The sequence below is a fragment of the uncultured Tateyamaria sp. genome (assembly GCF_947496075.1).
Classification (GTDB): domain Bacteria; phylum Pseudomonadota; class Alphaproteobacteria; order Rhodobacterales; family Rhodobacteraceae; genus Tateyamaria.
This window is the reverse complement of record NZ_CANMBJ010000003.1, coordinates 115,343-170,769: the sequence shown is the minus strand read 5'-3', so window position 1 is coordinate 170,769 and position 55,427 is coordinate 115,343. Positions and strand designations below refer to the sequence as shown.

Sequence of the window (55,427 nt, the reverse complement as noted above, 5' to 3'; positions counted from 1 at the left end):
GCATGAATCCTCTGCCGCACCCGTGGACTTTTTAAAGGTCGGTGACAGCACCACCCGTGACGGGATTGTCGAGCGGCTGTGCGCGGCCGGTTTGTGGACATCGTTCCGCACACGCCCCTATTCCAAGATCCCTGCACCGGACGGCGCACCAATCGCCATCTACGTGACCGCAACGGATACAGAGCCGTTGGCACCCAACCCACAGATCGCGATCACCGAAGATGCAGAGGCGTTTGAGGCGGGGCTGAAGACAGTTGCCGCACTGACGGACGGCCCGACCTATCTGTGCCAAAGCTCTGATGCCCCCCTACCCGGCAGCAACTTGGCAAGTGTCGAAGCCGTCAATTTCAGCGGTCCGCATCCCGCAGGACTGGCTGGCACTCACATGCATTTTCTGACGCCGCCACAACCCGACCGGTATGTCTGGACGATCGGGTATCAGGATGTGATCGTGATCGGCCGCCTGATGCTGACCGGAACATATGATGCAAGCTGCATCATTGCGCTGGCGGGGCCTGCATGCACAGACCCGCGTCTGGTGCGCACCGTCGCAGGCGCATCGCTCGCAGATCTGTGTGCAGACGATTTTCCCGACTACCCCGTCAGGATGATCTCCGGCTCGGTTCTGAGCGGACGAGCTGGCGCCGGTGACGATGCGTATCTGGGGCGCTACGCCCGACAGGTCACGCTGATCGAAGAGGACAAGACGCAGATCCCGATGGGATGGATCCGCCCGATGATTTCCAAATACGCGGTCCAACCCGTTCTTGGGTCTGCCCTCGCCAAGCGGACCTTCCCACTGACCTCGAACCTGAACGGCGGTCGCCGCGCCATGGTTCCGCTGGGCACGTTCGAAGAGCTGATGCCGCAGGATTTTCTGCCTACACAATTGCTGCGCGCCTTGCTGGTAATGGACACTGATCAAGCCCAGCTTCTGGGGGCGCTTGAACTGGATGAAGAGGATCTTGGCCTCGTTGGCTTTGCCTGTCCCGCCAAGTACGAGTATGGGATCGCCCTGCGCGATTGCCTCGCAAAAATCGAGAAAGAAGGGTAAGTTATGGGGCTTCGCAACTTCTTCGACAGGATCGAGCCGCAATTCACCAAAGGCGGCAAGTGGGAGCGTTATTTCCCCATCTACGAGATGGTAGAGAGCTTTCTCTACACGCCCAAGACCGTCACGACCGCGGCACCGCACGCGCGATCATACATCGATATGAAGCGGATCATGACCTACGTCGTTCTGGCGACGGTCCCATGCATTCTGATGGCACTGTACAATACCGGGTACCAGACAAACCTCGCGATTGCAGAATTTGGCCCCTCGGGCTGGCGCGCAGCCATCATCGGCGGTCTGGGGATCGGGTTTAACCCGCTCAATCCCCTCGCGAACATGCTGCATGGGCTTTTGTACTTCCTGCCCATCTACATTGTGACATTGGTGGCCGGTGGCATCTTCGAAGTCATTTTCGCAACCGTGCGCAAACACGAGGTGAACGAGGGCTTTCTTGTCTCGTCCATGCTCTACGCGCTGATCCTGCCCGCAACGACGCCGCTCTGGCAGGTGGCCCTCGGCATCATCTTTGGCGTGGTGATCGGCAAGGAAGTCTTTGGCGGCACGGGCAAGAACTTCCTCAACCCGGCCCTGACCGGTCGGGCGTTCCTGTACTTTGCCTATCCCGCCCAACTGTCCGGTGACAGTGTCTGGGTGCCCGTCGACGGGTTTACCGGGGCCACCGCTCTGGCCGTCAGCGCGTCTGATGGGTTCCAGGAACTGGCCGCACGCGGCATGACCTGGTGGGACAGTTTCCTGGGCTTTGTGCCGGGGTCTTTGGGCGAAACATCGACACTGGCGGCCTTGCTGGGTCTTGCCTTCCTGCTGGCGACAAAAATCGCCAATTACCGAATGGTGCTGGGCTGTCTTGGCGGGATGATCGGCTTCTCGCTCCTGCTGAATGCGATAGGGTCCGACACCAACCCGATGTTCGCCCTGCCGTGGTATTGGCACCTTGTGCTGGGTGGCTATGCCTTCGGCCTTGTCTTTATGGTGACGGAGCCGGTTTCGGGTGCCCATACCAATATGGGGCGCTACATTTACGGTGCGCTGATCGGTGTCATGGTTGTGATGATCCGGGTGATCAACCCTGCCTTCCCCGAGGGTATGATGCTGGCCATCCTGTTCGGAAACGTATTTGCGCCGCTTATCGACCACTTTGTCGTGCAGGCGAACATCAAGCGGAGGGCGAAGCGCCATGTCTGATCAAGACCCGCAAAACACACCCAAGGGACCTATCGGGCGTTTCCTTGCCCTACCCCCCGACTCGGTCGGCAAGACCATCTTTGTTGCTGTCGCCGTCTGCCTCGTGGCGTCCATGATCGTGTCATCAGCCGCAGTCGCGCTGCGTCCTGCACAGGCCGTGAACGCGCTGAAGGACAAACAGGTCAACATTCTGCAGGTCGCCGGCATCCACGATCCCGACGCTGACGTGATCAAGGCGTTCTCGGTGTTCGAACCTCACGTGCTGGAGCTCGCAACGGGGCAATTCTCGGATGCGTTCGATCCTGCCACCTTTGATGACCGTGCAGCTGCCGACGATCCGGCAACGTCGCAAGCGCTCGAAAACGATCCCGCCGGCATCGGTCGCCTGTCTGACTATGTCACTGTCTATCTGCTGCGCGACGATGCGGGCGAGATCGACAAGGTCATCCTGCCCATCCACGGCTACGGCCTGTGGTCCACGCTCTATGGCTTCATCGCGCTCGAGGAAAACGGCAACGACATCTTCGGGCTGCAATTCTACGATCACGCGGAAACACCGGGCCTGGGGGCCGAGGTCGACAACCCACGCTGGCGGGCGCTGTGGAACGGTGCCCGGCTGCGCGATGACGCAGGCGCGCTTCAAATCACGGTGGCCAAGACTGCACCGGCGGCAGGCGACGAATACCACATCGACGCACTGGCAGGCGCAACGCTGACCTCGGTTGGCGTCGATAACCTGATCAAATTCTGGATGGGCGAGGCTGGATATGCCCCGTTCCTTGAAAATCTCAAAGCGGGAGGCATCTGATGGCTCATAAACGCAAAGACATGCTGATCGACCCACTGGTCGACAACAACCCGATCACGTTGCAGGTGCTTGGCATCTGTTCGGCATTGGCGGTGACATCGTCCCTGCAGGTCGCCTTGGTGATGACCATCGCCGTGACCTTGGTCACCGGGTTTTCGTCGATGTTCATCTCGATGATCCGCAACCACATCCCCAGCTCCATCCGCATCATCGTGCAGATGGTGATCATCGCCTCGCTCGTGATCCTGGTGGACCAGGTGCTCAAGGCTTACGCCTTTGAAATCTCCAAAACCCTTTCGGTCTTCGTCGGCCTGATCATCACCAATTGCATCGTGATGGGCCGCGCAGAAGCGTTCGCCATGAAAAACCCGCCGCTCGACAGCTTCATTGACGGGGTCGGGAACGGGCTGGGCTACGGGCTTATCCTGATGCTGGTCGGCTTCATTCGCGAGCTGTTCGGCTCGGGGAGCCTGTTCGGCATCACGGTGCTGCCAACAGTCAACAATGGCGGATGGTACGTGCCCAACGGCATGTTGCTGTTGCCACCTTCGGCCTTCTTCATCATCGGCCTGATCATCTGGGCCTTCCGCGCATGGAAACCCAAGCAGGTCGAAGAGCGCGAATACAAAATCCAGACGATGGAGGCCCATTGATGGAGAACTATCTCGCCCTCGCCGTCAAAGCGATCTTTGTCGAAAACCTTGCCCTGTCGTTCTTCCTTGGCATGTGCACGTTCATCGCGGTGTCCAAGAAGATTTCGACAGCCATCGGGCTTGGGATTTCGGTTATGGTCGTGCAGTCGATCACGGTGCCCGCCAACAACCTGATCCTGACCTATCTGCTCGCCCCCGGCGCGCTGGCATGGGCCGGGTTCGGTGAGGTTGATCTGACCTTTCTCGGCCTGATCTCCTATATCGGGGTGATCGCCGCGCTGGTGCAAATCCTCGAGATGGTGCTCGATAAGTACTTCCCGCCGCTCTACAACGCGCTGGGTGTGTTCCTGCCCCTGATCACCGTGAATTGCGCCATCCTGGGTGGGTCGCTGTTCATGGTGGAACGCGGCTACGATTTCGGCGAAAGCGTCACCTACGGCGTCTCGTCCGGGTTTGGCTGGGCGCTTGCCATCACGGCCATGGCGGGCGTGCGCGAAAAGCTGAAATACTCTGACATCCCCGACGGCCTGCAGGGCCTCGGCATCACCTTCATCACCGCGGGCCTCATGGCCATGGCGTTCATGTCGTTCTCCGGCGTGAAACTGTAAGGGGCGATTGTTATGGCAACCTTTGGTCTTGGTATTCTTCTGTTCACGTTGATCGTGCTGGCGCTGGTGACAATCATCCTCGCCGCCCGGTCCAAGCTTGTCTCAAGCGGCAATGTGAACATCACCATCAATGGCGAAAAGACGATCTCGGTGCCCGCTGGTGGCAAGCTCCTGCAAACCCTGGCCGAGCAAAAACTCTTCGTTCCCTCAGCCTGCGGTGGTGGCGGCACCTGTGCCCAATGCCGTGTCCGCATCCACTCCGGCGGCGGGTCCATCCTGCCCACCGAAGAAAGCCACATCACCAAGCGTGAAGCCTCCTGTGGCGACCGCCTGTCCTGTCAGGTTGCTGTCAAGCAGGACATGGAAGTCGAGGTGCCCGAAGAGGTGTTCGGCGTCAAGAAGTGGGAATGCACGGTCCGCTCCAACGAAAACGTTGCGACGTTCATCAAGAACCTCGTGCTGGAACTGCCTGAAGGCGAGGATGTGAACTTTCGGGCGGGTGGCTACATTCAGATCGAAGCACCCACGCATTCCCTGAGCTACACCGATTTCGACGTACAGGACGAGTACCGAGAGGATTGGGACAAATTCAATCTGTGGCAATACAAATCAAGCGTGCCAGAGCCGATTGAACGGGCCTATTCGATGGCCAACTATCCCGAGGAAAGAGGGCTGATCATGCTCAATGTCCGGGTGGCCTCACCGCCTCCGGGATCGGATGTCCCCCCCGGTCAGATGTCGTCCTACATCTTCAACCTCAAACCCGGCGACAAGGTCACGATTTCCGGTCCGTTTGGCGAGTTTTTTGCCCGCGATACGCAAAAGGAAATGGTTTTCGTCGGCGGCGGCGCAGGCATGGCGCCCATGCGCAGCCACATCTTTGATCAGCTCAAACGCCTGAAGAACCGCGATCGTAAGATTACGTTCTGGTACGGCGCGCGGTCCAGAAAAGAGATGTTCTTTGTCGAGGATTTCGACGAGCTAGCCAAAGAATTTCCGAACTTTACTTGGCACGTCGCCCTCTCGGATGCACTGCCGGAGGATGAATGGTCAGGATACACGGGCTTCATCCACAATGTCCTGCATGACGAATACCTCAAGGATCACCCCGCACCAGAAGACTGCGAATATTACATGTGTGGTCCTCCAATCATGAACTCATCCTGCATCAACATGCTGATGGACCTTGGCGTTGATCGCGAAGATATCATGCTGGATGATTTTGGAGGCTAGTGGGCTTGCCCCCGCCGCGTGGGGAGTGGGCGTGGATACTGGCCAATACATCACGGATACCTTCAGTCGCCACATTGTCCGCTGGGCTATGTGGAACGACCAAAAGGTGCCGCTCGTTTTGGATGCGATGAACATGGCGGTCACACCGCGCAGTGTGCCCGGGTCGCCATACAAGTCGAGTGCGTTGCATGGGGCTACCCCCTCGCGTCACCTTTCCGCCTTGGGCTATGAGTCTCCGACCAGATGGAAAGGAACCGCCGCTGACAGGCAGGCGTCTCCATACCCATAACCGCGCATACAACCGGGGAAACTCCAACTCGACTATTTCGGCTGGGCTTTAGGGTCTTCTTGTTGGATATGGTCTGGAGTATAGCCCACGAAAGACAATGGAAGTCGCAGATGGAAAAGACATTCAACGCCGCCGAGACCGAACCGCGCATATACAAGATGTGGGAAGATTCAGGCGCGTTTGCTGCCGGGGCCAATGCCAAACCCGGCGCGGACACATTTTGCATCCAACTGCCCCCGCCCAATGTGACCGGCTTTCTGCATGTGGGCCACGCGTTTAACCACACGCTCATGGACATGCTGACCCGTTGGAAGCGGATGCAGGGATATGATGTCCTGTGGCAGCCCGGGCTGGATCACGCGGGTATCGCGACGCAGTTGATGGTCGAAAAACAGATGGCCGCGGACGGAGAGAACCGCAAACGATCCGAGATGCCCCGGGACGAGTTCATCTCGAAAGTCTGGGAGTGGAAAGCGGACAAGGGGGGCGTGATCGAACAGCAGGCGCGTCGCCTGGGCGACAGTATGGATTGGGAACGCTCGGCCTTCACCATGTCCGGGGCTGCAAGCGCACCCGCGACGGAGAAGCCCGGTAACTTCCATGACGCGGTGCTCAAAGTCTTTGTGCAGATGTACAACGACGGCCTGATCTATCGTGGCAAACGACTGGTCAACTGGGACCCGCATTTTGAAACGGCAATTTCCGATCTCGAAGTCGAGAACAACGAAGTTGACGGCCATATGTGGCACTTCAAATATCCGCTCGCGGATGGGCAAACCTATGAATATGTCGAGAAGGACGAAGACGGCAACGTCACCCTCCGCGAAATGCGCGACTACATCTCAATTGCCACGACTCGACCGGAAACCATGCTGGGCGACGGCGCTGTCGCTGTGCATCCCGATGACACGCGCTACGCCCCTATTGTCGGCAAGCTGTGCGAAATCCCGGTCGGCCCCAAGGAACACCGCCGCCTGATCCCGATCATCACCGATCGCTACCCCGATCCGGATTTCGGGTCCGGTGCGGTCAAGATCACCGGCGCGCATGACTTCAACGACTACGAAGTTGCGAAGCGCGGCAACATCCCGATGTACAACCTGATGGACACCAAGGCGCACATGCGCGACGACGGTGAACCATATGCTACAGCGGCCGCCACGGCACAGCGCATTGCGCGGGGTGAAGAGGGCTTCGACGAAGGCAAAGTTGCCGCGATGAACCTTGTCCCCGATGAATACCGGGGCCTCGACCGGCTTGAGGCGCGCGCGCGCATCGTCGCGGACATTACGGCAGAGGGGAACGCGGTTATAGTCGCAAACCCGGCGCTTGAGGCCGCCGATAGCGATCAGCCTGAACTGCCAAAGACGATCCCTTTCGTAGAGGCCAAAAAAATCATGCAACCCTTCGGCGACCGCTCCAAAGTGGTCATCGAACCGATGCTGACCGACCAGTGGTTCGTGGACTCGTCCAAAATCGTCCAACCCGCGCTGGACGCCGTCCGCGAAGGCCGGGTCAAGATCATGCCCGAGTCAGGCGAAAAGGTGTTTTACCACTGGCTAGAAAACATCGAACCCTGGTGTATCTCGCGGCAGCTGTGGTGGGGGCATCAGATCCCAGTTTGGTTCGGACCTTCTGTTACACCACAAGGTGGGCTCTCTGCGCAAAATCAATTGCAGTTCTGCGCACCTAACTATGAAGCGGCAGTGGAAATAGCCAAGGCAAAGTACAAAGAACTCTTGGGCTACGAAGTCGAAATCGACGAATTCCAAATGATCGAAGGCGACTACGCTAAAGGAATAAAAGAGGCAGGGCATCATGTCGCTACCGCGGACGCTTTATGGCATCCTGCCGATGATGGTCGCATCATAGAAGTCTATATCTCTCGGGATGAAGACGTCCTCGACACCTGGTTCTCCTCCGGCCTTTGGCCTTTTGGCACGCTCGGCTGGCCCGCTGACGATCCGGCGATGAAATACTTCCCTGGCGATGTGCTCATCACCGGGCAGGATATTCTGTTTTTCTGGGTCGCGCGCATGATGATGATATCGCAGGCCGTCCTGCAAGATGATCCGTTCCACACCGTCTACCTCCACCAGCTTGTCCGCGACGCGAAGGGCGAGAAGATGTCGAAGACGCGCGGCAACGTCATCGACCCGCTCGATATGATTGACGCCTATGGCGCAGACGCGCTCCGCTTTTCCAACGCACAAATGGCGGCTTTGGGCGGTGTTCTGAAAATCAGCGAAGACCGGATCAAGGGCTACCGCAACTTCGGCACAAAGCTGTGGAACGCGTTCAGCTTCGCCGATCACTACCAGATCCCCTATCCGGGCAACGCGGCCCGGCCCGAAGCCACGCAGACGCTCAACAAGTGGATCATCGGCGAAACTGGCAAGGTTCGCGAGGCCGTCGATGCGGGCATGGACAGCTACCGGTTCAACGATGCGGCCGACGCGCTTTACGCGTTCACTTGGGGCAAAGTCTGCGACTGGTATCTGGAGTTTTCCAAACCCATCCTGCAAGGCGATGATGCGGCCGCCAAGGCCGAGACCGAACAGACTCTGCGCTGGGTACTTGATCAATGCCTGATCATGCTACACCCGATCATGCCGTTCATCACTGAAGAGCTCTGGGGGCTGGCGGGCAGCCGGACCAAAATGCTCATCCACGCCGATTGGCCGGAATACGGGACGGAACTGGTCGACGTTGATGCAGACCGCGAAATGAACTGGGTGATCGGGCTAATCGAAAGCATCCGTTCTGCGCGCGCGCAAGTCCATGTGCCGGCGGGCGCAAAAGTGCCATTGCTTGTCATGGGACTAGAGACCAAGGGACAATCGGCCTGGGACAACAACGCGGCACTGATCCAGCGTCTGGCCCGGATCGAAAGCCTGGAACACGTGGACAGTTTCCCCAAAGGCTGCGTCACAATTCCCACGGATGGCGGGACCTTTGGGATTCCGCTGGAAGGGTTGATTGACGTGGGCTCGGAAATTGCGCGTTTGGAAAAGACGATGCAGAAGCTGGGCAAAGAACTGGGCGGGCTGCGTGCCCGGCTGAACAACCCGAAATTCGTGGCCTCGGCGCCGGATGAGGTGGTCGCAGAAGCCAAGGAAAACCTGCGCCTGCGCGAAGGGGAAGAGGCTGAAATGAAAGCGGCCATCGCCCGACTTCAGGAACTCGGCTAAAAACAGCAAGGGGCGGTTCAAGGACCGCCCCACGTCTTTACTCGTCCAATCAAATCGCCGCCGCAGGTGTCTTGGGCGTACAACTATTGGACTATATAGCCTACGGAAAACAGATTGATCCCCGTTCACCGCAGCGGCCCAAAATCTGAAGGAAGAACGCTGATCCGACAGCCGTCCACCTGCAGCGAAGGTCTGCTTCCCGACCACCGTACCAAGAAGGCTAGAGAGACATTGTTTCGAGCTTGAGCCAGTAACGTGTGTACCGCACCCGGCGCGGTCTTGTTGAACCAGTCGACATACCGGTCCATCTCGTTTGGAACCTGCGCTGATGGCGGTGCCTCAAAATGCACGACCGGCCGATCAAGGCGGCCCGACACAATTTGCATTGCGTCTTCATGCCGCCGATAGGCTCCGACCGTTTCCAAACGCCGCTCATGGGACAAGAGCATCTCGTGTCACCGGAACAAGGTCTCATGCGTGAGCAGCTCAGCATAGGTGGAGTAGACATCGACCATCATCTCGGCCACGCCCTGCTCACGTGGTTTGCTCGGATACTTGTCCGGCGCCAAACCAAGTTGTCGGCGGAGCGAGGATTGTACGCTGAGCCGGTCGAGCATCTCACCTTCGATGGCACTGGTCTTCATGGCTTCATCGCTCAGCAGGTCGATGCGAAGCTGATCACGCTCCGATGGGCTGACATATTGTGGACGGCACCCAGAACTTCGCCCGATGACAGTAGGAAACGCTGCTCAAGCGGCGCCAGTGCCGCCGCGTCATACCGGAAGTTCGGCCAACCAGGTTTCTGCCAGTTCCATAGCATGAGTTATAGAAGTCAATCCTATAACTCATGTCCAACTTCTGTCATCGCCCCCCAACCAATTGAAAACGGAACAACCCAAGCCTTTTCCGCCTGAGACTATTTTCCCGTGTCCTCAACGACAAGATCAAGCTCTGGTAAGTCTTGCAAAGTCTGCAAATCGAACGTCGCCAGAAACGTCTCTGTCGTCACGAAGGTATTTGGCACACCCGGCCTGGGCGCTCTTGGCCCGCTCGCAATCAGATCCTTCTAGCGCAGCCGAGACAGAAGATCGTGACTGCCGCGTCCGCGCCCTTGGCGCGAAGTTTTGAAGCCACGGCCCGAAGTGCTTTCTCCCTTTGAGCCAATTCTCGTGAAATTCCGATCGCGTCTTCGATCTAATCAAGGAGGTGCTTCTGAATTTTCAGCTCGGCCCCATGCACGTCCGCAACCAGGTCCCGCAACATCGCTTTCGTGAGGCCATGTGCCGAAACTGGCAAGATCGTTTTCCAGTTCTGCGCACGCGCCAAGACTGCATCACCGAAACACATCCCGCAAGCGGCCCATGTGTGATTGCATGGTCGGCCCCGGCCCGTATCCAGTCTGCCACCTCATCCTCAAAGTTTGGGCCGAGAAAGTCCTTCAGGCTCGTGCGCAAATCCCAGCCATTCAGTCGAAGCCGCCCGGCATCTCGCCACAATGCCAACAAGTCGCCGTGAGCAACGACACCACGGCCAACGCGCCACTGGTCGAAGGCAGCGTAGAGGAAGATCGGCGTGGTGCAGGCGTAAATCCTTGCCTCGGGCGGCAATCCGGCCAGCAGCTCGTTCAATGGCCACGCCCGGGTACAGGTGCGCCTCCAGCCAAGGATGAGGAAATAGTGTTTCAGGCGCATGGGCGTCACTCTTTGGCAAACAGATGCGGTTGGGCCGGTTTCAATCCACCCGCGATGTCCCGCGCACGCAGTTCGCACTCTGCATGGGACATATCTCACATCAGGACATCAGCCTAATGCGGGGACTTTGCCGCCGTTTGCGATGCGGTCCGCGACATCACCGAGGTCATAGCCCGCCGCTGCCGTCGCGATCAGAATATCAGACGTAGCGTGGGTGCACGCCACATGGAAAGCCCATAGCATCGCCAAGCGCGTGCCGGTGCGACAGTAGGCCAGCAGCGGGTGCGGTCCGTCCTGAAGCGCTGTCGCAAAGGCGGTCACGTCGTCATCGATGATCTGTCCAGATGTCACTGGGATGGTGCACGCTTCGAGCCCAGCCGCTTCTGCAGCGGCTGCGATCTCGGCAAAACCGGGCTGGTCTGTCCCTTCCCCGTCGGGGCCGTTGTAGATGATTGTCTTGAAGCATGCTGCCTTGATCGCTGCCATATCCGCGAGATGGATCTGAGGGCTGACCGTCAGGACGTCGGTGATCTTTTTCATGTCCATCTGAGGCATCCCCTTTCGGCGCTACAACGCGTTGATCGGGACCTTGAGCATCGGGTTGCCATCCGCATCGGTCGGCACCTCGCCTGCGCGCATATTTACTTGCAGCGACGGAATGATAAGCTTGGGCATGTCCAGTTGCGCATCACGTTCGGTGCGGAACTTAATAAATTCCCTCTTTGTCTTGCCGTCGCCAACGTGGATGTTGTGCGCCTTCTCTTCGCCCACAGTAGTTTCCCATGCGATGTCTCGGCCACCCGGGCCGTAGTCGTGACACATGAACAGGCGCATGTCGTCGGGCAGCGCCAACACCTTCTGTATGCTATCAAAAAGCTCGCCCGCGTCCCCGCCGGGAAAGTCCGCACGTGCCGATCCGCCGTCGGGCATAAAAAGAGTATCACCCACGAAGGCGGCGTTGCCTATGACATGCACCATGCAGGCCGGGGTATGGCCCGGCGTAGCCATGGCAAAGCCCTGCATGTTGCCGACCCGGTAGGTATCGCCGTCCTCGAACAGTGCATCAAACTGGCTGCCATCGCGCTGGAACTCGGTGCCTTCGTTAAACACCTTCCCGAACGTGTCCTGCACCACCATGATTTTTGACCCGACGCCGATCTTGCCGCCCAGCCGCTGCTGGATATAGGGCGCTGCACTCAGGTGATCAGCATGGACGTGGGTTTCGATGATCCACTCCAGCGTGCCACCCATCTCGGTGACGCGCGCGATCATGGTGTCTGCATGCCCGGAGGTGATCCGCCCGGCGGCGTAGTCGATGTCCATGACGCTGTCGATGATGGCGCAGGCACCCGAGGTCGGATCCTTGGCGATGTAGCTGATGGTGTTGGTGGATTCGTCAAAAAATGCCTCGACCAGTGGTGTGGTATCCATGTCTACGGGATAGGATGTCATGCGATGTCCTCCGATGTGCATGTTTTGGTGGGCGTCACGGCGCGACCTTGTTCCGTGCGATTGGTGCGAGCAGTCGGCGCAGGCCGAACCCAGCAACCACCGCCACCAGGAACAACGCAACCTCCCATCGCCCGGTGCCGAGCGCCGGAATGGCCGCGCCAGGGCAGAACCCCGCGATGCCCCAGCCGATGCCGAAGAGGGCAGACCCGCCGACCAGTTTCCCGTCAATCTCAGTGCCTGTAGGCACCTGGAACCGCCCTCCGAACAGCGGCGCGTCCCGCCGCCACACCAGCCGGTAACCAACGAAGGTGACCACCAGAGCGCCACCCATGACAAAGGCAAGGCTGGAGTCCCACGTGCCAACCAGGTCAAAGAAATTAAGAACCTTGGCCGGGTCCATCATGCCGGAAATCGCAATTCCGGTGCCAAAAACAATCCCTGTGACTAGGGCAAACAGGAGTTTCATCGCTTACCCTCCCAACACGTGACGAATGACAAAAACAGTGATGGCCGCCGTCGCCATGAACGTCGGAACGGCCACCAGCGACCGGACGGACAGGCGCGACAAACCGCAGACCCCGTGGCCGGACGTGCACCCGGACCCAAGGCTTGCGCCAAGCCCAACGATGACACCGCCCACAACGATCATTGCCGGGCTGATGGGTACGTTAATCGCGGGCATCTCGCCCGTGGTGACAAAGATCAATCCGGGCGCAAGGATCATGCCCACCATCAGGGCAAGACGCCACGACAGCTCCTCCCGGTTCTCGAAGAACACGGCACCTGACAGGATGCCCGTTGCGCCAAAAATGCGCCCAAGCCCCAGCATCAGAAGGACTGCACCAAGGCCGATGGCAAGCCCGCCGCCAAAAGACAGGACGGGTGTAAACGCGGTCTCCATGTCAGCAGTCCCGGCAGGTCTTGAGCCCGAGGATCGAATAGATCGGGCACATTTTCAGCGTCGATGTGGCCAACATCACGATGCCGATCGCCGCAGCACCATATTTGAACAGGGGCGCCGCAAAGAGCGGCAGACCGCTCAGAAATGCGATGTACAAAAGACCAACGCCCAAGCCAGCGCGAAAAATGCGGTCAACAGTTCCAACGTTCACAGTCATGCCAAGTCCTCCAGCGCGTTCATTCTGTTCTCAGGATACTGGCTTGGTTCCCGCACTTCAGTGATATTGTCACCAAACTGGAAAGGATTTCCGGGGTTCAGGTGCTGTCTGCAATCGCGCGCAGGCCTTCAAGCTCTTTCAAGATGATGTGTCCGCGCGTCTGCTGGATCAGCCCGCGTTTGGAAAAGTCCTGCAACACGCGCGAGATGACCTCGCGTGCTGTGCCAAGTTCGCTGGCAAGCTGTTGGTGTGTCGCGGAAATCTGCGTGTTGTTCCCAGCCAATGCAATCAGCCGTTCAGCCAACCGCACGTCGATGCGGCCAAAGGCGACATCATCAACCACACGCAAAAGATCAATCAACCGGCGCGAATAGGCTGCGAACACAAAGCTGCGAAATGCGGGTTCTTCGGCGACCAATCGGTCAAAGGCGGGGCGCGGAAGGATCACAGCCACAACATCCGTCTCTGCCGTGCCTTCGGCATTGTATGCCTCTTCGGCCAACATGCAGGCGGTCGTCAGAACGCAGCTTTCCCCGGCCTCAACCCGGTAGAGCACGATGTCTCGGCCACTCTCGGATGATTGCGACACACGGATGGTGCCATCAACCAGGAACAACAGGTTGTCTGGGATATTGTCAGGACCAAACACCGTCTTGCCGGCCTGCAGGCGCACAGTGCGCGCGCTGTCCAAGAGCCGGTCGCGCACAGTGCGCGGCAATGCCGCCGTTCCCTGAAATCGCTCTGTCCAGTCGCCGATGCCCATTGTTCCATGATCCCCGTGTTCGCTGGTCGCCCGTACGTGTGCACGTCCCCGCTTGCGATATGGCCCATGCCGCAGCGTCTTGCCACAGAAGATAAATACATTAATATTCGAATATAAGAATTATAAGGAGGGCATCAATGCGCCAGACACGTCGCTCGTTTCTGCAAAGCGCGGCCACAGTTCCGTTTGCGTGGGTCTTGCCTCGCATTGCCTGCGCCGATGTATCCCTTGGATCCGCGACCCTCACCACTGTCAGTGACGGCAGCCTGACGTTGCCTGGAAGTTTCATCTTTGAACCCATGCCCAAGGACGAACTGGCTCCCATCCTGAAAGATTACGGTATCTCGGACGACCGGTTGACACCTGAATGCAACCTCGCGCTTTACCGCGATGGAACAAACACCGTGCTCTTCGACGTGGGCTCCGGTCCGGACTTCATGCCAACTGCGGGCGCTATCCTCGACAGTCTTGATGCCGCCGGGCTCACGCTCGAGGACATCACCCATGTCGTGTTCACCCACGCCCACCCCGATCACATCTGGGGCCTCCTCGACGAATTCGACGAACCGCTGTTCTACGACGCTACCTACATGATGGGCCGGGCCGAATGGGACTATTGGTGGGACCCCGAAACCGTGGACACCATCGGGGACGCCCGCGCCGCCTTTGCCGTGGGCGCCAAGCGCCGGATGGAGGTGATTGAGGACAGTGTACAGCTTTTTGACGACGGGGAAGAGATCCTGCCCGGCATCGCTGCATTGTCGACCCCCGGCCACACGCCCGGTCACATGAGCTTTGAACTGCGCAATGGATCAGACAGCGCGCTGGTCATTGGGGACGCCATCGGCAATCACCACGTGGCCTTTCGCAAGCCGGAATGGATCAGTGGTTCGGATCAGGACGGCGCCATGGCGGCGGCCACGCGCAAGGTTCTGTTCGACCGGATCACATCCGAGCAGATGCAGATCATCGGCTTCCACCTGCCGCAAGGCGGCATGGGCCGCGTGGACACGGATGCAGAGGGGTACGTGTTCGTGCCGGGTGACGCATGATGCGCTGGCTGTTTCTTTTTGCGGCACTCATCCCCCTGCCCGCTCGCGCCAGCGAGGATATCGCGGACCAGTACCCCGGCTCATTGCTCTATTCCAAACCGGTAGAGGTTATCCCGCATGTCTGGTCCGCCATCGGAGCCACAGCCCCGCCGACCTACGAGAACAGTGGCCACAACAACAACCTCAGCTTCATCGTTACCGGCGACGGTGTTGTCGTGATCAATGGCGGGGCGGCCTATCTGTTGGCCAAGGCGCTGCATGACGAGATCAAGGTGATTACCGACCAGCCCGTGAAACTCATCATCGATGAAAATGGCCAGGGCCACGCGATGCTGGGCAATTCCTACTGGGCCGAACAAGGCGTGCCAATCCTCGCCCATGTCGATGCCGCGCACGAGATTGAGGAAAACGGGCACCGTATCCTCGAAGGCATGAAACGCTACAACCGCGACAAGGCCGAGGGCACCTTTGTCGCACCACCCACACAGACGTTCGAGGATAAGGAGATCATCGAGATAGGCGATTTCAGGATTGAGGTGCTGCACCTGGGTCCCGCACATGGCCCCGGTGATACGCAGGTCTGGCTGCCCGAGCAAAGCCTTGTGATCGCGGGTGACATGGCGTTCCACGAACGGATGCTGCCGATTTTTGCCGACACGATGACGGCCGACTGGATCGACACGTGGGAGTGCTGCTTCGAGGCGCTGAACGCCACCTATGTGATCCCCGGCCACGGCCACCCCACCAACATGGATCAGGTCCGCCGCTACACGCGTGACTACCTTGTCTACCTGCGGCAACAGATCGGAGCGCATTTGGACGCGGGCGGTGACCTGGCCGACGCTTACTATGTCGACCAGTCGCCCTACGCCCATCTTGATACCTTTGACGAGTTGGCCACCAAGAACGCAGGCCGCGTCTATGAACAGATGGAGTTCGAATAAGCTCCGTTCGTTTGCGATGAGTCAAAGCGGGCAAGCCGCAATGCTGGCACAGCACGAACAAGCAGACGAAGACAGGAGCGTATGGTGCTGGAATCCCTGATTGACCGTTTCGGTGATCCGGCAGTGATGTGTGCGGCCGGCCTGTTCGTCGGACTTCTCTTTGGGGCTGCGGCCCTGCATTCCAGATTTTGCTTGCGCGCCGCCGCGGTCGAGGTGTCAGAGGGTAAGCCTGGCCCCCGCCTCGCAATCTGGTTGGTGGCGTTCTTTGCCGCATTGGTCGCGGTACAGGCCACGATCCTTACCGGCACACTGGATACCAGCGACGCCCGCCAACTGGCGGCGACTGGCAGTCTGTCGGGCGCAATCATTGGCGGGCTGATGTTTGGTGCGGGCATGATCCTTGCCCGCGGGTGCGTCAGCCGACTTCTGGTTTTATCCGCCACAGGGAACCTGCGGGCCATCGTGACGGGGCTTGTCGTGACAATCGTGGCGCAGGCAGCGCTCAGCGGCGCGCTGTCTCCGGTGCGGGAAGCGCTCGCTTTAGTGTCGACCGTTCCCGGTGGGTCTGCCCGCAGTGTTACGGCCATGATGGGAATGGGATTGGCCACGCTGACCACTGTCGCCGCGGTCGCCTTTGTGGTTTCTGTAGTCTTTGGCCGCCTGCACCGCGTGCCCTTGTCAGAACTTGCTGCTGCTGCCCTCGTCGGCGTCGCCGTCTGTATCGGGTGGGCGGCGACATATGCCATCTCTCAAGTGTCATTCGAGGTGATCACGGTGCAATCTGTCACCTTCACCGGCCCTTCCACCGACACGCTCATGGCGCTCGTTGCTGCCCCTAACGTGATCCCCAGCTTCGGCCTGGGCCTTGTCCCGGGTGTGTTCGTTGGCGCCCTTCTTGCAGCGCTCATCAAGGGTGAGGCGCGTGTTCAACGCTTTGATGCAGACACTCCGATGGAGCGCTATCTCGTCGGCGGTGTCCTCATGGGCTTTGGCAGTATGCTTGCAGGTGGCTGCGCGGTCGGCGCGGGCATGGCCGGCGGATCCATCATGGCGCTGACGGCGTGGGTCGCGGTCTTCTGCATGTGGCTTGGCGCAATGATCACGCATCGCTGGATGGCGTCACGCTCTCAACGGGTTCAATCGGCCTGAACAGTTCTACTGTGCGGCCATCGGCCGACGGGCGAGCTGACACTTGGTCCATAATTCTTCAAGGGCGGCCACCAACCGTTCCACATCCGCTTCGCTGTGCACGGGCGATGGCGTGATGCGCAAGCGTTCTGTCCCCGCGGGGACAGTGGGGTAGTTGATGGGTTGGATATAGATCCCGTGGTCTCTGAGCAGCGTGTCCGAGATGAATTTGCACTTCACCGGATCAGCCACCATCACCGGGATGATGTGACTTAGATTGTCGATGTGCGGCAGTCCGATCTTATCCAGCCGTGCGCGCACTTGCGCGACCCGCGCCTGTTGGGCTGCACGCTCGGTGGTACTTTGTTTCAGATGCCGGATGGACGCCACAGCCCCTGCCGCGACAGCAGGCGGCAAGGCAGTGGTAAAGATGAACCCGCTGGCAAAGGACCGAACGAAATCGCACAGTTCAGCCGAGGCCGCGATGTACCCGCCCATGATGCCAAAGGCTTTGCCCAAGGTCCCTTCGATCACCGTCAACCGATCCATCAAGCCTTCGCGCTCGGCCACACCGCCACCGCGCGGGCCGTAGAGACCTACGGCGTGCACCTCGTCCAGATAGGTCATTGCGTTGTAGCGATCAGCTAGATCACAAATTTTGGCAATGGGGGCGATATCCCCGTCCATGGAATAGACGCTCTCGAACGCGATCAACTTGGGGGCGTTGGCAGGCAGCGCGGCCAACTTCGCCTCAAGATCAGCAACATCGTTGTGCTTCCAGATTACCTTGTGCGCGCGGCTATGGCGGATGCCCTCGATCATGGAGGCATGGTTCAATTCGTCCGACAACACGATACAGCCGGGAATACGCGACGCGAGTGTGCCCAACGCAGCCCAGTTCGACACGTAGCCAGAGGTGAAAAGCAGCGCCGCCTCTTTCCCATGCAGATCTGCCAGTTCTGCTTCAAGCAATACGTGGTCGCGGGTCGTGCCCGAGATATTGCGCGTACCACCGGCCCCTGCCCCGGTACGGTCAAGCGCTTCGTGCATGGCGTCCAAAACGACGGGATGCTGGCCCATGCCCAGATAGTCGTTGGAACACCAGATCGTCACCTTGCCCGGCCCGTTATGGCAGGTGGCTGCAGGAAAGGCACCACGGTGGCGCTCAAGCTCTGCAAAGTCACGGTAGTTGCCGCTGTCACGCAAGGTGTCCAGCGCGGACCGGAAAAAATAGGTGTAGTTCATCAGTTCTCCACGGCGTCCGCGACAATGTCGGCCAGCAAGGCCTGCACCTTCTGCATCTCGCCTTGCGGGTATTCGCGGTAGCCAATCATGACGCCGTCAGCGTTCTCGGCCACGAAGATGCCATAGGGGCAATGCGCGATATTCATCGGGTCGGTTTCCATCACCTCTCGTGACACCACGGCTGAGCAGAAGATGAAGATATCCGCCTCTTTGAACAACTCCACATCGCTGCCTACATCCGCGCCCGTACGGTTCAGCATCTCGCCGGTGTGGCTGACATAGTCGATCACGAGACCCTTGCCGACAATTGCACTTTCCACGGCAAAGGCCGCGTCGTCAAAACTGCCGTCGAAGGGCACCGTAATTGCAGTTTCGGCATGGGCAGCGCTGGCAAGGCCCAGCGTGATGGCAAGAATGATCTGTTTCATCTTATCCTCTTATCCTCCTAATCATGCCGCAGAATTGCGTGGATGTGCGGGCGGGACCTTGAGAAGTATCAAGGCCCCGCCACGATCTCAGACAGATGCACCGAACATGTCGGCGGTGATGCCTGCGTACCAGCCTTCGGATTCCTCGTAGGTGGCTTTGCGCACATCCGAGGTTTCGCCGGTTTGCGAGATGAACCCATCCACCTTTGCGATCTTCTCTGCGGTCGCTTCGTATGTTGCGCCAACCTTCACGCCGTCATTGGCATCAATGAGTGACCAGCATGTGTTGGAGAACTTGGCCGGGAACACCTTGGACCCCGTCAGCGCACCGCGTACGGCATTAGCGCAAACCTTGGCCTGGCTGTTGGCCGAGAAGCCGGACTTGGGCATGTCGCCCTGCTGGCTTGCGTCGCCTAGGACGTGGATGTCCGGGTCGGCTTTGCTCGACATATCAATCGCGTTGACAGGCGCCCAATTGCCATCGGTCACGCCTGCGATCTCGGCAATTCGACCCGCTTTCATAGCAGGGATCACATTGCAGACATCCACCTTGGTTTCTTCGCCGTCGATGGTCACGGTCATCGCTGCGGGGTCTACAGACACTTCGCCACCGCCAAAGTCTTCACCGATCCAGTCCACCATTCCGGCGTAGTGGTTGTTCCATCCTTCCTGGAACAGGGCCATCTTCGAGAATTTCGGCTTTGGGTCGGCCACGATGATCTTGGCCGTCGGATTGTTGGCCTTGAGGTAATGCGCGATCATGGACACGCGTTCGTATGGCCCTGGTGGGCAGCGATACGGGTTTGGCGGGGCGACCATGGCAAAGGTACCGCCCTCAGGCATTGCCTTGAGCTGTGCCTTCAACAATTCGGTTTGGGACCCGCCCTTGTAAGCATGGGGCATGGCGTTCTGTGCGCTCAGGTCCCAGCCGTCCACCGCACCGTCGACAAAGTCGATACCGGGCGACAGGATCAGCTTGTCGTAAGGCAGGCTGCCGCCACCGGCGAGTGTGACCGTCTTGGCGTCGCGATCCACACCCACGGCCCAATCATGCACCACGTTCACGCCGCCCGCGGCCAGACCGCCATAGCTGTGGCCCAGGTCGTCGATTTCCTTGATGCCGCCCAGATACAAGTTCGAGAAGAAGCAGGTGTAGTAGGTGCGCGTGGGCTCGATCAGGGTCACATCAACCGCGCCCTTGCTGTCCTTGGCGATATAGCGGGCCGCCGTTGCACCCCCAGCACCGCCGCCGATCACGATCACGCGCGGCTTGCCTTGCGCGCGCACCATCGGGGCCGCAAGACTGGCGGCCGCGACGGCAGAAGTTCCAAGGAACGTCCGTCTGTTGAAAATCATATCTATATCCTCCCTAGGGTTGCCTCAGTTCTCGAGGTCTTTGAAATATGCAGCGAGAGCCGCGATCTCTTCGTCTCCCAGCCGTCTGGCGATCATCTGCATGACCGGGTGGTTGCGCTTTTTGGTCTTGTAGGCGTGCATGGCGACGACAAACTGATCCTCGGGCCAGAGCGTGATGGACGGGATGCCCTCGTCGCTGCCTGCTGCCTGGTGGCAGGTGGTGCATTCACCGCTCAGATACGCACCATATTCCGGGTCACCCTTAAGGGCGAGGATGGCGGGATCAAGATCATGGTCCACCGCCTGAGCTGTCGGATCCGCCTCGGGGATGTCAGCGGGATTGTCGGAGAATTGGCGCAGATACAAGATCAGGTGCGCGCGATCCTGCGGGTCTTTGACTCCGCGAAAACTCATGCGCGTGCCACTGGTCATGGCACGTGGGTTTTCCAGAAAAACATCCAGTGTTTCGGCGTGCCATTCCAGACCACCCGCGCCGGCACGCTGGAAGCTTTTGGAATACTTGAAGTCGTCCAGACTTGCCGCTTGTCTTCCGAACAGGCCGTTCAGATGCGGGCCGCTCCGATGTTTGGCACCGGCGCCCACTTGATGGCACCCCTTGCACTGTTGAAACACCTTCTCGCCCGCTTCCGCGTCGCCTATTTCGGCTTGGCAGGGCAGTGACATCACCCCGGCAACGGCCAAAGGCATCAGAAATCGAAATGCGCGCACGCCGATCACTCCGCAAAGCTCGCGAGATACGCGGTGATGGCGTCCAGATCCTCGGCCTTTTTCAGACCCGCAAAGGCCATCTTGGTGCCTTTCATGTAGGATTTAGGCTTGGCCAGGAAGGCGGACATTTCCTCGGCGGTCCACACCTTGCCCTCGGCATTTGCCTCGGCAAACGCGCCTGAATACTTGAAGCCTTCGACCGATCCCATTGTACGGCCCATGACGCCGTTCAGCTGTGGGCCCACCCTGTTCTGGGCCCCGTCACCCACTGCGTGGCAGGCAGAGCATTTGCGGAATACCTTTTCACCGTGTTTAAGCAGCGCGTCACCATCGCTGACTACGGCGACATCCGTCGTCTCTGATGCCGGAGCGTCCACAGGTTTTGGAGCAGCCGCGGGGATGAAGGATGGGCCTGCGGCAGTGAAGGATGGCAACCCTTTGACCGATACGGGATTCATGACGGAGTTGGACCCACCTTCGGGCGGCGTTTCTACCAAAAAGACGGAGCGCATGGTGATCTCCACCTCGTCCTTGCAATTCTCCATGCAAGGTTCGGTGCTCCACGCGGCATATTCCGCCTCTGCGCGGTCATCGACGATGAAACCATCTGCATTGTGCATCTCGACGTCCATGAACGTCTCGCGGCTCAGCACGAAATCATCATCCACCATGTCGTTGGAATAAAGGATGTAGGCGACGATGGCGTATGTCTCATCGTTTGTCAGTGTCCCCGCCCCCCCAAAAGGCATGGAACGATGGACATAGTCCCACACAGTAGAAAGATACGGCCAATAGCTGCCCACCGTCTTGACCGGATCCTTGTCGGCCAGCGTATCAAAGCCACCGGCAAGAACGGGCCAGTTGTCCACGCCTTCGGCAAAGTCTCCGTGGCAAGACGCACAATAATCGACAAAAACTTCTTCGCCGGTCCACACGTCGCCGCTGCCTTCGGGCAAACCGCGCCCATCAGGCAGAATATCAACGTCCCATGCGGCAATCTCTTCGGGATGGGCCGCGCGACCCAATCCATACCGCCCTTCAATCCGTGGTGCGGGTTCGGCCAGCGTTCCGCCCGCAGTTTGCTTGGCGGCCGCAGCTTGTATTTCAGCCACCTTCTGTTCCAGCTCAGTTGCACGCGCAGCCTCGGCCTTGGCGTTTTCGGCGGCGCTGCTTGCTTGCGCCGATACTTGTTCAACCCGCGTCTCAAGCGTGTCGATCTTGTCGGCAGCGTAGTCGCGGTTCATCAGACCGAATGCCGCCCCAAGAACAAGCGCCGTGCCCCCAAGCGCGGGAAGGAGGAAATTAGGAGACTTCGACATTCTCGGCGATCCCTTCTGCGTTCACGTACCAAGTCTGGATACAGTTGTTGTGGTAGACGGAGTTTTCGCCGCGCTGTTCGCGCAACTGTTCCTTGGTCGGTTGGACGTATCCGGTGTCGTCCATAGCCCGGGACTGCAGCAACATCGGCGCGCCGTCCCAGTCCATGTCCAGGTAGAAGCGGGTGAGCGCCTTGGTGTCGCCCTGCTTGCCCAGGCGCGCGGTTTCCCAGGTGATGCCGCCGTCCTTCGATACGTCCACGCGCGTGATCTTGCCATGACCGGACCAAGCAAGGCCCGAGATGACCAGTGGTCCTTTGCCGTGGTTGATCGGCATTTGTGGACTGGGCGAGGTGATGACGGATTTCGCATCCATCTCCCACGTCCATTTTCGGGCGGTGCCGTCCTCCAGCACATCTGTGTACTTGCTGGTTTCCTCGCGGCTTTCCACGGCCATGTCAGTCACTTCAATGCGGCGTAGCCACTTGACCCACATGTTGCCTTCCCACCCCGGCACGACGAGGCGCACCGGGTACCCGTGCTCCATACGCAAGGCCTCGCCGTTGGCCTTGAACGCGACAAGCACGTCGTCCAAGGCTTTCTCCATTGGGATGGACCGCCCATTTGAGGACGCATCGGCGCCTTCGACATACACCCATTTGTCGGGATTCATATCGGCGCCCGCCTCTTTCAGCAGGGTCCGCAGTGGCACGCCGGTATATTCCATGTTGTGGATCATACCGTGGGTGAACTGTACGCCGTTCAGTTGCGCGCCCGCCCATTCCATACCCGTATTGGCGGCGCATTCGCAGAAGTAGACGTGGTTTTCGCGCGGAAAGCGTTCCAGATCGTCATAGGTGAAGACCAGCGGCTGATCGACCAAGCCGTTAATCATCAGCCTATAATCAGGTTTCGCCAGTTCGATCGCACCCGAGTGGTGGCGTTCAAATGCACAACCCTGCGGCGTGATCGTCCCCTCAAGCGCGTGGATCGGCGTGAAGTTGATGGATGAGATGGGCGAGGCGGTCAGCCATTCCACATTGCGGCGCACCACGTGGCTCTCAAAGCTGATCGGCATGCCGTAAGGCGTTTCGTCCACGCCGACGCCCGTGTAGCTGGCCCAATCCTGCAATTCGGTGATCAGCGGATCGGGTCCACTTGCTGCTGCTGCCCCGGCCATCGACCCTGCGGCCACAGCGGCAGAGCCGCGAAGGAAGGCCCGCCGGGATGGTTTGAAGCTCTCATCCATGGTCTAGATTTCCCCTGATTAAACGCCGGTCACGACGACGCTGTTGTTGTCCTGATTGACGGTCACGGTGCCCATCTTGGCGATATGGCTTTCCACCACGTCCCAGATCTGCGGCCCCTCGGTGTCTTCGTTAACTGAAGCCCAGCCAGCGGCCACATAGGACCGTGTCGGATCAATCGCCTCGCCGGTCTTGAGCAGTGTCATATTGCTGATGCGGCTGCCCTGCGGTTGGCTGACGTCGACGTGGTAGCCAAGCCCACCCGTGCGGACCATATCGCCGCCTTGCTGGTAATAGGGGTCGGGGTTGAAGATGTTATCGGCCACGTCCTCGAGCACGACCTTCAGAAATTCACCGGTCATTTCCGTGCGATAGGCTTTGCCGTAGGTCATGGAGGTCACATTGAAGATGTCCTCGCGCGTGATGTCCTCGCCGGGTATCAGGGACGGCCCCCAACGCACGCCAGGGCTCAGTGCAATCTCGGCATCCCGCTCGGCCAATAGCGCATCGCAGATCAGATCATCCCACGTACCGTTGAAGTTGCCACGCCGATAAAGAAGGCTGTCAGTCTGCCCGATCACCTCGGACATTTCTGCCTCAAATGGCGCGCGCTGTTCGTCGATCAGCGCAGCCGTGTCTGCGTCGGGAGAAATCACATCTGAGAAGATCGGGATCAGCTTTGACTTGTAGCCCAGTACCCGACCGTTCCGAATGTCGAGGTCGATGCGGGTGACGAACTTGCCATTCGAACCGGAAGGGAAGATCAGCGTGTTGCCTGACAAAACGGGTTCGGGCAGGGCGTCATGAGTGTGGCCAGACAGGATCACGTCGATGCCAGTGACCACGGTTGCCATCTTCTTGTCCACGTCGAAGCCATTGTGGCTGAGCACGACAACACATTCGGCCCCTGCAGCGCGCACCTCGTCCACCATGACCTGCATGTTCTCGTCCCGGATACCAAAGGCGTATTCGGGGAACATCCAGCCGGGGTTTGCGATGGGCATATAGGGGAACGCTTGACCAATGACGGCGATCTTGGTGCCGCCCCGTTCGAACATCTTGTAGGGCGGGAACAGGTCAGTCGGCTCGTCCCACTCGACATCAAAGATGTTCTGGCCGAGCGCCGCGAAGGGAAGAGCCTCCACGAGCTCGGCCACCCGCTCGGACCCCAGCGTGAATTCCCAGTGGAACGTCATCGCGTCGGGCTCCAGCGCATTCATGACATTGACCATATCCTGGCCTTGGGTCTTGAGGCAGGTGTAGGACCCGTGCCACGTGTCGCCACCATCCAGCAGGATCGCGTCGGGACGGTCGGCGCGAATGGCCTTGATCACCGTTGCAACGCGATCCATGCCACCCACACGCCCGTAAGCCTGCGCCAGGGACGAAAAGTCACCCGAACTCAGCGCGTAATGCGAAGGCGAGCCATGGTCGATCCCATATAGCTTTCGGAACTCCGCACCGGTCACGTGAGGGACAGCCCCTTTGTTGCCGCCCACTCCGATATTGACGGAGGGTTCGCGGAAATAGATGGGTTTCAGCTGCGCATGAATGTCCGTGACATGGATCAGCGAGACGTTTCCGAAGGTGTCGAACTGCAGCAACTGATCCTGCGTCAGCGTCTGTTGGGCCGCCAACCGCGCCCATTTGCCAAAGCCGGAGGTTCCAACCAGCGCAGACGCCGCCATCCCAACCTGAAGAAAATCCCTGCGCGAGATCATGATGCGTGTCCCTTAATACATATGCGTATGTTTGAATTAATACGCCTAAAAAAGGGGCGTCACCCGCAGGCACGCCCCTTGATCTGGTTTACTGGCGAACCGCTGGCGTTTCGATATCCAGCCCGTTGGCACGGCTTGCCACATAAAGCTCAAGCGCCTTGAACTCTTCCGACCCTTCGGCAAAGGTCTCGGCCCGCGTATCGCGGATACAGCCGCGGAAACGGTTGTGGCGCGAAATCAGCTTGGCCTGTTTGAGGCGGTATGTCGGAAAGCCGTTGATCTGGCCCTGGCTCAGATGGTCGGCCCTGATCATGTTGCCGTAGTTGTTTTCATGGCAATTGGAGCAGGACAGCTCAAGCTGACCATAGCGGGTATAGTAGATTTCTTTGCCCTTCTCCCAGAACGGTGCTGCGTCTCCGTCTATGGCCACGTCCATGGGCATTCCACGCGACTGCAGACCGATCAGGGCAACCATCGCCTGCATGTCCGCTCCCGACCACTTCCATGGCTCAGCACCCATCACGTCCTGGCGGTGGGTATTGATCAGATCTTCCATCACGACCAGCTTGCCATCGACAACCTTGGGCATCTTGGCATGCAGCCCTGCAAATTCTTCGGGGCCATCCGTGTGGCACGAGGCACAGGACTTGCCCTCGGTCCCGTCAACCGCGTTGAACAGGTCGATGCCCTGATCGACGAATATCATCGCCGGGTTGTCAAAATCATCGACCTGAAGCGCTTGTGTTTCTGGTGTCCGGAAGCGCCAGCCTGAATAAATCGTGCTGACATTTTCCAAATGTGCCGGTGCGTCGGTTTCTGTGACAAAGGTCTCGCCGTCGATCGACAGCGTGCTATTGTCCTGCGCGATCGCAACTCCGGCCATTCCGATGACGGCCACCGCTATCCATGGTTTCAAGTTCATTTTTTCCCTCCCTGGCGAGATCACTGTCCTCTTACGAGACTTCGATCTTCTTGCTTTCCTCGTAGACGTCACCGTCGTCGTCGTACCAGGTGAATTTGAACTCACCAGATTCCGGAACAATTGCCTCGAACTGGAAATACGGGTTAGTCGAAATCGCCGGCTCCAACGCGACATCAATCACGTTCTGGCCGTTGAAGTCTGCGGTGAAGCGATTGATGATCGACCGCGGGATGATGTTGCCATCATCGTCCTTGCGCTGACCACTTTCCATCTTGTGGCTGATCAAGGTTTTGATCGTGATCGTGTCACCCGCTGATGCGGTTTTCGGGACCTTGACGCGGGGTTTTACACCAGATGCCATGTTCTTTCTCCTCGTCTTGTCTGATCAGCCGCCGCAGCCGCCAATGGTCACCTTCACGTTGGCCGATGCCTTCTGGAACGACCCATCCTCCATCTCGGCAATGGCAACGACATTCTGTGTTGCGGCCAGGCGGATACGGGTGGACGCACTGCGCGAGGCGCTGAGCGGGCCGAATTTGAAGGTCGCTACGTTGGGCACCGGATTGCCGTCGGCATAAAGCGTGATGGCAACGGCACCGGGGGCCGACACTTCGATCGGGACGGTGTTGCCGTTCTCTGCGATTTCTGGCGCCGTGATCGTTACGGCACCTTCGCCGAGATCCGCACCACCGGTCAGTTCCGCAATCGCGTCATCCGCCAGGCTGGCAAAGGCCGGAAGGCCGGTCAGGCTCGACAGCGCGACCGCGCCAGAGCCAAGTGCAAGCAGTTTTCGCCGTGTCAGTTCCATGGAACGCTCCAATTGTCTCGGGTTACTCGAATTTCAGGGTCACAAGGAACGCGACGACGTCCTCGATCTCCTGGGCGGTCAGAAGGGGTTGCACCTCGCCATCACCATGGGCCTTGCCGGTGTAGGCATCGCCAAGGCGGATGAACCCGTTTGTCTTGTAGAACGATGGCATCACAGTGCCGTCGAACATCATCTTTGCGTCAGCCACGATGCCCCGTAGTTCTGCCTCGTTCCAGCGGTCCGCAACTCCGTCGAGCGGTGGGCCGACCTCTCCGTGGAAAGGCAGGTCCGACAGCGCCTCGACTGAATGACACGCAATGCAATTGCCCGATCCCTTGTTCATCAGGATCGCACCATTGGCCGCATCACCCGGTGTGCCACTCAAGGATGAGGCAATCGCGCCATCCTCGAACACCACTGCGGTGGGTTTCACGGCCTCTGCGCTGACGACAGAGGCTGTCAGCGCTGCGGCCAGACCAAGTCCAATTCCGTATTTCATGTGCCCTCCCTTGGACGATTCCCGTCCGTTCTTGGGGGTACACTATCGTACACATTCACGATTGAGCAATATCAAATTCAACTACATGAATTTTTATATCTGTTTGCAAACGCAGCATTGGGCGCAACAATTGTTTCGCGCTTGCAGCATCGCTCAGCCGTTCTGTTCCTCGAACTTGCGTGCGTGGTACTTCTGGAACGGCTCATCGCCTTCGTATCCTTTGTCCACGACCCAGTTCAGCATGTTGAAGGTGGTCCAGCGTCCAAATGCACCGGGCATGTTGGCAACGGCTGCTTGCGTTGCCATTACATCATCGCCCACCTCTTCGGGAAAGAAGTATATGCTGGGCGTAAACAGTGCACCCCAGCGTTTGACCATATCCTTTTCGGGCAACACCGTGCCGTCAAAGTCGGTGACTTCTACATCTCCAAACATGTTGATCTGTACGACGAAAAAGTTGTCCTCGATGTATTGCGAGATCTCGGGGATCACAAAGACTTCCTCGTGCATCTTCTTGCAGTAGATGCAGCCGCGCTGTTCGACCAGAACCATCAGGCGTTTGCCCTCTGCACCCGCCTCTTCCAGATCTTCTGTCAGGTCCTTGAACGTGTCGCGCATCCACGGTGCCTTGTGCAGGCCGTCATCCCCCAGCTCAGCAGCCATCGCTGGAATGGTAAGGCACAGGGCGATCAGCAGTGCAATCAGTCGAAACATGGTATCCTCCCTTGGATGTCAGCCAATGGCGCTGAACCACGGCACGTGCTCCAGCATCCATTGGGCGATGTAGTTGATGGAATTGGTGGCAATCAGCACCCCAAACAGAATGAGAAGCGCCCCCATCATCCTCTCGATCAGGCCGAGATGACGACGAAACCGCGCCATCCACGACATGAACGGTCCTATGAACAGCGCCGCTACAACAAAGGGCAGCGTCATGCCGAGGCCGTAGACAAAGAGTAGACTCGCCCCCTGTCCGGCTGTCTCTTGTCCCGCGGCTGTGAACAGAATGGCAGCCAGCACCGGCCCCACGCAAGGTGTCCAGCCAAAAGCAAAGGCGAGACCAATTACAAAAGCGCCCAGCAGCCCCACATTCGACGTGTTCCCGGCGTCGGCCCTGAACTGGCGGTACAAAAACCCAATGCGCACGACCCCCAGGAAATGCAGACCCATCGCAATGATGATCCCCGCCGCGACCCAACGCAGCACATCGAAGTACTCGCGCACCATCTGACCGAAGGCAGTGGCCGTGGCCCCCAGCCCCATGAACACGGTGATTACACCCAAAGCAAAGCAGCACGCCGCCAGAAACGCGCGCAGTCGCACTTGTGGCGAGACCTCTGCTTCGGCTGATATCTGGTTCATACCCACCCCCGCGAGATAGCTCAGGTAGAACGGCACGATGGGCAGAATGCAGGGTGACAAGAAAGACAGCAGACCCGCCAGCAAAGCGCCCAAATATGTCACATCAAACATGATCCGGCGGCCCCTTGCCTTGAGATATTCACAAATTAGATTATGATGAAGAATGAAACGGCGTCAATCGGAGTGGGTCGTGCACACAATACGCAAATGGCTGGTCACGGCCCTTCTGACGCTACCCCTGCCCGCTGCGGCAGAGACCTATCTGCTTATGGCAGAAGAAGCAGGATGTTTCTGGTGTGCCAGATGGAACGAGGAAATCTCCCACATCTACCCAAAGACAACAGAGGGAAAGACGGCCCCCCTTCAACGCTACGATCTGCACAGCGAGACACCGGATGTCACCTTCGCTCAAAAGGTGCGTTTCACGCCCACGTTCATCCTAGTCAATAACGGAACCGAAGTGGGTCGGATCGAAGGGTATCCGGGCGAAGATTTCTTCTGGAGCCTCCTCACGATGATGTTTGAACGCGCCGACATCCCCTTGGACAAAACGGGCTAGAACGCTATGACGCTTGATATGACAATCGAACCGAACCCCAAGGTGGATACACCATCGCGCCTGCCCGTCTTCGACGCCAATATGTGTACCGAGGATATGGAAAAGATGATGCGCAACGCGCAGGACGCGTCGAATTTCCTCAAGGCGATCAGCCACGAAGGACGTCTGATGATCCTGTGCCACCTCGCTTCGGGCGAAAAGTCGGTCACCGAACTCGAAGATTTGCTATCGGCGCGTCAGGCCGCTGTGTCACAGCAGCTTTCCCGCTTGCGGCTGGAAGGGTTGGTGAAACCGCGCCGTGATGGCAAGGCGATCTACTACAGCTTGACAGATGACCGGCCCCGGCAAATCATGGAAGTCGTCTACGACCTGTTCTGCAGGGACAACGACTGACCGGTCACTTCGCCAGCGATCGGTCTTCGGGAGGAAGCCGACATGCTGGAATTGCTGGGCGAAGCCAACGCCGTTGCATTGATTGGTCTATTCGGGGGCATCGTTCTTGGACTTGCCGCACGGATTGGCCGTTTTTGTACCCTGGGTGCTATCGAAGACGTGCTTTACGGTTCGGATGATCGACGCATGCGGATGTGGCTTATTGCCATCGGCGTTGCCATCATCGGCACCCATATCGCCATGTCGCTGGGCATGTTCGATGCGTCTGAAGCGGCCTATCTTGACCGGGTGTGGAACCCTGCCGGTACGATCATCGGCGGGTTGATGTTCGGCTACGGCATGGCGCTCAGCGGCAATTGCGGCTACGGCGCCTTGGCGCGACTAGGCGGCGGCGACCTGCGGTCCTTCGTCATCGTGTTGGTCATGGGCTTGTCTGCGTATTTCGTCATGTCGGGCCCCCTTGCCCACCTGCGGGTCATGCTGTTCCCGGTCGAAACCGATGCCAGATCCGCACAAGGTTTTACACAACTGTTCGAGGGGTTCGGGGTCGCACCCCTCGTCACCGGGCTGGTTGTCGGAGGCGCGCTTTTGGCTTGGGCCATCTCGTCCGCAGACATGCGCCGTGCGCCGGGCCATTTGCTCTGGGGCGGCGTGGTCGGCACTGCGATCGTGTCCGGCTGGGTCGGCACGTACTGGGTGGCCATGGCTGGGTTCGAGGCTGAACCAATTGAAACCCACACCTTTGCCGCACCCATTGGCGACACCATCTTCTATTCCATGACAGCATCCGGCAACGCACTTTCGTTCAGCGTCGGCTCGGTATTGGGCGTCGTGATCGGCGCAGCCTTGGGGTCATATTCCAAGGGTCACTTCCGTTGGGAAGCCTGCGAAGACCCACGGGAGTTGCGACGGCAAATCATGGGCGCCGCACTCATGGGCCCCGGGGCGATCCTAGCCGTTGGATGCAGTGTCGGTCAGGGCATCTCGGCATTTTCTGTGTTGGCGTTCAGCGCGCCTTTGGCATTTTTGGCGATCTTCATCGGTGCAGCCGTGGGACTGAGACAGCTGATCACTGGCTTTGCGCCGGCAGAATAGACAAAAATGGCCTCGCCGCAGTGCTCTTTATTTACCGATGAGGCGATACGGCAGCATAATCTTCCTCACCTGTATTTAGATGTAAAGACCCTTACCTCGGTACACGTATGCGAGGCATGATTTTGCATCGGCAGTCACTGACATTTTGCCTTTCGTAGTGCTTTCGCACGGGTGCAGCCAAAGTCATTTTGTCCGCCAAGCCGATCTTAGCTCAATGCTCCTTTGTGTCGGCAGCGTGTAGCGCATCATGTCCGGGGCTCGCATAGAGCGATGCTTCACCGAAACTGTTACGTCGGACTTACACTACTACGTCGTCACTTTACGTAAGGCGCAACGCAGACCCGAGACTGAACAATTCCGCCAATGGGTTATCTCCGAAGCCGCGCAATCCGACCCTGATTTTTCAACGGTTGCTTAGTGATTGAACCGGAAGTCATCGAAGCTAGGTTTTTACCAAAGAGCAGACATCGAACAACGCGCAGCGAAAGCACACTATGTCCCGCGCAGCAGACCTTGATGTACTTCGCAGAGAGCCGCCTCTCATGATCAGCTCTGAAAGAGCCCATTTCGCCGGAGGCCTGCAACCAGCACTTCAATCTTCGGCCTGCTTCGCACGCGTTTTGTCGATGGCATCGAGAACATCTTCATTTTGAATTGCCCACTGACAGATGAGCCCGATGGGCTCATGTAGTTGTAGACCCAGCGATGTGAGTTCGTAGTCTGTCTTTGGAGGCACCGCACGTAAAACACGACGCGTAACCAGCCCGTCTCGCTCCAGCCTTCGCAACACTTGCGTCAGCATTTTCTTGGACAAGCCGGGGATGCGCCTGTGCATCTGTCCAAAATGTCTTGTACCGGATGCGAGGCAATGCAGAATAATTGGCGTCCACTTATCCCCAATGTGGTTCAGTACGCGACGGGCTGGATACTTTTCATCAAGTCTTATGCTGCTGCCATTGTCGATATTATCATTGGTCATCATGATCTCCTCAGCGGGAATTAGTAGTTACCAAAAAGTGCCTACTCATCATAAGGTTCCCAAGAATCTAATAAGGCTACGTGCCGCGAAGGCACCAAGTTTTTCTTTAGATGGGGTGTGAAATGTCTGACCAAACTCCCTCAGTAATCGCTGGAAAAGACACTCCGATCATCCTGACAGGGCGTAACGAAGATGCGGGTGGCCATGCGCTACGCGATTTTCTCCAACGTTCTGGCATCAACTACGAATGGACCGAAACAGACGAGAAAACGACCGCGTGCGTTCCCGGTCTGGACAAGTTGAGCACGCCCTCGGTTGAGGACTTGGCCCACTCTCTCGGTCTCGTCGTTGAACCAAGTCTTGCTGAATACGATCTGTCGATCTACGGCGCGGGACCGGCGGGCCTCTCCGCAGCGGTCTACGCTGCATCTGAGGGCCTCAGCACCGTATTGATCGAGCGAAGCACGGTCGGTGGCCAGGCTGGTACGACGTCCAATATCGAGAATTACCTTGGCTTTCCGAAGGGTCTGGCAGGCGTCGAACTGGCCGAGCGGGCTCGAGAACAAGCGCTTAAGTTTGGAGTGGAAATTCTGCTTATGCGTGAGGGCGTGAAGGCTGTGTTCAAGGATGGACGCATTCATGCCGACTTGGCGAATGACAAAACGATGATCGCTCGATCCAACATATGTGCCACCGGCGTCGATTGGCGGCGTCTCAACCTTGACCGGGAAGACGACTTTCTAGGCGCAGGTCTCTATTACGGCGCGGGCGTCAGCGAGGCGCCTCTCTGCTCTGGCGAGGATGTCTTTGTTGTCGGGGGTGGCAACTCTGCTGGCCAAGCCGTCATGCACCTCGCGGATCATGCCAAACAGGTGACGATGGTTGTGCGTGGTTCCGAGCTCGCTGCGTCGATGTCGAGCTATCTTTCGGATCGCATCAAGCAGACCGCAAATGTTAATATTCGCTACAATAGCGAGATCACCGGGCTGGACGGTGATGAAAGGCTTGCCAAGATAAAGGTATCGAGCAAGTCCGGCGATGCGGACTGGCATGATACTGGCCGTCTTTTCGTCGCCATTGGAGGTCAACCCTTCACGGACTGGGCGAAAGATACGGCCATACTTCGAGACAAAAGCGGCTACCTCATAACCGGGCCTGACCTACTAACCGATGGGAAACCGCCCGAATGCTGGACACTCGACCGCCCGCCGCATTTTCTGGAAACCAGCGTGCCGGGCTCGTTCGCAGCGGGCGATGTCAGGCACAAGTCGGTCAAGCGGGTTGCGACGGCGGTTGGAGAAGGCGCAATGGCGGTTTCCTTCGTACACCGTTATCTCGAAAAGGGGTAGTTAGATGTCGACGCCCTTTTCAGCCGCAATCATCGGCGGATCCGTGGGTGGTCTCGCGGCCGCGATCGAACTTCGCGACCAACTTGGTGCAGACGTCAAAGTTTACGAACGCTCCGCTGGTGAGATGCAGGCCCGTGGCGCAGGCGTCGTGATGCAGCGCGAGGTTGATGCCCTGTTGAACCGGATTGGGGTTCAAACACGCGAAGTCTGCGTCGAACTGCACGAACGGGTCGGTCTCGCGTTGGATGGTCGCTATAGTGTGAACCCTGCCCCGCAGCTGATGACGGCCTGGGATACACTCTATAAGCGTTTGCGCGCCCATCTCGGTGACGCCTGCTATCATTCGGACAGCCGTTTGATCGGTCTCGACCAGTCCAGTAGTGACGTCACTGCGCGGTTCGCTGATGATCATGCCGCGCAGAGTGATCTTCTGGTTGGTGCGGACGGAGTGAATTCTGTAACGAGACAGCTGCTGCAAGGCGATGAGATCATGGCGACCTATACGGGCTATGTCGCTTGGCGTGGTCTCGAAAAAGAGTCCGATTTGTCCAATGAGCTGGTCGCGGCACTGAAGGATCGCTTTACATCGTACATGAACCCCGGAATGCAGATGCTTTGCTACCTCGTTCCCGGCGCGGATGGCGAGACCACGCCAGGCCATCGCCGCGTCAATTGGGTTTGGTATGTGAACACGCCCGCCGATGACCTCGACCACTTTCTGACGGGTCAAACCGGTACACGATACAGGTCGTTTCTTCCGGCCAGTGATGTCACGGATACGACGAAGCGCGTGATACACGAACTGGCTAACCGCAGCCTGCCACACCTGTTCCGCGCGCTTGTTCATGAATCGGCGATATTCATGCAGCCCGTGCAGGACGTAGCCGCGCAGCCGCGTGTTCATGGTCGGTCTTTGCTCATTGGCGACGCCGCTGGAACAGTCCGCCCGCACACTGCGGCGGGCACCTCGAAAGCATTTGGGGATGCCGCGCTCCTAACTGAGGCGCTGACCGACTGGACTGCCGATGATCCAATGCCTGAAGAAAGACTCGAGCGGTGGAATATGGCCAGAACGATGGATTTGGAAGTAACCGCGATCCGTGGTCATCGGTTGGCGAAGGGTTCTGGGCTTGGACAAGCAGACCAATTATCGTTTCCAAAGGAGCTATGACCTAAGGGAAATGCAGAGTAACGGTCCGGGCGGTCGAACGAGGTAACCTTTGGATCGGGGGAGATGTCCTATCTGAAGGCATTCTGAGCACCTAGTGGTATTCTTAGAGATCACGGACCAGATTCCGGATGGGATGCAGAACAAGCCAAAACTCAGACGTTTTTGCCACCGGCCGATAGGACAGTTTGTAGTGGGAAAGTTCTGTCACAGGGTTTTGTCCGCATGCGGTAGTTTGGGTATCGCGCAGCTAAGGGCAGCTTCGAGCCCAAAGCGGACCTCACAAGACTTCGGCCAATGAAAGCAAATGGCGTTCTGCGTCCGGAAGCATGTCAACCCAATTGTACCGAGGATCGCCCCTCCGCTGGGGACACGGCCCGCTGATAGAGATGCCATGTGGTGTGGCCAAGGATGGGCAGGGTGAAGATCAGGCCCAGAAACGCCGGAACCAGCGACAACAGCGTAGTGACCATGATAATCGCCGCCCAAGTGAGCATGACCACCGGATTTTTTTTAACGACGCGAATGGACGTGATCATGGCGGTCACGAAATCAATGTCCCGGTCGAGCAGCAAAGGCATGGCCACGACCGTCACTGTGAACAAGGCAGCTGCCATACATGCGCCGACGCATGTGCCGATTGCAAGGAAGGTCCAGCCCTCCGGTGTAAACAAGACGGTGTTGAAGAAGCCGTCCAGATCCGAGAAAGACGCGTCCTGCAGCACGATCACTAGAACGGTCCGGAACTGGTAGAACCAGACCCACAATACGAACAGGGTGACAAAGGCCATCCAGCTCATCTCGCGCTTGCGTTGATCGGCCATGACAGTGAGGATGTTGAACCAGCCGAAAGGCTCTGCCGTCTGCAACCGGCGCGACATTTCGTAAAGACCGGCGCAAGCAAACGGTGCGACCAGCGGAAAGGCGATCAACGCGGGGATGATCATCCAGATTTTGCCAAGCCAGACTAGGCACCAGACGAGAAGCATCCCGAACAGCGCATAGAAGAGGCCGAAGAAGCCGCTCATGACGGGGCGCGCCAGAAAGTCGGAAAACCCGGCCTTCAGCGACGCGCTGATATCCTCCGCCAACACCTTGTTGACCTTGGGCATGCTCGGCTGCTGCGACGTCAGCTTGTCCTGTGGTGTCGGACCTGTGGTTTTGGATGTCATGAAGAACTCCTCTCCAAACACGTCGGCGCGCAGATCCTTTGACCGTGGACCTAGCGGCGAGATTGACAATCCTTATCCGTCCTCAAGGTTGCATGAGGGGGTGCATCGGGGCAAGTAGGGGAGAGGCAGCTAACTCCCGCTTTTGTGAGTTCGATCAGTTCCGAAATTTGCGTTCGCAGCTAATGGCAGCTTTCCGTGCTGCAAACGCAGCATCGCTAACCAACCTTGGATGTCGTCTTAGGACCGGAAGCGGCCATTCGTGAATTGTGCAAAATTCTGCGTTGCTCAAGATCTCGAAGCGGGATAACCGGCCCTCTCAAGACGCCGCTCTTACTCATAAAGCATCTGTTCGCACCCTCCTTGTGGTCATAATTGCAATGTAGCCCGTTCTAAAAAATTGATGACTTAACGGACTCGTGGGGCTTAGAAATAACTCCATGCTGGTGCGTGCAATCCAGATTACCGAGGAGTGCGATAAAGCTGTGCTTTCTGGATTTAGATGCACTGATCTAATCGCTGTTGTTCGCGTTCCGGGCCGGGTTTGGCGAGTGCCGTATCGCTGCCGCTTATCAAAGTGAGGGCATGAGACCTGCCTCCTTCCGGCAGACGAGCCTTAGTCAGCCAGTTTCATTTCAAGTGCAGTGCAAACCATGCGCAATAAGACCAAATGGCATCTTTTGTTGGTTTTTTTGGATGCTTTGCCGTTGTTCACTTCGACAACAAAACTGGCAGTTTCGCATTTCGTAACAACGCCTTGCTGGTTGCACCGACCACAAAATCATAGGCGTTGGAGTGCCCAAACGCGCCTGTCACAACAATATCCGCACCCTCTTCGAACGCGCATTGAAGCAGCACATCCGCGATAGCCTGACCGGCTTGGTCAAGATGGCGTAGATCAACCTTGTGTCCGTGGCGAGCCAGCGCGCTGGTCACATCAAGCATATCGGAATCGTGCAACTCGTCTTGTGCACGGTCCTTGACGCGCAACGCGACGATCTCGGAGCCGGGTGCCATAATATCCAGCATGTCATGGGCCGCACGCCCCGCTTCTCTCGTTTCGCTCCATCCAAGAAGGGCCTTGTGACCAATCTCGGGGCCGTCATAACCCAGTGGCACCACGATCACCGGCCTTCCGCTTTGGCGGATCACGGCCTCTTGCGCACGGCGCTGGTCGTATCTGTCCAAGTCTTTATCTTCGTGGGCCATGATCACCAGATCAGCGGCCCGCGCACTTTCGATCATGCGTTCCGAGGCTGTGTTGGATTGTGCCTGCACCAAGCGGTACTCGCTCACAAAATCTTCGGACCGGGTGTGGGCGTTGAAAATCTCTTTGATCTCCTCCGCAGTCTGCTTCTGGCTGGCGCTAAAATTCGCAAAGACCTGATCCGGTATGTGAATGGAAATACCGGGATATACTTCAAGCGCTTCCAATGTGTGTAAGCCGATCAGATGCGCACCAGTGCGGCGGGCCAGCGGCACGGCCGCTTTCAGCAAGGTGGCAGCATGTTCTTTGGTGGTCAGGCACACCAGAATTGTCTTCGGTCCCATAAAATCCCCTCCGGACTGGTGGTTTCGGCCCGGCCCATGTGCTGCCGGGCCGAGTGCTTTATGATGTGTTGATGTCGACCTTTTGAACGCCGGTCGTCGCGTTTTCGGGACGGTCGATTTTCAATGTGAGAACACCGTTGGAGAAGTCAGCCGCGACCGCGCCCTTGTCCGGCACAAACCCAAGCGGAATGTGCCGGCGAAAGCTGCCATGGCGACGCTCGACAAGGTGAAAGTCTTTTTCCTTTTCCTCCTTGTTGGTGCTTTTCTCGCCCTTGATGACAAGCGTATCGCCCTGAACTGTGACGTCCAGGTTCTCCTCGCTCACGCCGGGAATGTCGGCGCTGATTTCCAGCCCCGTGTCGGTTTCGGCCACATCGATAGCGGGCACGAGCATGCTACCGCTGGAAAAGAAACCCTCGGTCGGTTGCGGGGTCGCTGTGCCACGCAGATGGTCAAGCATCTGTGCCATTTCTTTTTGTAAAGATTGAAAAAAAGGCGGGTAGAAGCTGCCCGTTTGGGTGGGAAGGTTCGGCTTGGACACCATGGGTCTCCTTTCTGGTTCATTTGTTTTCTGCCCTCCTAAACTAGCAAATCGGCACGGGTCCCGATTGATCGTTGTCAATCGGAATTCAGGAACGCGCTGTATCCAGTCGCTGCAGAAAGGGAGCGGTTGAGATGCGAAAGACTTATTTACCAGCTGTGCTGATCGGTTTTGCTCTGTGCGTTTCGACGGGTAGCGCCGAGACGGTGGTGACCGAACATGGGGGCGACACGTTTGTATCGGGCGAGACCATTACCCAAACGCTGGAGGTATCCGGTGATGCCTTTGTTGCGGGGCGGTCTACGACGGTGCTGGGCCAGGCCAATGAAGACTTTCATGTTGCAGGCTTTGACGTCCTGATTGAGGCTGATGTGGGCGAAGACGCCTATGCCGCTGGGGCGACCGTGACGCTGAAGGGCACGGTGGGGCAAGATCTGACTGCCGCAGGTTTCACCGTCCGAACGGATACAACATCACGTGTTGGGGGCAATGCGCGGCTTGCAGGGGCGACGGTCATTGTGGACGGGCCGATTGACGGTGCGCTGTCCGTTTCCGGGCGTGATGTGCTGCTGAATGCGCCAGTGACGGGTGACGCGCTGGTTTTGGCCAAAACACTCCGCTTCGGGCCCAAGGCGGTGGTCGCGGGCCGCCTGACATACACAACCGACACCAGAATGGACGTACCGGAGCGTGTGGCACCAGCCGCGCGCGTCACGTTTGAACCACTGACTGGCGGCGCCCTTTTGCGTGAATGGGACGGGATACGGGAGATGCCGATCTTCCCGACCTTCGCCTCTGTTTTCTTTGGTTTTCTGGTGACCTTGCTGTTCTTCGTCCTGCTTGGTGCCATCGCGCTGGGGTTCGCACCTCGGCATGTATCGTGGCTGCGCAAATCCATTGGAGCGGCGCCAGGGCGCACTTTGCTTCAAGGGGTGGTTGGGCTTTCGATCCTGTTTGGCGCGGTGCCGGTGACTGGCCTGACAATCGTGGGGATCCCGTTTGTGCCTGTCGCGATCTTGTCTATCGTGTTGGTCTGGACGTTGGCCTATGCGCTTGGTGCCTATGCGGTGGCGATGCGTGTTTGGATTGGCCTGGGGGGTGAGGTCGATCCGCACAACGTCACACGTTTGGTGGTTTTTGCTGCCGCCATCATCGCCGTCGCTTTGTTGAACTTCATCCCCTTCGTCGGATGGGTGGCGAACTACACACTGGTTCTGCTGGGTGTTGGCGCCATGACCCATGCCGCCCTCCTGGCCCTTGTGCCTGATATTGATCCTGCGTTCGACTTGGATATGCAGCCGGTCGACCAAGACAATCCCAAAACCTGAAAAGGAGGATATTTTATGTCCAATCAGGGTCTCGAAGTGATCGACCATACCGTGCACCTGACGCACGAGTGGATCAACGAACTGGCAGAGCGGGTCGGCTATACGTCGAAACGAAGCGCGCTGCGATTACTGCGTGTCACGTTGCAGTGTTTGCGGGACCGGCTGCCCGAGAACGAGATGGCACAGTTTTCTGCGCAGTTGCCGTTGCTGGTGCGCGGCATCATGTTTGAAGGGTGGCAGCCCAAGCACACGCCGAACACTGATCTGCGTTTTGGACCCACCATTGCCGAAGCGATGACGGATACATCCGAGTTTCGCGGAGCGGAGGATGCCAGATACGTCTTTGATCTGCTGAACAACAGGATCAGCCACGGTGAGGTCGAGGATGTACGCGCATGTCTTCCCGAGGAGATGCGCGTGTACTGGGCAGCACCCTAGTCCTCGCCCTGCGACAACTCAGCAAGGGTGTCGGGTTTTAGCACGATGATCATTTGCGCCCCATCAAGTGAGATCACACCGGCCTTGCGCAGGGCGGTCACCGCGCGGCTGACCGTCTCTGTTGTGAGGCCGAGAAAGTCGGCAATGTCGCTGCGGCTCATGGGCAACTCGATCTGACGATAGGCCCCCAGATCTTCGCCGTACCGACGGCTGATTACATCGAGGAACGATGCAACCTTCTCGGCAGCGGATTTCAGCCCAAGCATCATGACGTGATCCTGCATGGCGCTGATTTCGCCCAACGCAGCCTGCAACAGTGCCGTATGCAATTCCGGGTCGCCATCACCGTGATCAAGGGCCGCACGGCGATACGCGCGCAAGGTGGTATCGACCAACGCGTCGCAATCGGCGTGGTGGCACCCATTGGCGGGAAAACCAATGATATCGCCGGGGTAGCCGAACGCGATCACCTGTCGCCGACCGTTTTCCAGCATCCGTGTTAGGCGCACAACCCCAGTCATCACCTGATAAATGCGCTCGACCACATCCCCTTCGCGGTAAAGGTATTTGCCCTGTGGCAGTCGTGTGGTCAGCGATTTGCGCGCACGTTCATCCCCTCCTAAAACGGCAGGCATTGGACGTTCTTCAGCTGACAAAGTGATATACATCTGTGGTCCCCCTAGGCTGTCCCAGGACCTTGTTGGACGCAGACTGTAATCTTACGTATGGTTGAGCAGGACAGTTTTGTATCAAATTGTAACGCTCCCCTAGCCGATGCGCACCGTTTCCGGGGGCACGTGGTGCATTTGCATAAACCCGGTGAGGGGATCATGGGCAAACAGCCGACAATTCTGGTCGTGGAAGACGACCTCAAGGTGCGCGCCTTGCTGCGAAATGTGCTGGAAGATGATGGTTTTGCAGTTCAGGAGGCTGCAAATGGCGCAGAAGTGCTTGAGCATGTTAAAAACAGCGCGCCCTGCCTTATCACCCTCGACATTCATTTGGGTCAGGACAATGGGCTCGATCTGGCGCGCGAGATCCGCAAGGTATCGACTGTGCCCATCGTAATGGTCACTGGCAAGGATGACGTAATCGACCGCGTTGTTGGGCTGGAAATCGGGGCGGATGATTACATCACGAAACCTTTTCATCTGCGCGAGGTCATCGCCCGCATTCGTGCCGTTCTGCGGCGTCACCAGTTTGCCGAAGCCGACGTCCAAAAGCGCGCGCCTACCCCTGCCACTGTGCCCGACAGTGCGGCCTATTACTTTGACGGCATAATCGCGGTCCCAGATCGGATGCAGGTCATGGACCGCACCGGTTCCGACTGTGCACTGACCAGTGGTGATTTCAACTTGCTGAAGGTCTTTCTGGAACGGCCCAAACGGGTATTGTCGCGAGACCAACTCATGGATCTGACTGGAGGCGTGGAATGGTCACCCCTTGACCGAACCATCGACAACCAGGTGGCGCGGCTACGCAAGAAGATCGAGCGCAACCCGTCCGACCCACGCCTTATCAAGACGGTGCGTGGCGTAGGATATACATTTGCTTGCGACGTGGATTGCAAACCGTTTGAAACGCTTCACAAAAGCGCCTGAAGCCGTTCGGCCAGATCCGAATGGCGATACGGCTTGTGCAGGATTCTGTATTCGCCCGTTGCTCCCATTTTGCCGGTGACCACATCGCTAGCATAGCCCGACGTCAGGAGTATTTTGACGTGCGGATGCTCCGCGCGGACCTTGGCGGCCAGGTCATAGCCGTTGAGCGATCCCGGCATCACCAGATCAGAGAACAGCACATCTACCCGTAACCCGGTGCCCAACAAGGCATAGGCGTCATCTCCGCTTGTCGCTTCCAGTGTTTGGTAACCCAAATCGCGTATCCGCGCGACGGACAGTTTGCGCACATGGGGGTTGTCCTCGACAACCAGAACAACCTGGCCTGTGCCGCGAGGCAGGTCATTGCCCATCCTGTCCTCGCCACTCGTTTGGGGTGTGCTGGCGGGCCGCAGCGCAGGAAAGTAGAGGCCAAAGCTCGTTCCATGCCCCAATTCGCTGTACAGCGTGATGTGACCGCCGGACTGCCGCACAAAGCCATAAACCATAGCGAGGCCGAGACCCGTGCCACCGCTTTCGGCCTTCGTCGTGAAGAACGGCTCAAACGCGCGGCGTTGGGCTTCAAGCGGCATTCCCTCGCCGTCGTCGCTGACAAACAGCCTGACGTAATGCCCCGGCTGAATATCAGTCTCTTGCGCCATGTAGTGATCGTCGATGGTGATATCGGCGACAGAGATCAGGAACTCTCCACCCTCGGGCATTGCATCGCGGGCATTGAGAGCGAGGTTGATCAGCGCGGATTGTAGTTGCACCGGGTCGATCATCACCTTGCTGACTGTCTTCGCAAAGTCGGTTCGGATCTGGTACCGCTCCCCGATCGTGCGTCTCAGGATCGCAAGTGCATCGCGGCATTGTGCACGCAAATCGACTTCGACAGGTTTCAGGTCGCCCTTGCGCGCGAAGACCAAAAGGCGCCGGGTCAGGTCTGCGCCCAGTTCTGCAGATGTTAGCGCATCGTCGATCAGGCCAGTCTGACGTTCGTCTGCGCCGCGCATCTGCAACAGCTCAAGATTGCCGATGATCACTGTCAGTAGATTGTTGAAGTCATGTGCAACGCCGCCCGTGAGTTGACCGACCGCATCCAATCGTTGGGAGCGGGCCAAAGCCTCTTGCGCTGCGTGACGTTCCGTCAGGTCGTGCAGAATGGCAATGAACACTGTGTCACCGCCAACTTCGGCGCTCCCAACCGACAGATGTAAGGGAAAAACCGTTCCGTCCTGCCGCTTCCCTTCCACATCGCGTCCGATACCGATAATCCGCTTCTCACCCGTTTCGAGGTGATGTGCCATAAACCCGTCATGCACATCCGCCAGCGCTTTGGGCATCAGCACGTTCACGCTTTGCCCGACAAAGACGCTTGTGCTGAACCCGAACAGCTGCTCTGCTGCGGGGTTGATGCGCTGCATTACGCCGTGTCGGTCAGCGACGATGATTGCATCGGCGGCGGCGTCCATCAGAGCGGTAAGAAGGGCTGCGTCGCGGTTGTGGTCCAAGGATCAAGTTCCATCATTTTAGGATCACGTTAACCGGGATGCATCAATCCGCCATGATTTGAGTCAAGAGGGTTCGCTCCAGGCTTGCGTCGGAGCGGCTGCGTTGCTCCCTTTTCCCAACATCGCCAGCAGTCCAAGGTATCGGGTAAGATCGGACAGCGAAACGACGCCCAGCAGGAGGCTGCCTGCGACCACCATGAACTTGCGTTGACCAGTTCGTGAAATACGTTCCATCAGATCCAGAACGGGCAAATCCGGAGGAATGCAGACCGCTTGATCCAATTCGACAAAGACGTCATCCACCGTGGTATTGGCCCAGTTTTCGCGGTCGATACCGTTGATCACATCAATGTCTATGTGGCCCAGCAGTTGCCCGTCTTCGACAACAGGCACAAAACCGATACGTTTTGGCAGCATCACCTGATTGACCAGTGCGGCCAGACTGGTCCCGGCTTCCGTTGTCACAACCTCGGTTGTCATCAACGCCCGCACGTCGCGTGGACCCAGCAGTGTCCTGGTGCGCTGCGCATCAAGGCTGCTGCGCGCGGCCGCAAGAACAAACAAGCCAATCAGGATCTGCCAGAAACCAGCGACCACCGCCCCTTGGAACAGACCGAGCAGACCCAGCCCCATCAAAGCGTAGGCAAGGACTGTGCCGGATTGGGCGGCGGTTTCCGTGGCCGCCAGTATATCCCCGCTGCGCCGCCACAACCACGCACGCAAGATACGCCCCCCATCCAGTGGAAAGGCTGGCAGCAAGTTGAAGATCGCGAGCACCAAATTGATCAGCGCAAGATAGTGCAACACCTCAACCACCGGACCCATCCCGAAGAACACCGCACCTAACACGGCAAATGTCCAAAACATCGCGGCCAGGGCAAGGCTCATCAGCGGGCCAGCGAGCGCGATCCAGAACTCGTGCATGGCTCTGGCGGGCTCCTGCGCAAGCTCGGCAACACCGCCGAACAGGAAGAGCGTGATGTTCCGCGTGTCGACCCCAAAGCGCCGGGCCGTCACCGCATGGGCCAACTCATGACCCACAAGTGAGGCGAAAAAGAGCAGCATACCAAGAAGAGCCATCGTCGCATATGTCCAGCTCGACAGACCGGGCAAGACGGCGGGAAAAGTGTGCTGATAGAGGCTCCAAGTGATCAGACCTGCAATCAGGACCCAACTGGGATCGACCCGGATATGGAAGCCAAAAATGGTGATGATGGTGCGAGCATTTGAAAACATAGCGACTGTCCCCTTGTGGTCAGCGTAAACTACGCGTGGCAGAGCACCGTTGATTTTGCTCAAGCCCGGCAGATGCTCCGGCTTGAGAAATGTCAGACCCGTCACCAAGCGGCACGCTTAAGCCGCCTGCATGGGATACCTCAGCAGCAGCCTGCCTTTGACAATGCTGGTCTTTGCCATCAGCGCCTTTGCCGTCTGGGTGGCTGGAGCACGACTGGCCTATCTGGCGGATGCACTGTCGGATCGTTTAAAACTGGCAAAGTCCGTTGTGGGCCTTGTGTTTCTTTCCACGGCAACGTCCCTGCCGGAAATCGCCACCACATTGACGGCCGCGGTGCAGGGGGCACAAGCGCTGGTTTTGAACAACCTTTTTGGCGGTATCGCATTGCAGACGGCGATTCTGGCGATGTCGGACTTCTGGGCGCGCGGAGCAATCACCAACTACCCGCGTAAAGCAAATCACGCGCTTGAGGCGACTCTGCTTGTTCTGATGCTTGGGCTGGTGATCGTGATCCTGATGATGGGCGAGCCGTTCGCCATTGCGGGCGTGGGTGCAGGTTCGGTGATCCTCGCTGTGGTCTATGCTGGCGCGCTTTGGTTGCCGCGCAGCTATGACGAAGCCAGCGACTGGGTTCCGGTAGACCTCCCTGACCCCGACCCTTTGCCATTTCCAGCACCCACCGGCCTGACCAAAGCGTCTACGAAATTCCTCACCACACAAGCCGTGCTGGCTTGTGCGGTGATTTTGATCTTTGGCAGTCTCCTGGTGCTCAGCGCAGAAAGCATGGCTATTCAATCCGGGCTTGGCACCAGCTTCATAGGTGTCACATTGTTGGCGGCTGCCACGTCCCTGCCGGAGTTGACCACAAGCATCACTGCGGTGCGCATGGGGGCGTACACATTGGCGATTTCTAATATATTTGGCAGCAATCTGATTATGCTGGTCTTGGTTTTTCCTGCCGACATTCTGTTTCACTCGGGGCCCGTTTTGCGCACGACTTCACCGATCGTGCTGACATCACTCGGCTTTGCAATTGTTGTAACGGCCATCTTCCTGACGGGGCTACTCATCCGGCGCAAACCCAGACTTGGCAATGTTGGCCTGGATTCCGTGCTGGTTTTGATCAGTTTCGTTGCAAGTATGCTGGTCTACTACAGTTTGCGCTGAGACCCGCAACAGCGTTGACAATTCTCAATACCGGTCCGCATGGGGCAACCTAAGTTGAGCCATGCGACAGGAATATGGAACGGACGCAATGCATGGAACATGTCATATCACCGATGAATTGGCTTACCTTGTCGGCAGCGGATTTGAGCCATACGGCGACGTTCTGATGGATGCTGTTGAATGCGGCCGACGCATGACCCTCGAAGACCATGCCGACCTTGCAATTGTGCTCACGGGTGACTTGCGCGCGGCGTGGCGATGCGGATTTGTGGTCGAGCTTTCAGGACCAACCGTGATCCTTCAGGCAGATGTGCGCAACACTTGCGCCTATGCTACACGCGATCTGCGGATGCTCAGCATGACCTACGACGTGTGCGCCTCCGTTCTGAAGCGCCATCGCGCGTTCCGGAGCCTGTTCTTCGACGCTTTGACTGCACGTATTCAAGCACTGGCGGCAGTCAAGACGGGACCAGCAATGCTTCACTGACAAACGGGGACTGAACACTAACAGATCACACCGCCTTCGAAACATGATCGAAGCCCGGTATGTCGAACTGGGCTGGCGCACGCAGGACCTCAAAACCGAACTTGAAGGCTACGAGACTCTTGAAGGGATCGTGCGTGCGTCACAGAGGGAAGTTGCACTGCAGCGAAACGCGCTGGCGCAGATCGCACAATTCGGCAAAGGCTGACCGCTACCTCTGAATACTTTCCAGATAGGCCGCCAGAGCAATCAGATCGGATGGTGTCGGTGTGGTCGCCCCCCCATCCTCGACCTGAACAGTCGGTCCCAAGTCTTCGTTTCCGAACTCAGGCATAACAGAGTTGGGGTGATCGCGTCGATTGAAGCCATCAATGACGCTCATTACGAAATTCCGGGGGAAGATGCCCCTGTTTTGCGCAGACAACGTGGTCAGGTCGGGCGCGCTACCGCCCTTGCCATCGACCCCGTGACACGAAGCGCATTTCTGGAAATAGAGCTTTTCACCACGGGTAGCGCTCAGATCAGGTTCCCCATTGTCCGGTGCGCAGGCCATCAGGCTGACTGCGGCCAGCAGTCCGTAAACCATTCTCATTGTGGATGTCATTTTTGCTCGCCTCTCCTGAATTGGACTTCACCCTAGTGGGCGCGCCGCGCGCGGCCTTTGATTTATCTCAACATCCGTGGCGTCCATGCCCAGGTTAGAGAGTGATAAGGCCGCCAAGCGGCAACCGCGCGCTGAAGCTCAGATTGATCAAGGCCACGCAAAGTGTGGAAATAGAAGGCGTCCGCATTGGCAGTGACACTCTCGTCTTCGGCGACATTCACCATGTCCTCGAAGCCGATGAAGGTGGAGACGCTCAGCAGACTGATCGCCGCAATGCCAGTCCAGACATCAACGTCAAGCGTGGTCCAGTCTTGATCAAATCTCTAGCACAGTGCGCCCCGTGATTTGCCCAGCCTTCATCCGGTCGAAGATCGCATTGATGTTCTCAAGCCTGTCCCATTCGAAATGCGTCGCAACATGACCATCTGCCGCGAGGCTCAGCGACTCCGCCAAATCCAGCCGCGTACCCACTATGGAACCGCGAATTGTCAGGCGCTTCAACACCACGTCGAATATCGGCAAGGGAAACGATCCGGGCGGCAAGCCCACAAGGCTCATCGTGCCATGCCGCCGCAACATCCCGGTAGCCTGTGCAAAGGCCTGGGTGTTGACGGCGGTCACCAACGCCCCATGCACGCCGCCCAGATGGTCGGTTACCTCTTTGACCGGATCGGTGACGGCGGCGTTGATGGTTACGTCTGCGCCCAGTGATTTTGCAAGGGCCAGCTTGTCATCCGCGATATCCACCGCGACCACGTGCATACCCATGGCCTTGGCGTATTGCACAGCCATGTGACCCAGCCCGCCAATGCCGCTGATTGCCACCCACTGACCCGGGCGCGCCTCTGTCTCCTTGAGACCCTTATAGACAGTTACACCCGCACATAGCACGGGCGAGGCAGTGCCGAATTCCAGCGCAGAGGGCAACTGGCCAACATAGTCAGCATCTGCGCGCACGAACTCGGCATAGCCGCCATCAACCGAGTACCCGGTGTTCTGCTGGCTTTCGCACAAGGTCTCCCATCCCCCCGAACAATGCTCGCATCGCCCGCAGGCCGTGTGCAGCCAGGGAACGCCCACCCGGTCCCCTTCCTTAAGATGCGTGACCTCAGCACCCAAGGCGGCCACCTCGCCGACGCCCTCGTGACCGGGGATGAACGGTGCAGTGGGTTTGACCGGCCAGTCACCCATCGCGGCGTGCAGATCGGTGTGGCAAACGCCCGAGGCACGCACGCGCACCAACACATCGTGCGGTCCAATCTGAGGCACTGGAACCTCTCGGATATCGAGCGGCTTGCCAAGCTCGGTCACAACCGCTGCTTTCATTGTCTTGGGTAACGTGTCCGGTATCTCACGGCTCCTCTCGACTGGCTTTGATCGTTCTGTGCCATCCGGTTTCCGCGTTCGCATTGATATTGCTCAATGCGCTGCGCACCCAAGGCGGTAAACCGACCCGGCAAGGAGCCCGGAGTCATGTCTGCAAACACATCACCAGCCATTTTGTGCTTTTCGAAATCCGGACATACCCGCCGTGCCGCGGATACGCTTGCGCAGCGGACGGTGGCTGAGGTCATACCAATTGAAACCGACCGCTATAAGGTACCTCTGCTGTGGATCTTGCGCGCAATCTGGGATGTGGGCCGATCACATTTGCCGCCACTAACCGGCGGCAATGTGGTTACAGCAAACAGACCCTGGATCGTGGTGGCTTGCCCCATCTGGGCGGATCAGCCCGCCTCCCCGGCGCGCAGTGTCATAAATGCGCTGGCGTCAACCGCGACACCCGTTGGCCTGCTCACCACGTCTGGCGGGGCCGGTGAACCGCTCAAATGCGTGGCAACTTGCGAAACGGTGTTGGGCCGCCGGTTGGCAGCAAGCTTAAACATTCAGAACAAGATCGAAGACACTCCGGAAACGGACAAACGCCTAGACGCATTTGCCCACGCCATGATGACGTCGGCATCACAAGGTGTTGTATGACCAAATTGCCCGCCGAACGCGTTTTCCGCACCAGCGGATTGACCAAGGTCTACGATACCGGAGAAGTGAAGGTGTACGCGCTCGATAGTGTGGATCTTGAACTTTTTGCGGGCGAGTTGACCGTGCTGTTGGGCCCGTCGGGCAGCGGCAAGTCCACGCTGTTGAACATTCTGGGCGGGCTGGACCACGCTACAGATGGCCGCGTTTGGTTCCGCGATCTGGAACTGACCAATCTGCGCGACCGGGGGTTGACCCGCTACAGGCGAGACCATGTGGGCTTTGTCTTTCAGTTCTACAACCTCGTGCCCAGCCTCACGGCGCGCGAAAACGTGCAATTGGTCACGGATGTGGCGCCGAACCCCATGCGGGCCGAAGAGGCCCTGGACCTTGTCGGCCTGACGCACCGGATGGACCACTTCCCGGCACAACTGTCAGGGGGCGAACAACAGCGCGTCGCGATCGCTCGCGCCGTGGCGAAACGGCCCGAAATCCTGCTCTGTGACGAGCCGACCGGCGCGCTGGACAGCAAGACCGGTATCCAAGTGCTGGAAGTGCTGAAACAGGTAAACGAAGACCTTGGCACCTCGACCGTGGTGATCACCCACGCGGCCGAAATCCGCAAAATGGCGCACCGCGTGATCTGGTTCCAAGATGGCAAAATCGCGAACATCGACGTGAATGAAACTCGGCTCGACCCAGCCGAGATCGCATGGTGAACGGTATGGAGGCGCTTGACCGCAAACTCATCCGTGACTTCCGCAGGCTCTGGTCACAGTTCCTCGCCATTTCACTTGTGCTGGCAGCCGGCGTGGCCGTGCTGCTGATGTCCTTCGGCATGTCTGATGCGCTGGAAGAAACGCGTGCGACTTATTACGAGCGCAACCGATTTGCCGACGTTTTCATCGACGTGAACCGCGCGCCGAACAGCATGCTCGATATCATCCGCAACATCGACGGGGTCGCGTCCATCGAGCCGCGCGTTACCACCTACGCGACGCTGGACATTCCGGCCAAGGTGGATGCCACGGTGGCCTATGTCGTATCGCTGCCCGAAAACGGCACATCCCTCAACCAACCGATCCTGCGGCTGGGCAATTGGCCTGATGCCACCGCCACCGATGCGGTGGTCCTGAACGCTCCATTTGGTGAAGCGAACAACCTCTGGCCCGGTGACGATTTCACCGCCACGCTCAATGGCACCAAACGCACGCTGACGGTCACGGGCTGGGCCCTGTCGCCCGAGTTCATCTACACCATCGGCCCCGGCAGCCTGATCCCCAACGACGAAGACTTCGGCGTGATCTGGATGCCGGAACAGGCGCTAGCCGCGGCTCTGGACCGAACGGGGGCGTTCAACAACCTGTCGGTCAAACTGCGCTCGGGCTACCGATTGGAACCGGTGATCGACGCGCTCGACATCTTCTTGGAACCATACGGCGCGCTTGGCGCCATCGATCGGACCGAACAGGTATCCAACGCCTTCATAGATGCGGAAATCACGCAATTGCGCACGCTGGCCTATACGCTGCCGCCTATCTTTCTGGGGATCACGATCTTTCTGGTGAACATGGTGATGGGGCGGATCGTGGCGCTCGAACGGGCCGAGATCGGGTTGCTCAAGGCTCTGGGCTATTCCGATACGGCCATTCTGATGCACTACCTTCTGCTTGCCAGCCTGGTGGGCGTCTTCGGCGTGTCGATCGGCTATGTCGCTGGCAGTTGGCTCAGTTTCGAGCTCGCGAAACTCTATGCTGATTTCCTGAAGTTCCCTTACCTGATTTATTCGGTATCGTGGAACATCTACGTGTTGTCCGGCGTGCTGGGCCTGATCGCGGCAGGCACAGGTGCCGCGCGCGCTGCATGGGTCGCGGCGCGATTGGCGCCTGCCACGGCCATGGCACCACCCGCACCGCCCCGGTTCACAACCAGCTGGGTGGATCGCGCCTTGCACTTAATCCGCGTCAGCCAGCCCACCATGATGATCCTGCGCGGCATCATCCGCTGGCCGGTGCGCGCAGGCCTAAGCATCCTGGGCATGGCACTGGCGGTTGGCATTCTGGTGTCCTCCAACTTCTTTCCCGACGCACTCGATCTGATCATCGATACAGCGTTCTACCAATCCAACCGGCAGCACGCAGTTCTGTTCTTCAATGACGAGGTGGACGAGAAAGTGGTGGAAGAGGCCCGCCGTCTGCCCGGTGTGCTTCAGGCCGAAGGGCAGCAGGTGATGACGGCAGTGCTGCGTCACGAACACTATCGCAAGCGCGCCACGATCGAGGCGAGGCGCCCCGGCATGAACCTCAGCCGCGTGGTGTCAACGAACGGTCAGGTGGTGGATGCCCCGCCCGGCGGCATCATGCTGTCGGAACGTTTGGCTGCCCAGCTTGGCGCGTCCCTTGGCGACGTGATCGAGGTGAAGTTTCTTGGGGTCCATCAAGGCACCTACACCCTGCCCGTCACACAGCTTGTGACCCAGTTTTTCGGTCTGGGCGCTTACATGGATCAAACCACCGCCAACCGCCTTTTCCAGCAAGACCCGCGCGTCTCCATTGTCAACGTCACGCTGGACGCGGCCCATGGCGACGCCTTTCAGCAAAGCCTCAAAGACCTGCCTAAGCTGGCCGGGCGCGCGATGCTGGCCGAAAACCGGGCAGGGTTCGAGGATACGATCAGCCGAAACATCCTGATCACGACCACGATCTACGCCATTCTCGGCACGTTGATCACCGTCGGCGTCGCCTATAATGGCGCGCGCATCCAGTTGTCGGAGCGCGCACGTGAACTCGCCAGCCTGCGCATCCTCGGCTTCACCAAGGGCGAGGTCGGCTTCGTGCTGGTGGGCGAGATCATGTTGCTGGCCGTCCTTGCCCAACCCTTGGGTTGGTGGATTGGCTGGGGCGTCGCCAAGATGCTGACCGAAAGCTACACCAGCGACCTTTACTCCATGCCTCTCGTGGTCAGCGCCTCCACGTTTTCCTCCGCCAGCCTGATCGTGCTGACCGCCGCCCTTGTCTCAGTCCTTATCGTACGACGCAGGCTCGACGGCATCGACCTTGTTTCCGTGATGAAAACCAGAGAGTGACACCATGGCCCACACCAGCCGCAACATCGTCCTTGGCCTGATCGGGGTCGGCATCGCCGGGGGCTTGCTTTATGTGACCTTCCGCCCCGAACCCGTGCCGGTGGATCTGCACACCGTGGATAGAGGCCATTTCGAGATCACGGTCGATGCCGACGGCACGACACGCGTGGTGGAGGTGTTCGAGGTGTCGGCCCCCATCGCCGGTGTCGCCCAACGCTCGCCCGTGCGCGTCGGCGATCCGGTGACAGGGGGGGAAACGGTCGTCGCATTGGTCGAACCTATCTCTCCGGGGTTGCTCGATGCCCGCACCCGTATGCAATCCGAAGCCGCCGTCACCGAGGCCGAAGCCGCCCTGCACGTGGCCGAAACGGACCTGGCCCGTGCGCGGGAGGATTACATCTTCGCGAAGTCACATTTCGATCGCACCTCGGAACTGGTTGAACGGGGCGTGGCCAGCATCACCCGGCTGGAGGAAGCGCAACAGCTCTTTGCCATAACAAATGCCGCCCTTGAGGCCGCGAACGCCCGTATCGCGCAGGCCGAAGGCGGGTTGCGACGGACAAAGGCGGCCTTGGTCGAAACCTCGGGCAACGGCGAAAACGATACGTGCTGCATGTCACTTCTTGCTCCAACCGACGGTGTTGTTCTGGACATCGACGAAGTCAGCGCTCGGCCAGTTACATCGGGCGAACGCTTGCTGACAATCGGCGACCCCGGCCAGATCGAACTCGTAGCGGACCTGCTCACATCCGACGCGGTCAGCCTGCCACCAAACGCCCACGCAACCGTTGAACGCTGGGGCGGCCCCCCGCTTCAAGCCAAATTGGCTTATGTAGAGCCTGCGGCGCGCATGAAAGTCTCCGCCCTCGGGATTGAGGAACAGCGCGTCGACGTCGTATTCGACATCACTACACCTCCCGAACAACGCCCTGATCTGGGCCATGAATTCGCCGTCTACCTGCGCATCGTCACCTACGAGGAAGAAGACGCACTTCTGATCCCGCTAAGTGCTGCGTTCCGCACCGATGACTATTGGGCCGCATTCCGTGCGGACGGCGACAGGGTCACGCGCGTGCCGGTCGACCTTGGCGCGCGCAATGGACGCCTTGCCGTGGTGGAAAGCGGGCTGGAGCCCGGTGACCGCATCGTGGAGCACCCCCGCGACGACCTCACCGATGGTGCCTTGATCGAAGAACGCACCACCTTCTGAAAGGACTCCAAGTGCCCAAGGACAGCACCGACCGCAACCTCGACCGCATTTTGCACAGCGCCATGGGCAAGGCCACGGGCGGGCTGTCGCCCACAGCGCTCAGCACCGCGTGGCTCGACTGGGCGCTGCATGTCGTGGGCTCCCCCGAACGGCAAATCCAACTGGCCTTCAGCGCATGGGCCAAGGGGGCAGAGGCATGGACCACGTTTCTGACCGGCAAGGCCCCCGAAACAGACGACCCAAGGTTCCAAAGCCTCGCGTGGAACGTGCCACCCTACAGCCAACTGCGGCACTGGTTCAGCCTGCAAGAGACGTGGTGGCAAGAGGCAACGGCGCCCATCGTCGGCGTCGATCCTGCCCATCAACGAATTGTCTCCTTCGCTGCGCGGCAAATCATCGACACCATGTCACCCGCCAATTTCGCACTCACCAACCCGGATGTGCTGGACAAGACGCTGGCGGAACATGGGCAGAACTTCACACAGGGCTGGCAGCACTGGATCGAGGATTTCAACCAATTGATCAGCCAGAGCCCAAAGTTGCATCCAGACTACCGCGTGGGCGAAACCATCGCCATCACACCGGGCGACGTTATCTACCAGAACCAGCTGATTGAACTGATCCGCTACCGACCCACGACGAAGAAGGTCCACGCTGAACCGATCCTGATCGTGCCCGCCTGGATCATGAAATACTACATTCTGGATCTGTCGCCGCGGAACTCACTGGTCGCCTATCTCCGCGATCAGGGGTTCGAAGTGTATATCATCTCTTGGAAAAACCCGGACAAGGGCGACGCTGACCTGTCTTTGGAGGACTATCTGAATCTTGGAATGTTTGCCGCCATCAACCACATAGTGCCCCAAAACGACGGCGCGTTGCACGCGGTCGGCTACTGCCTTGGCGGCACGCTGCTGGCTGCGGGCGCCGCCGCAATGGCGCGGGACCACGACACGCGCTTGCATAGCTTGTCGCTGTTGGCCGCACAGGTGGATTTCTCCGAACCAGGTGAGTTGTCACTATTTATCAATGAAAACCAGGTCGCTTTCCTCGAAGACATCATGGCGACCCAAGGGTACCTGCGCGCGGACCAGATGGCAGGAGCCTTCCGCATGCTCCGCTCCACCGATCTGATTTGGAGCAGGATCGTGCGCCATTACCTACTGGGCGAACGCACCCCCATGAACGACCTCATGGCCTGGAATGCCGATGCAACGCGGATGCCTGCGCGGATGCATTCGGAATACCTGCGACAGATGTTTCTGGAAAACCAGCTGGCCAAGGGGCGGTTCAAAGTGGGGGGGAAGACGGTCGCGCTCACCGACTTGCGGGTGCCCATCTTTTGCCTTGCCACCGAAACTGACCACGTGTCGCCTTGGCGGTCTGTGTTCAGGCTGCAAATGTTGACCGACACGGATGTGACCTTTTGCCTGACTGCTGGCGGGCACAACAGCGGCGTGCTCTCCGAACCGGGCCACCGAAACCGCCACTACCGGTTGCGCAAAAAGACCGAAGGCGACCCGCACACCGCGGCCGAAGCCTGGATGGACCAAGCCCCCATCGAAGACGGTTCATGGTGGCCTGCATGGGTCAAATGGTTGGCCGACCACAGCGGCTCGAAACAGTTTACGCCTGCAAAAAAGCGCTGGACCAAAGGACCAGCGCCAGGGCGTTACGTCTTGGGCTGATCCTTTCGGGATAGGGCTCAGCTCTTTTTGGTTTCGTCCGCACTTGGCGGCGCATACAGATCCTGGCTCATCTGCACGAGCTTTCCAGTCTCGGCAGTGTATTGATCAATAGCCGTCTGCATGAACTCGGCCTGGATCTTCTGAAGCTCCGAGACGTCCTTGCAATGCAGCATCTTGTGCTGCGTCTTGACGTCTTCCTTGATCCGGTCTGCAACAAAGGACAGCACTTCGCTGCCCAGATCACTCATCCCTTCGACCCAAGCCAGCCCCATCTGCGACATGGATTTCACGGCCTGATCCTGCATGGCTGCGACGTCCCCGGCCATCTTGGTCACATCGGCAGTCGTCGATGTGTCGGTCTGCGCTGCGCCTGCGGGCTGTTTCGGTGGCATTTCAATCTCCCAACAATGACTGATGAAGGCGAGCTTATCGTGCCCCGGGTCGCTGCCGATTGATCTTTCTCAATGCCGCAGGACCCGTGCACTGCTAGCGCGAAAGGGTCCGGCCCGGAGAAACCAAGATGCGCGCTTCCGACGTGTCCACAGCCCCTGCCACGGGACTGTCAGCCCAGCAGATCGACGATTTGCGCGCCCGGTACGGCTGGAATGAATTGCCACGCCAGAAACCACCCGGACCGCTGATCGTCTTCTTGCGGCAATTCGGAGGCATGCTGGTTGTGATCCTTGTGGTCGCTGCCCTGATCGCATTGGCGTTGGGCGAACGGGTTGACGCGCTGGCCATCGCCCTCGTGCTGCTCCTGAACGCGGTTCTGGGCTTTGTGCAGGAATGGCGCGCCGAAACTGCGCTAGATGCACTGCGTTCCATGCTATCGCCCCACGCCATCGTGGTCCGCGACGGGCAAGAGATTGACATCCCCGCCCGCGAACTTGTGCCCGGTGACCTTGTCGTTGTGGCCGCCGGGGCGGCCGTACCCGCCGATCTGCGCATCGTGTCAGCCATGGAAATCCGCGTGGACGAAAGCGTACTGACGGGGGAGTCGGTGCCAGTGGACAAGTCGGAGCGGGGCACAGACGATGAAACCTTTCTTTTTGCTGGCACCGCCTTGGTCAAGGGGCGCGCCCGCGGGATCGTTACTCAGATCGGCCAGCACACCCGCTTCGGCCAGATCGCCCAACTGACGGGAAGCGTCGGGCAAAAGCGGACAAATCTGCAAATCCGGCTCGGCAAACTGGCCCAACAGATCGGCATTGCGGCTCTTTCCATCGCCGCTCTGGTTGTGGTCATCGGCCTGATGGTCGGCCGTGGCCCATTTGAGATGTTCATGACAGGTCTGTCGCTCGCCGTCGCGATGGTGCCCGAAGGTCTGCCCGCCGTCGTCACGATCACACTCGCTATCGGCGCGTCCGCCATGGCGCGCAAGAACGCATTGGCGCGCCGGTTGCAGGCGGTTGAAACGCTCGGCGCGGCCTCGGTGATCTGCACCGACAAGACCGGCACACTGACCGAGAACCA

Annotated in this window: 59 protein-coding genes (2 of these 59 running past the window's edge); 27 read left to right on the top strand and 32 right to left on the bottom strand. The window is 58.6% G+C overall.

Annotated elements, in window-relative coordinates; genetic code table 11:
- The 7 genes from Q1A51_RS11745 to Q1A51_RS11715 form a co-directional block, all read left to right on the top strand.
- Positions 1–1,054, top strand: partial view of a Na(+)-translocating NADH-quinone reductase subunit A gene (locus tag Q1A51_RS11745; protein ID WP_299604962.1) — the 3' portion only. The gene continues 287 nt to the left of window position 1, outside the view; 1,054 of the gene's 1,341 nt are visible here — the last part of the coding sequence; its start codon lies beyond the left edge, outside the window; its stop codon occupies positions 1,052–1,054.
- A gap of 3 nt (positions 1,055–1,057) precedes the next feature.
- Positions 1,058–2,257: an NADH:ubiquinone reductase (Na(+)-transporting) subunit B gene (locus tag Q1A51_RS11740; protein WP_299604964.1), complete on the top strand. Its 1,200-nt coding sequence runs from the start codon at positions 1,058–1,060 to the stop codon at positions 2,255–2,257.
- Positions 2,250–3,065, top strand: coding sequence for a Na(+)-translocating NADH-quinone reductase subunit C (locus Q1A51_RS11735; protein WP_299604966.1), 816 nt, complete (start codon positions 2,250–2,252; stop codon positions 3,063–3,065). The genes Q1A51_RS11740 and Q1A51_RS11735 overlap by 8 nt, the downstream gene beginning before the upstream one ends.
- Positions 3,065–3,718, top strand: a complete 654-nt coding sequence (locus tag Q1A51_RS11730; protein ID WP_189371257.1) for an NADH:ubiquinone reductase (Na(+)-transporting) subunit D — start codon at positions 3,065–3,067, stop codon at positions 3,716–3,718. Before Q1A51_RS11735 ends, Q1A51_RS11730 begins: the two co-directional genes overlap by 1 nt.
- Complete coding sequence (nqrE, locus tag Q1A51_RS11725) at positions 3,718–4,326, top strand: NADH:ubiquinone reductase (Na(+)-transporting) subunit E (RefSeq protein WP_299604979.1); 609 nt, start codon at positions 3,718–3,720, stop codon at positions 4,324–4,326. The genes Q1A51_RS11730 and nqrE overlap by 1 nt, the downstream gene beginning before the upstream one ends.
- A 12-nt stretch (positions 4,327–4,338) precedes the next feature.
- Positions 4,339–5,559 carry an NADH:ubiquinone reductase (Na(+)-transporting) subunit F gene (gene nqrF / locus Q1A51_RS11720; protein ID WP_299604981.1) on the top strand — a complete coding sequence of 407 codons (1,221 nt, stop codon included), beginning with the start codon at positions 4,339–4,341 and terminating at the stop codon, positions 5,557–5,559.
- Between the two features lie 399 nt (positions 5,560–5,958).
- A complete protein-coding gene (locus Q1A51_RS11715; RefSeq protein WP_299604983.1) occupies positions 5,959–9,039 on the top strand; it encodes a valine--tRNA ligase in 3,081 nt (1,026 codons plus the stop codon).
- A 455-nt stretch (positions 9,040–9,494) separates the two neighbouring features.
- On the opposite strand, the gene Q1A51_RS11710 is transcribed toward Q1A51_RS11715, so the two are convergent.
- From Q1A51_RS11710 to Q1A51_RS11670, 9 genes are all read right to left on the bottom strand, one after another.
- Positions 9,495–9,683: a DUF4172 domain-containing protein gene (locus Q1A51_RS11710; RefSeq protein ID WP_299604985.1), complete on the bottom strand. Its 189-nt coding sequence runs from the start codon at positions 9,681–9,683 to the stop codon at positions 9,495–9,497.
- A gap of 11 nt (positions 9,684–9,694) precedes the next feature.
- Complete coding sequence (locus Q1A51_RS11705; protein ID WP_299604987.1) at positions 9,695–9,859, bottom strand: DUF4172 domain-containing protein; 165 nt, start codon at positions 9,857–9,859, stop codon at positions 9,695–9,697.
- 400 nt (positions 9,860–10,259) lie between these two features.
- A complete protein-coding gene (locus Q1A51_RS11700) occupies positions 10,260–10,730 on the bottom strand; it encodes a hypothetical protein (RefSeq protein WP_299604989.1) in 471 nt (156 codons plus the stop codon).
- A 108-nt stretch (positions 10,731–10,838) separates the two neighbouring features.
- Positions 10,839–11,276 (bottom strand): TIGR01244 family sulfur transferase, encoded by a 438-nt coding sequence (locus tag Q1A51_RS11695; RefSeq protein ID WP_299604991.1) that lies wholly within the window; start codon positions 11,274–11,276, stop codon positions 10,839–10,841.
- Between the two features lie 21 nt (positions 11,277–11,297).
- The gene (locus Q1A51_RS11690) at positions 11,298–12,182 is read right to left on the bottom strand and encodes an MBL fold metallo-hydrolase (protein ID WP_299604993.1); all 885 of its coding nucleotides are present in this window, start codon (positions 12,180–12,182) and stop codon (positions 11,298–11,300) included.
- A gap of 34 nt (positions 12,183–12,216) precedes the next feature.
- The gene (locus Q1A51_RS11685) at positions 12,217–12,648 is read right to left on the bottom strand and encodes a DUF6691 family protein (RefSeq protein ID WP_299604995.1); all 432 of its coding nucleotides are present in this window, start codon (positions 12,646–12,648) and stop codon (positions 12,217–12,219) included.
- A 3-nt stretch (positions 12,649–12,651) separates the two neighbouring features.
- A complete protein-coding gene (locus Q1A51_RS11680) occupies positions 12,652–13,083 on the bottom strand; it encodes a YeeE/YedE thiosulfate transporter family protein (RefSeq protein ID WP_299604997.1) in 432 nt (143 codons plus the stop codon).
- Between the two features lies 1 nt (position 13,084).
- The gene (locus Q1A51_RS11675) at positions 13,085–13,300 is read right to left on the bottom strand and encodes a DUF2892 domain-containing protein (protein WP_299206328.1); all 216 of its coding nucleotides are present in this window, start codon (positions 13,298–13,300) and stop codon (positions 13,085–13,087) included.
- 97 nt (positions 13,301–13,397) lie between these two features.
- The gene (locus Q1A51_RS11670) at positions 13,398–14,063 is read right to left on the bottom strand and encodes a Crp/Fnr family transcriptional regulator (protein WP_299605000.1); all 666 of its coding nucleotides are present in this window, start codon (positions 14,061–14,063) and stop codon (positions 13,398–13,400) included.
- Between the two features lie 137 nt (positions 14,064–14,200).
- On the opposite strand from Q1A51_RS11670, the gene Q1A51_RS11665 reads away from it, so the two are divergent.
- From Q1A51_RS11665 to Q1A51_RS11655, 3 genes are all read left to right on the top strand, one after another.
- Positions 14,201–15,115, top strand: a complete 915-nt coding sequence (locus tag Q1A51_RS11665) for an MBL fold metallo-hydrolase (RefSeq protein ID WP_299605002.1) — start codon at positions 14,201–14,203, stop codon at positions 15,113–15,115.
- Positions 15,115–16,059 (top strand): MBL fold metallo-hydrolase, encoded by a 945-nt coding sequence (locus Q1A51_RS11660; RefSeq protein ID WP_299605469.1) that lies wholly within the window; start codon positions 15,115–15,117, stop codon positions 16,057–16,059. Before Q1A51_RS11665 ends, Q1A51_RS11660 begins: the two co-directional genes overlap by 1 nt.
- 81 nt (positions 16,060–16,140) lie before the next feature.
- Complete coding sequence (locus Q1A51_RS11655) at positions 16,141–17,208, top strand: YeeE/YedE family protein (protein ID WP_366869905.1); 1,068 nt, start codon at positions 16,141–16,143, stop codon at positions 17,206–17,208.
- A 6-nt stretch (positions 17,209–17,214) separates the two neighbouring features.
- Here Q1A51_RS11655 and hemA read toward each other — a convergent pair whose 3' ends face one another.
- The 13 genes from hemA to Q1A51_RS11590 all read right to left on the bottom strand — a co-directional run bounded on the left by hemA (position 17,215) and on the right by Q1A51_RS11590 (position 28,931).
- Positions 17,215–18,432 (bottom strand): 5-aminolevulinate synthase, encoded by a 1,218-nt coding sequence (hemA, locus tag Q1A51_RS11650; RefSeq protein WP_299605004.1) that lies wholly within the window; start codon positions 18,430–18,432, stop codon positions 17,215–17,217.
- Positions 18,432–18,860: a DUF302 domain-containing protein gene (locus Q1A51_RS11645; protein ID WP_299605006.1), complete on the bottom strand. Its 429-nt coding sequence runs from the start codon at positions 18,858–18,860 to the stop codon at positions 18,432–18,434. Before Q1A51_RS11645 ends, hemA begins: the two co-directional genes overlap by 1 nt.
- Positions 18,861–18,947: 87 nt before the next feature.
- Complete coding sequence (locus tag Q1A51_RS11640; protein WP_299605007.1) at positions 18,948–20,216, bottom strand: NAD(P)/FAD-dependent oxidoreductase; 1,269 nt, start codon at positions 20,214–20,216, stop codon at positions 18,948–18,950.
- A 24-nt stretch (positions 20,217–20,240) separates the two neighbouring features.
- Positions 20,241–20,924 (bottom strand): c-type cytochrome, encoded by a 684-nt coding sequence (locus Q1A51_RS11635; protein ID WP_299605473.1) that lies wholly within the window; start codon positions 20,922–20,924, stop codon positions 20,241–20,243.
- Between the two features lie 26 nt (positions 20,925–20,950).
- Positions 20,951–22,264: a c-type cytochrome gene (locus Q1A51_RS11630; RefSeq protein ID WP_299605008.1), complete on the bottom strand. Its 1,314-nt coding sequence runs from the start codon at positions 22,262–22,264 to the stop codon at positions 20,951–20,953.
- Positions 22,248–23,510, bottom strand: coding sequence for a sulfite dehydrogenase (soxC, locus tag Q1A51_RS11625; protein ID WP_299605010.1), 1,263 nt, complete (start codon positions 23,508–23,510; stop codon positions 22,248–22,250). Before soxC ends, Q1A51_RS11630 begins: the two co-directional genes overlap by 17 nt.
- Before the next feature lie 18 nt (positions 23,511–23,528).
- Positions 23,529–25,229 (bottom strand): thiosulfohydrolase SoxB, encoded by a 1,701-nt coding sequence (gene soxB, locus Q1A51_RS11620; protein ID WP_299605011.1) that lies wholly within the window; start codon positions 25,227–25,229, stop codon positions 23,529–23,531.
- 88 nt (positions 25,230–25,317) lie between these two features.
- Positions 25,318–26,151 (bottom strand): sulfur oxidation c-type cytochrome SoxA, encoded by an 834-nt coding sequence (gene soxA / locus Q1A51_RS11615; RefSeq protein ID WP_299206344.1) that lies wholly within the window; start codon positions 26,149–26,151, stop codon positions 25,318–25,320.
- 31 nt (positions 26,152–26,182) lie between these two features.
- Positions 26,183–26,512, bottom strand: coding sequence for a thiosulfate oxidation carrier complex protein SoxZ (soxZ, locus tag Q1A51_RS11610; protein ID WP_299206346.1), 330 nt, complete (start codon positions 26,510–26,512; stop codon positions 26,183–26,185).
- Between the two features lie 24 nt (positions 26,513–26,536).
- Complete coding sequence (gene soxY / locus Q1A51_RS11605; protein ID WP_299605014.1) at positions 26,537–26,959, bottom strand: thiosulfate oxidation carrier protein SoxY; 423 nt, start codon at positions 26,957–26,959, stop codon at positions 26,537–26,539.
- A gap of 22 nt (positions 26,960–26,981) precedes the next feature.
- The gene (gene soxX, locus Q1A51_RS11600; protein WP_299605016.1) at positions 26,982–27,458 is read right to left on the bottom strand and encodes a sulfur oxidation c-type cytochrome SoxX; all 477 of its coding nucleotides are present in this window, start codon (positions 27,456–27,458) and stop codon (positions 26,982–26,984) included.
- A 153-nt stretch (positions 27,459–27,611) separates the two neighbouring features.
- Positions 27,612–28,172, bottom strand: a complete 561-nt coding sequence (locus Q1A51_RS11595; RefSeq protein WP_299605018.1) for a thioredoxin family protein — start codon at positions 28,170–28,172, stop codon at positions 27,612–27,614.
- A gap of 18 nt (positions 28,173–28,190) precedes the next feature.
- A complete protein-coding gene (locus Q1A51_RS11590; RefSeq protein WP_299605020.1) occupies positions 28,191–28,931 on the bottom strand; it encodes a cytochrome c biogenesis CcdA family protein in 741 nt (246 codons plus the stop codon).
- Positions 28,932–29,088: 157 nt separating this feature from the next.
- On the opposite strand from Q1A51_RS11590, the gene Q1A51_RS11585 reads away from it, so the two are divergent.
- Genes Q1A51_RS11585 through Q1A51_RS11575 form a run of 3 tightly spaced genes read left to right on the top strand, consistent with a single transcriptional unit; the run spans position 29,089 to position 30,867 of the window.
- On the top strand, positions 29,089–29,379 hold the full coding sequence (locus tag Q1A51_RS11585) for a hypothetical protein (RefSeq protein WP_299605474.1): 291 nt from the start codon (positions 29,089–29,091) through the stop codon (positions 29,377–29,379).
- Between the two features lie 18 nt (positions 29,380–29,397).
- Positions 29,398–29,772 (top strand): metalloregulator ArsR/SmtB family transcription factor, encoded by a 375-nt coding sequence (locus tag Q1A51_RS11580; RefSeq protein WP_299206355.1) that lies wholly within the window; start codon positions 29,398–29,400, stop codon positions 29,770–29,772.
- Positions 29,773–29,814: 42 nt separating this feature from the next.
- Entirely contained in the window at positions 29,815–30,867 is a 1,053-nt protein-coding gene (locus Q1A51_RS11575; protein ID WP_299605022.1) for a YeeE/YedE family protein, read from the top strand.
- A gap of 592 nt (positions 30,868–31,459) precedes the next feature.
- On the opposite strand, the gene Q1A51_RS11570 is transcribed toward Q1A51_RS11575, so the two are convergent.
- A complete protein-coding gene (locus Q1A51_RS11570) occupies positions 31,460–31,846 on the bottom strand; it encodes a helix-turn-helix domain-containing protein (protein ID WP_299671339.1) in 387 nt (128 codons plus the stop codon).
- A 122-nt stretch (positions 31,847–31,968) separates the two neighbouring features.
- Here Q1A51_RS11570 and Q1A51_RS11565 point away from each other — a divergent pair, with 122 nt between their 5' ends.
- Together Q1A51_RS11565 and Q1A51_RS11560 are read left to right on the top strand one after the other, a co-directional pair.
- Positions 31,969–33,195: an FAD-dependent oxidoreductase gene (locus Q1A51_RS11565; protein WP_299605026.1), complete on the top strand. Its 1,227-nt coding sequence runs from the start codon at positions 31,969–31,971 to the stop codon at positions 33,193–33,195.
- 4 nt (positions 33,196–33,199) lie between these two features.
- Entirely contained in the window at positions 33,200–34,366 is a 1,167-nt protein-coding gene (locus Q1A51_RS11560; RefSeq protein WP_299605028.1) for an FAD-dependent monooxygenase, read from the top strand.
- 329 nt (positions 34,367–34,695) lie between these two features.
- Here Q1A51_RS11560 and Q1A51_RS11555 read toward each other — a convergent pair whose 3' ends face one another.
- The 3 genes from Q1A51_RS11555 to Q1A51_RS11545 all read right to left on the bottom strand — a co-directional run bounded on the left by Q1A51_RS11555 (position 34,696) and on the right by Q1A51_RS11545 (position 37,705).
- Complete coding sequence (locus Q1A51_RS11555) at positions 34,696–35,535, bottom strand: DUF2189 domain-containing protein (protein ID WP_299605030.1); 840 nt, start codon at positions 35,533–35,535, stop codon at positions 34,696–34,698.
- A gap of 708 nt (positions 35,536–36,243) precedes the next feature.
- Positions 36,244–37,083, bottom strand: coding sequence for a universal stress protein (locus Q1A51_RS11550; RefSeq protein WP_299605032.1), 840 nt, complete (start codon positions 37,081–37,083; stop codon positions 36,244–36,246).
- 58 nt (positions 37,084–37,141) lie between these two features.
- Entirely contained in the window at positions 37,142–37,705 is a 564-nt protein-coding gene (locus Q1A51_RS11545) for an Hsp20/alpha crystallin family protein (RefSeq protein ID WP_299605034.1), read from the bottom strand.
- 53 nt (positions 37,706–37,758) lie between these two features.
- Here Q1A51_RS11545 and Q1A51_RS11540 point away from each other — a divergent pair, with 53 nt between their 5' ends.
- Together Q1A51_RS11540 and Q1A51_RS11535 are read left to right on the top strand one after the other, a co-directional pair.
- Positions 37,759–38,952 (top strand): hypothetical protein, encoded by a 1,194-nt coding sequence (locus tag Q1A51_RS11540; RefSeq protein ID WP_299605036.1) that lies wholly within the window; start codon positions 37,759–37,761, stop codon positions 38,950–38,952.
- A gap of 15 nt (positions 38,953–38,967) precedes the next feature.
- Positions 38,968–39,390: a DUF2267 domain-containing protein gene (locus Q1A51_RS11535; protein ID WP_299605038.1), complete on the top strand. Its 423-nt coding sequence runs from the start codon at positions 38,968–38,970 to the stop codon at positions 39,388–39,390.
- Here the strand turns inward: Q1A51_RS11535 and Q1A51_RS11530 are convergent.
- Positions 39,387–40,058 carry a helix-turn-helix domain-containing protein gene (locus Q1A51_RS11530; protein WP_299605040.1) on the bottom strand — a complete coding sequence of 224 codons (672 nt, stop codon included), beginning with the start codon at positions 40,056–40,058 and terminating at the stop codon, positions 39,387–39,389. The two genes, Q1A51_RS11535 and Q1A51_RS11530, sit on opposite strands and share 4 nt — an antisense overlap.
- A gap of 162 nt (positions 40,059–40,220) precedes the next feature.
- Here Q1A51_RS11530 and Q1A51_RS11525 point away from each other — a divergent pair, with 162 nt between their 5' ends.
- Positions 40,221–40,991, top strand: coding sequence for a response regulator transcription factor (locus Q1A51_RS11525; protein ID WP_299605042.1), 771 nt, complete (start codon positions 40,221–40,223; stop codon positions 40,989–40,991).
- Here the strand turns inward: Q1A51_RS11525 and Q1A51_RS11520 are convergent.
- Both Q1A51_RS11520 and Q1A51_RS11515 read right to left on the bottom strand, forming a co-directional pair.
- Positions 40,976–42,502 (bottom strand): PAS domain S-box protein, encoded by a 1,527-nt coding sequence (locus Q1A51_RS11520; protein WP_299605046.1) that lies wholly within the window; start codon positions 42,500–42,502, stop codon positions 40,976–40,978. The genes Q1A51_RS11525 and Q1A51_RS11520 overlap by 16 nt on opposite strands.
- A 63-nt stretch (positions 42,503–42,565) precedes the next feature.
- Complete coding sequence (locus tag Q1A51_RS11515) at positions 42,566–43,738, bottom strand: site-2 protease family protein (RefSeq protein WP_299605048.1); 1,173 nt, start codon at positions 43,736–43,738, stop codon at positions 42,566–42,568.
- Positions 43,739–43,868: 130 nt separating this feature from the next.
- Between Q1A51_RS11515 and Q1A51_RS11510 the strand changes: the two genes are divergently transcribed.
- The 3 genes from Q1A51_RS11510 to Q1A51_RS11500 all read left to right on the top strand — a co-directional run bounded on the left by Q1A51_RS11510 (position 43,869) and on the right by Q1A51_RS11500 (position 45,598).
- On the top strand, positions 43,869–44,906 hold the full coding sequence (locus tag Q1A51_RS11510; protein WP_299605050.1) for a hypothetical protein: 1,038 nt from the start codon (positions 43,869–43,871) through the stop codon (positions 44,904–44,906).
- A gap of 88 nt (positions 44,907–44,994) precedes the next feature.
- Entirely contained in the window at positions 44,995–45,393 is a 399-nt protein-coding gene (locus tag Q1A51_RS11505) for a hypothetical protein (protein WP_299210323.1), read from the top strand.
- 43 nt (positions 45,394–45,436) lie between these two features.
- Complete coding sequence (locus tag Q1A51_RS11500) at positions 45,437–45,598, top strand: hypothetical protein (protein WP_299605053.1); 162 nt, start codon at positions 45,437–45,439, stop codon at positions 45,596–45,598.
- A gap of 3 nt (positions 45,599–45,601) precedes the next feature.
- Here the strand turns inward: Q1A51_RS11500 and Q1A51_RS11495 are convergent, their stop codons facing one another.
- Both Q1A51_RS11495 and adhP read right to left on the bottom strand, forming a co-directional pair.
- Entirely contained in the window at positions 45,602–45,994 is a 393-nt protein-coding gene (locus tag Q1A51_RS11495) for a cytochrome c (protein WP_299210327.1), read from the bottom strand.
- Positions 45,995–46,309: 315 nt separating this feature from the next.
- Positions 46,310–47,320, bottom strand: coding sequence for an alcohol dehydrogenase AdhP (gene adhP / locus Q1A51_RS11490; RefSeq protein WP_299605055.1), 1,011 nt, complete (start codon positions 47,318–47,320; stop codon positions 46,310–46,312).
- A gap of 147 nt (positions 47,321–47,467) precedes the next feature.
- Between adhP and Q1A51_RS11485 the strand changes: the two genes are divergently transcribed.
- From Q1A51_RS11485 to Q1A51_RS11465, 5 genes are read left to right on the top strand one after another with little or no spacing between them, the layout of a single operon-like run.
- Positions 47,468–47,974 carry a hypothetical protein gene (locus Q1A51_RS11485; protein ID WP_299605058.1) on the top strand — a complete coding sequence of 169 codons (507 nt, stop codon included), beginning with the start codon at positions 47,468–47,470 and terminating at the stop codon, positions 47,972–47,974.
- A complete protein-coding gene (locus Q1A51_RS11480; protein ID WP_299210335.1) occupies positions 47,971–48,690 on the top strand; it encodes an ABC transporter ATP-binding protein in 720 nt (239 codons plus the stop codon). The genes Q1A51_RS11485 and Q1A51_RS11480 overlap by 4 nt, the downstream gene beginning before the upstream one ends.
- The gene (locus tag Q1A51_RS11475) at positions 48,684–51,056 is read left to right on the top strand and encodes an FtsX-like permease family protein (RefSeq protein WP_299605061.1); all 2,373 of its coding nucleotides are present in this window, start codon (positions 48,684–48,686) and stop codon (positions 51,054–51,056) included. Before Q1A51_RS11480 ends, Q1A51_RS11475 begins: the two co-directional genes overlap by 7 nt.
- Before the next feature lie 4 nt (positions 51,057–51,060).
- Complete coding sequence (locus tag Q1A51_RS11470) at positions 51,061–52,266, top strand: efflux RND transporter periplasmic adaptor subunit (protein WP_299605063.1); 1,206 nt, start codon at positions 51,061–51,063, stop codon at positions 52,264–52,266.
- An 11-nt stretch (positions 52,267–52,277) separates the two neighbouring features.
- Complete coding sequence (locus tag Q1A51_RS11465; protein WP_299605066.1) at positions 52,278–53,954, top strand: alpha/beta fold hydrolase; 1,677 nt, start codon at positions 52,278–52,280, stop codon at positions 53,952–53,954.
- A 17-nt stretch (positions 53,955–53,971) separates the two neighbouring features.
- Here Q1A51_RS11465 and Q1A51_RS11460 read toward each other — a convergent pair whose 3' ends face one another.
- Complete coding sequence (locus tag Q1A51_RS11460; RefSeq protein WP_299605070.1) at positions 53,972–54,346, bottom strand: phasin family protein; 375 nt, start codon at positions 54,344–54,346, stop codon at positions 53,972–53,974.
- Positions 54,347–54,474: 128 nt separating this feature from the next.
- Here Q1A51_RS11460 and Q1A51_RS11455 point away from each other — a divergent pair, with 128 nt between their 5' ends.
- Positions 54,475–55,427: the 5' portion of an HAD-IC family P-type ATPase gene (locus tag Q1A51_RS11455; RefSeq protein WP_299605072.1), read on the top strand. Its footprint extends 1,654 nt past the window's final position; the window shows 953 of its 2,607 coding nt (coding positions 1–953); it begins with the start codon at positions 54,475–54,477; the stop codon falls past the right edge of the window.

Bases quoted from the DNA above. Each gene is read 5' to 3' on its own strand.
- Q1A51_RS11740 (WP_299604964.1), top strand. From the start codon at position 1,058: ATGGGGCTTCGCAACTTCTTCGACAGGATCGAGCCGCAATTCACCAAA.
- Q1A51_RS11735 (WP_299604966.1), top strand. From the start codon at position 2,250: ATGTCTGATCAAGACCCGCAAAACACACCCAAGGGACCTATCGGGCGT.
- Q1A51_RS11730 (WP_189371257.1), top strand. From the start codon at position 3,065: ATGGCTCATAAACGCAAAGACATGCTGATCGACCCACTGGTCGACAAC.
- nqrE (WP_299604979.1), top strand. From the start codon at position 3,718: ATGGAGAACTATCTCGCCCTCGCCGTCAAAGCGATCTTTGTCGAAAAC.
- nqrF (WP_299604981.1), top strand. From the start codon at position 4,339: ATGGCAACCTTTGGTCTTGGTATTCTTCTGTTCACGTTGATCGTGCTG.
- Q1A51_RS11715 (WP_299604983.1), top strand. From the start codon at position 5,959: ATGGAAAAGACATTCAACGCCGCCGAGACCGAACCGCGCATATACAAG.
- Q1A51_RS11710 (WP_299604985.1), bottom strand. From the start codon at position 9,683: ATGAAGACCAGTGCCATCGAAGGTGAGATGCTCGACCGGCTCAGCGTA.
- Q1A51_RS11705 (WP_299604987.1), bottom strand. From the start codon at position 9,859: ATGCTATGGAACTGGCAGAAACCTGGTTGGCCGAACTTCCGGTATGAC.
- Q1A51_RS11700 (WP_299604989.1), bottom strand. From the start codon at position 10,730: ATGCGCCTGAAACACTATTTCCTCATCCTTGGCTGGAGGCGCACCTGT.
- Q1A51_RS11695 (WP_299604991.1), bottom strand. From the start codon at position 11,276: ATGGACATGAAAAAGATCACCGACGTCCTGACGGTCAGCCCTCAGATC.
- Q1A51_RS11690 (WP_299604993.1), bottom strand. From the start codon at position 12,182: ATGACATCCTATCCCGTAGACATGGATACCACACCACTGGTCGAGGCA.
- Q1A51_RS11685 (WP_299604995.1), bottom strand. From the start codon at position 12,648: ATGAAACTCCTGTTTGCCCTAGTCACAGGGATTGTTTTTGGCACCGGA.
- Q1A51_RS11680 (WP_299604997.1), bottom strand. From the start codon at position 13,083: ATGGAGACCGCGTTTACACCCGTCCTGTCTTTTGGCGGCGGGCTTGCC.
- Q1A51_RS11675 (WP_299206328.1), bottom strand. From the start codon at position 13,300: ATGACTGTGAACGTTGGAACTGTTGACCGCATTTTTCGCGCTGGCTTG.
- Q1A51_RS11670 (WP_299605000.1), bottom strand. From the start codon at position 14,063: ATGGGCATCGGCGACTGGACAGAGCGATTTCAGGGAACGGCGGCATTG.
- Q1A51_RS11665 (WP_299605002.1), top strand. From the start codon at position 14,201: ATGCGCCAGACACGTCGCTCGTTTCTGCAAAGCGCGGCCACAGTTCCG.
- Q1A51_RS11660 (WP_299605469.1), top strand. From the start codon at position 15,115: ATGCGCTGGCTGTTTCTTTTTGCGGCACTCATCCCCCTGCCCGCTCGC.
- Q1A51_RS11655 (WP_366869905.1), top strand. From the start codon at position 16,141: ATGGTGCTGGAATCCCTGATTGACCGTTTCGGTGATCCGGCAGTGATG.
- hemA (WP_299605004.1), bottom strand. From the start codon at position 18,432: ATGAACTACACCTATTTTTTCCGGTCCGCGCTGGACACCTTGCGTGAC.
- Q1A51_RS11645 (WP_299605006.1), bottom strand. From the start codon at position 18,860: ATGAAACAGATCATTCTTGCCATCACGCTGGGCCTTGCCAGCGCTGCC.
- Q1A51_RS11640 (WP_299605007.1), bottom strand. From the start codon at position 20,216: ATGATTTTCAACAGACGGACGTTCCTTGGAACTTCTGCCGTCGCGGCC.
- Q1A51_RS11635 (WP_299605473.1), bottom strand. From the start codon at position 20,924: ATGCCTTTGGCCGTTGCCGGGGTGATGTCACTGCCCTGCCAAGCCGAA.
- Q1A51_RS11630 (WP_299605008.1), bottom strand. From the start codon at position 22,264: ATGTCGAAGTCTCCTAATTTCCTCCTTCCCGCGCTTGGGGGCACGGCG.
- soxC (WP_299605010.1), bottom strand. From the start codon at position 23,510: ATGGATGAGAGCTTCAAACCATCCCGGCGGGCCTTCCTTCGCGGCTCT.
- soxB (WP_299605011.1), bottom strand. From the start codon at position 25,229: ATGATCTCGCGCAGGGATTTTCTTCAGGTTGGGATGGCGGCGTCTGCG.
- soxA (WP_299206344.1), bottom strand. From the start codon at position 26,151: ATGAACTTGAAACCATGGATAGCGGTGGCCGTCATCGGAATGGCCGGA.
- soxZ (WP_299206346.1), bottom strand. From the start codon at position 26,512: ATGGCATCTGGTGTAAAACCCCGCGTCAAGGTCCCGAAAACCGCATCA.
- soxY (WP_299605014.1), bottom strand. From the start codon at position 26,959: ATGGAACTGACACGGCGAAAACTGCTTGCACTTGGCTCTGGCGCGGTC.
- soxX (WP_299605016.1), bottom strand. From the start codon at position 27,458: ATGAAATACGGAATTGGACTTGGTCTGGCCGCAGCGCTGACAGCCTCT.
- Q1A51_RS11595 (WP_299605018.1), bottom strand. From the start codon at position 28,172: ATGTTTCGACTGATTGCACTGCTGATCGCCCTGTGCCTTACCATTCCA.
- Q1A51_RS11590 (WP_299605020.1), bottom strand. From the start codon at position 28,931: ATGTTTGATGTGACATATTTGGGCGCTTTGCTGGCGGGTCTGCTGTCT.
- Q1A51_RS11585 (WP_299605474.1), top strand. From the start codon at position 29,089: ATGGCAGAAGAAGCAGGATGTTTCTGGTGTGCCAGATGGAACGAGGAA.
- Q1A51_RS11580 (WP_299206355.1), top strand. From the start codon at position 29,398: ATGACAATCGAACCGAACCCCAAGGTGGATACACCATCGCGCCTGCCC.
- Q1A51_RS11575 (WP_299605022.1), top strand. From the start codon at position 29,815: ATGCTGGAATTGCTGGGCGAAGCCAACGCCGTTGCATTGATTGGTCTA.
- Q1A51_RS11570 (WP_299671339.1), bottom strand. From the start codon at position 31,846: ATGACCAATGATAATATCGACAATGGCAGCAGCATAAGACTTGATGAA.
- Q1A51_RS11565 (WP_299605026.1), top strand. From the start codon at position 31,969: ATGTCTGACCAAACTCCCTCAGTAATCGCTGGAAAAGACACTCCGATC.
- Q1A51_RS11560 (WP_299605028.1), top strand. From the start codon at position 33,200: ATGTCGACGCCCTTTTCAGCCGCAATCATCGGCGGATCCGTGGGTGGT.
- Q1A51_RS11555 (WP_299605030.1), bottom strand. From the start codon at position 35,535: ATGACATCCAAAACCACAGGTCCGACACCACAGGACAAGCTGACGTCG.
- Q1A51_RS11550 (WP_299605032.1), bottom strand. From the start codon at position 37,083: ATGGGACCGAAGACAATTCTGGTGTGCCTGACCACCAAAGAACATGCT.
- Q1A51_RS11540 (WP_299605036.1), top strand. From the start codon at position 37,759: ATGCGAAAGACTTATTTACCAGCTGTGCTGATCGGTTTTGCTCTGTGC.
- Q1A51_RS11535 (WP_299605038.1), top strand. From the start codon at position 38,968: ATGTCCAATCAGGGTCTCGAAGTGATCGACCATACCGTGCACCTGACG.
- Q1A51_RS11530 (WP_299605040.1), bottom strand. From the start codon at position 40,058: ATGTATATCACTTTGTCAGCTGAAGAACGTCCAATGCCTGCCGTTTTA.
- Q1A51_RS11525 (WP_299605042.1), top strand. From the start codon at position 40,221: ATGGGCAAACAGCCGACAATTCTGGTCGTGGAAGACGACCTCAAGGTG.
- Q1A51_RS11515 (WP_299605048.1), bottom strand. From the start codon at position 43,738: ATGTTTTCAAATGCTCGCACCATCATCACCATTTTTGGCTTCCATATC.
- Q1A51_RS11510 (WP_299605050.1), top strand. From the start codon at position 43,869: ATGGGATACCTCAGCAGCAGCCTGCCTTTGACAATGCTGGTCTTTGCC.
- Q1A51_RS11505 (WP_299210323.1), top strand. From the start codon at position 44,995: ATGCATGGAACATGTCATATCACCGATGAATTGGCTTACCTTGTCGGC.
- Q1A51_RS11500 (WP_299605053.1), top strand. From the start codon at position 45,437: ATGATCGAAGCCCGGTATGTCGAACTGGGCTGGCGCACGCAGGACCTC.
- Q1A51_RS11495 (WP_299210327.1), bottom strand. From the start codon at position 45,994: ATGACATCCACAATGAGAATGGTTTACGGACTGCTGGCCGCAGTCAGC.
- adhP (WP_299605055.1), bottom strand. From the start codon at position 47,320: ATGAAAGCAGCGGTTGTGACCGAGCTTGGCAAGCCGCTCGATATCCGA.
- Q1A51_RS11485 (WP_299605058.1), top strand. From the start codon at position 47,468: ATGTCTGCAAACACATCACCAGCCATTTTGTGCTTTTCGAAATCCGGA.
- Q1A51_RS11480 (WP_299210335.1), top strand. From the start codon at position 47,971: ATGACCAAATTGCCCGCCGAACGCGTTTTCCGCACCAGCGGATTGACC.
- Q1A51_RS11475 (WP_299605061.1), top strand. From the start codon at position 48,684: ATGGTGAACGGTATGGAGGCGCTTGACCGCAAACTCATCCGTGACTTC.
- Q1A51_RS11470 (WP_299605063.1), top strand. From the start codon at position 51,061: ATGGCCCACACCAGCCGCAACATCGTCCTTGGCCTGATCGGGGTCGGC.
- Q1A51_RS11460 (WP_299605070.1), bottom strand. From the start codon at position 54,346: ATGCCACCGAAACAGCCCGCAGGCGCAGCGCAGACCGACACATCGACG.